Source organism: Arthrobacter sp. FW306-05-C (assembly GCF_021801725.1).
Lineage (GTDB): Bacteria > Actinomycetota > Actinomycetes > Actinomycetales > Micrococcaceae > Arthrobacter.
The window spans coordinates 3,765,070-3,820,996 of the sequence record NZ_CP084556.1 but is presented as its reverse complement, the minus strand read 5'-3'; the positions used below and the strand labels follow the sequence as shown (position 1 = coordinate 3,820,996).

The window sequence follows — 55,927 nt, the reverse complement described above, 5'->3', positions numbered from 1 at the left end:
AAGAGCGCGATGCCTGCCCGGTACGGTTGGGTGTCCTGGTCCCCGGTCAGGCTCATCATTCCCGAGGCGGCCTGCACCAACAGGTCATATCCCGGAATGTGTGCGCCGGCTCCGGTACCGAATCCGGTGATGGAAGCATAGATAATGTCCGGGTTCAATTCGGCCGCAGACGCATAATCCAAGCCCAGCCGCGCCATGTTGCCGGGCTTGAAATTCTCGATCATGACGTCCGCGGTGCTGATCAGGGAACGCGCTACGTCGAGGTCCTCCGGATCCTTCAGATCCAAGGCAATGGAATGTTTGTTTCGGTTGACCGCGAGGAAGAACGTGGCCTCGCCGTCCCGGACGGGGGGCATATATGTGCGGGTGTCGTCACCCTCAGGTCCCTCAACCTTGATCACTGTGGCGCCCATGTCAGCCAGGAGCATGGTGGCGTACGGGCCGGCCAGCACTCTGCTGAAATCTGCGACCACAATGCCTGCGAGGGGCCCGGCGCTTGCCCGGCCCAAGGCATCAAAGCCGTGGTTGTCGTTGCCTCCAGTGGCATGGTGCTGCTTTCTGGAGACCGATTCGTCGATCGGTTGTGTCATCTGAATCCTCCGCAATGTGTTCTGCATCACCAACCCTTGCAAGCGGACTGATTCACGTCCAATACGTATTTGGTGCTGGACTGATACCTGCCTGTTATCAGTGTCGGCGCATTCCTTTGGGTATCTTGGGCGTATGAACAATGACGTTTACCCGGGCAGAAGCTGAGCGCGGGAGTGGAAATACATCAGATCAGGGCATTTCTTGCCGTGGCCGAGGAACTACATTTCGGCAGGGCCGCGCGCCGGCTCCATATGGCCCAGCCGCCGCTGAGCCGTTCCATCCAGCGGCTTGAGCATGAACTGAAGGCGCCCCTGTTTATCCGCAGCACGCGGACTGTGCAGTTGACTGCCGAGGGCCAGGCACTTGTCGGCCCAGCGCGGGACATACTCGAAGGTTGCCGGCGGGGCCGCCTGGCAGTCGCTTCGGTGGGCCGGGGCGAAACCGGGCGCGTAAGAGTCGCCTTTGCCGGGGTTTCCTCGCATGTGATGGTCGGCAGGCTCGCCAAGCGTGTCCGGGAAGTGCACCCTGGTATCGACTTCGAGCTGTCCAGCTCCAATTTCGCCCTTCCGGCTATGGACAAGGTCATGGGCGGGGCCATGGAAGTCGGCCTCGGCCGCTGGAATTTCATCCCGGCTGTCCTCGATTCGCGGATCGTGGCCAACGAGCGGCTCGTCGTGGCCCTGTATGAGAGTCACCCCCTGAGCGGTCAGGCTTCGCTGCGCATGGCAGACCTTGCCGGACAGCCCTTCGTCACGTTGCCGGAGCACCCGGGCGCCATCCTCCATGACCACCTTCGAAGGCTCTCAAGTGCCGCGGGATATGTCGTGGAGATCGCCCAGGTTGCGCCGGATTCCCAGACGCTCATGGCACTGGTGGCGGCAGAAATTGGTGTCGCGCTGACAGTGTCGTCTGTGCCGGAAAACTTCAGCCATCCGGGTGTCGTGTTCCTTCCCCTTGACGACCCGGCCGACCCCATCCAGCTGCGGCTGGTTTGGCGGAAGGACAATGCCAGCCCGGCTCTGCGCGAGGTTCTTCGGCTCTCGGAAGAGGTCCTCCCGTCGCCGGATTGAACGGTTATTGATGCACGTGGGGCATAAGCGGGATCCTTATTAGGTATTGGCTTTGACCGCAATCGGACTGGCACAGTGGTTCAGGTCACCGGGTGGTGCAAATCACGCCCGTGCCGACACCGACCCACCCTTGACCTGCCAGGAGAACCCCGTGACCGTAACCGCACCCGCACCCGCCCTGGTCTTCGACGACGTGCTCAACCTCGACAGCCTCCTGACCCCCGCGGAGCTGGAGCTGCGCAGCACGGTCCGTAACTTTGTGGATGAACGGATCCGGCCCAACATTGCTGGCTGGTACGAGGACGCCCGTTTCCCGCTCGAGCTTGTTCCCGAGCTTGGGAAGTTGGGGGTCCTTGGGATGCACCTGAAGGGCTACGGATGCCCGGGCCGCAGCGCGGTCGAGTACGGAATCGCCGCCATGGAGTTGGAAGCCGGCGACTCAGGACTTCGGACCTTCGTCAGCGTCCAGGGTTCCCTGGCCATGAGTGCCATCCACAAGTGGGGGTCCGAGGAGCAACGGAACGAAAACCTGCCGGCGATGGCGCGGGGCGAGAAGATCGGCTGCTTCGGGCTCACCGAGCCGACGGCCGGCTCCGACCCATCCAGCATGGCGACTTTTGCGGCACCCGATGGAGACGGTGGGTGGGTCATTAACGGGGCCAAACGCTGGATCGGCCTTGCCTCCGTGGCCCAGATTGCGATCATCTGGGCGAATACCGCCGAAGGTATCCGCGGGTTCATCGTCCCGACGGACACCCCCGGCTTCACTGCGACGCCCATCAGCTCGAAGCTGTCCATGCGGGCGTCAATCCAATGTGACATCAGCCTCGATGACGTACGGCTGCCGTCCACTGCGCTGCTGCCCGGTGCCCGTGGACTCAGCGGCCCGTTCTCGTGCCTGAATGAAGCCCGCTACGGGATCATCTGGGGCGCAATGGGTGCTGCCCGGGACTCCTATGAAGCCGCGCTCGCCTACGCCGGAGACCGGCTCCAGTTCGGCAAGCCCCTGGCCGGGTACCAGCTCACACAGGAAAAGCTGGTGAATATGCTGCTGGAAATTCAGAAGGGAACGCTGCTGGCGCTCCACACCGGCCGCCTGAAGGACGCCGGGACGCTGGAGCCGGTCCAGATCTCCGTAGGAAAGCTCAACAACGTCAGGGAGGCCATTGCCATCTGCCGCGAAGCGCGCACCATCCTTGGGGGAAACGGAATTACCTTGGACTACTCGCCACTGCGGCACGCCAACAACCTTGAATCAGTGCGGACGTATGAGGGTACGGACGAGGTCCATACCCTGATTCTGGGCCAGCGAATTACGGGTATTTCGGCGTTCCGCCAGGAGTGACGTCATGACTGGGCGCTCGTGCCCTGGTGTCACATACCGGTAGAACCAGTCCGCCCGCTGAGCTGACTGACCGGGCCACGGGAACCAAACCTGGAATGTCGGACCCCGGTGGCAGGCTTTGGATATGGAAACCAAAGCGGTTCTGGACAGTGGAGGCAAGGCCCGGCTGGCCGACGCCGCCACGTTCCTGGGCGGGCTGGCGGACGAGTTGGCCGGAGTCCTGGGCGAATCTCCGGAGACTGCGGATCGCGCTCATGACACCGACGGTTATGATCCGCTTCGCGAACTTGCAGATTCCTACCTGGACGGCTTAGGCATTGTGGCCCGGATCGAAGCGGCCACTGCGGCCGTCAAAGTGCGCTTGCTGACGGAATATGCAGAAGCAACCTCTGCCATGGAAGGACCGGCGGAAAGCGCATATGAGTCATCAGCTCGCGAAATGAGCCTGGTGGCGGAGGTCGCCTGCGTTCTTACCATCGGTGAGCCTGCAGCGTCGGGGCTGCTGGGTGAGGCGCACGCGTTGACCACAACGTTGCCTGCGGCCTTGGATGCCTTGGCGGCGGGGAAAATCTCGTGGCAGCACGCGCGGATCATGGTCGACGAAACCACTGGGCTGAACGATGCCGCTGCTGCTGCACTTGAGGCGCACTTCCTGGACCCGGAAGCGCCCAACGCAGCAAGGGGTGCCGCGGTGGGGGAACTGGCGCCGGCGCGCTTCCGGCGCAAGGTACGTGCTTGGCGGGAACGCCACCATCCGGAGTCCCTTGAGGCCAGGCACGCGAAGTCGGTTGAGGACCGGCGGATGGAGTACTCCCCGGACCGCAACGGGATGGCTTGGGTTTCGTTGTACATGGCCGCGGATAAGGCCTGTGCCATCTGGAACAAGGCGTCCGCCGCGGCGCGTGGACTGCAGGGCCCGAATGAACCGCGGACCCTCACCCAGCTCAAGGTGGACGTAGCGGCAGGGCGGCTGTTAGGGGATTCCGGCCACTCCTCCGGGTCCGGGCCGTCCATCAAGGCGGACGTGTTGGTCACGGTCCCGGTCTTTTCCGTCCTCGGCACAACCGACGAACCCGCCGAGCTTGACGGATACGGGCCCATCCCGGCATCCATGGCACGCAAACTTGTCGCGGAGGGTGCAGGTTCGTTCTACCGGGTCTTGGTGGACCCTCGTGATGGAGCGCCGCTGGAAATTGGCCGGACTAGCTACCGCCTCCCGGAGTCATTGAAGCGGTGGTTGAAGATGCGCGATGGAAAATGCACTTTTCCTGGCTGCAGCAACCACAGCCAGGACAACGAGGCGGACCACCTCACAGCCTGGGAGCACGGAGGCCCCACCGGAATCAGCAATCTGGGACAGTTGTGCCCCAAGCACCACCGGCTCAAGCATCGAACCGGCTGGAGTCCGGGTCCAGCTGCCCGGAACGAGCCACCGGGCTGGGTCTCGCCCACCGGTCGCAAGTACAACGCTGAACAAGCGGACCGGGAACCGACGGTCTGGCCCCCGGGGTGCCTGCCCGAAGAATCGAGCCCACTGGAAGCAATGCTCGTTGATTACCTCATTGCCTCTTAGGGTGCCGCCCCCGGCTGGCCGATGCCCACGACAGGTCGACATCACTTAGCTCCCAGTTCTGTTGTTCCCTCTCGTTCACCACCCGGCAACCAAGGGGCCTCACCCCGTTTCAGCAGTTCAACCAGTCTTTTCACGCACCCTTCGCCCGGCGCGCTAACCGCTGGGCAAAAAATCCCCGAGGTACCAGGAGTACTGCGTGTTCGTGAAAACCACCCTCGCCGCCGTCGCCCTTCTCGCCACCCTGGCCGGGGCGGCACCAGCTCCTGCCCACGTCCGGGCCGAGGCACCCGAGCCCGCGCCCGTCGTCGTCGGCCAACCGCTTGCCGGGACGCATGCGCATAACGACTATGAGCATGGCCGTCCCTTGTTCGACGCACTGGAGCACGGCTTCACCAGCGTCGAGGCGGACGTCTGGCTGGTGGACGGCGAACTGCGCGTGGCCCACGACCTCGCCGACGCCAAGCAGGGCGTCACCCTCGAGAGCCTTTACCTCGACCCGCTCCAGGCACTGGTCCGCAGCCAGCCCGGCCACAGTGTCTACCCGAAGTGGGACGGCAGCCTGCAGCTCCTGATCGACATCAAGAGCGAGGGTGAGGCCACCTACGCCGCCGTTGAGAAGGAACTGGCCGAGCACCGCGACATCATGAGCCGCTACACCAATGGCAACGTCAAGACCGGTCCCGTCACCGCAGTCATCAGCGGCAATCGCCCGCTGGCCACCATGCAGGCGCAGACCCAGCGCTTCAGCTTCTACGACGGCCGCGCAGCCGAGCTCACCTCCGGCCTGCCAGCCACCCTGATGCCGCTGGTCAGCGACAACTGGACCAAGCTCTTCACCTGGCAGGGCGTCGGCCCCATGCCCGAAGCCGAACGCACCAAACTACGGGCCTTCGTGGCCAACGCGCATGCCACCGGCTACCGCGTCCGCTTCTGGGCCACCCCGGACCAGCCCGGCGCAGCCCGCGACGCCGTCTGGACCGAACTGGCCGGCGCCGGCGTGGACCACATTAACACCGACGACCTCGCCGGCCTCCAGCAGTTCCTCGCCGCCCGCGGCGCGTAAGCCCGTCCAGACACCACAAAAGGACCATCCCCATGCCTTCAAAGACAGTCAAAATCACGACGGCGGCACTGACCCTGACGTTCGGCCTCCTTGCGTCGCAGCCCGCCTTCGCCGAAAGCAGCCAAGACAACAACAGCGACAACCAGGCCTTCACCTTCGCCGCGATCGGCGACATCCCCTACGGCGCCGCCGAGATCGCAAAGTTCCCCTCCCGCATCCAGGACCTCAATGCGGACAAGGGCCTGAAGTTTGTAGCACATGTGGGCGATATAAAGAATGGCTCCTCCGTCTGCTCGGACGAGTACTTCTCCTACATCCGGGCCCAGTTCGACACCTTCACCCACCCGCTGGTCTACACACCCGGTGACAACGAGTGGGTGGACTGCCACCGCACCAACAACGGCGCATACAACCCACTGGAGCGCTTGGACAAGATCCGGGAGGTTTTCTTCAACCAGCCCGGCAAGACGCTGGGCGCCACCATGCCGCTGAAGTCGCAGGAAAACCTGGGGCTTCCCGAGGACGTCCGCTTCGACAAGGACCGGGTGGCCTTCTCTGTGCTGAACGTCCAGGGCAGCAATAATTCCCTCCTGCCGTGGACTGGCCTGGGCAAGACCGAGCCCACCCCGGAGCAGCTGGCCGAGGTGGATCACCGCACGAGTGCCGTGATCGCGCAGATCCACCAGACCTTCACCGACGCAAGGCGCAGTAACGACCGGGCCGTGGTGCTCATGCAGCAGGCCGACATGTTCGACCCGTCGCTCCTGGCCGACGCCACCGTCAACCCGGACACCGTGTCCGGCTTCCGCGACATCGTGCAGGCCATCGCCCAGGAGACCAACAACTTCGACGCCCCGGTCTACCTGGTCAACGGCGACAGCCACGTCTTCGCCGAAAACCAGCCCCTCGGCGCCGGTTCGCCCTGGCTGGGCATTTACGGCTCGCCGGCCGCCGACGATCTGCAGCACATCACCGTTGACGGCGCCAACAACGCCGTGGACTACGTCCGTTTCACGGTGTCCGGTAACAGCGCCAAGGGCGCAGATGTCCTGAGCTGGGAAAAGGTCCCCTTCAGCCGCTAAGCGCTTAATGGAAAGTGGATGACGGCGGGGCCACCCGCCGTCGTCCACTTCGGCATTAAGGCTCTGGACACGGGTAGGCGCCGGATCTATCGTGCAGGGGTGGCGGCTGCCTGGCTGGCAGGAAGGCCGAATCTGCCGGTCCGCCGTTGCGGCCGTCCGTCATGAGGAGGAAGCAGATGGAACACTTTCAAGAGGTTGAAGAGGCCGTCGAGGTCGCGGTTCCGGTGCGGACCGCGTACAACCAGTGGACCCAATTCGAATCCTTTCCGCAGTTCATGTCCGGAGTGGAATCGGTGACGCAGCTGACCGACAGAACCAACCACTGGGTCACCAAGGTGGGCGGTGTCCAGCGGGAGTTCGACACCGAAATAGTCGACCAGGAGCCAGATGACCGGATCGCCTGGCGCAGCACCGATGGCAAGTCTCATGCCGGCATCGTCCGGTTCACGCCGCTGGATGCCAACCACACCAAGGTCAAAGTTCATTTCGAGTGGGCACCGGAAACCGTCACGGAAAAGGCTGGCGCGGCGCTGAAGATCGACGAGATGCAGGTCAAAGCTGACATGCGGAAGTTCAAGGACTTCATTGAATCGCGCGGCACTGAAACCGGCGGCTGGCGCGGTGACGTCAAGGACAGCGGCCCGGGCGGGCAACTCTAGCAAGCCGGGACACAGGAAAGCGGACGACGGCGGGTGGCCCACCCGCCGTCGTTCGCATTCTTATATGCCGAGGTGAGGTGCTAGAGACGAAGCTCCATGAAGACACTGTTGGGATCCAGCTCGTAGTCCGCAAAGGGCGGGCATTCCGTGAAATCGTGCTTGGCGTAGAGTCGCCGCGCGGGGGCAAAGTAGTCCTCGGTGCCGGTCTCCAGGTAGACCCGCTCAATGTTCCGGGTCCGGGCGTCCTCGAGGATGTGCCCGAGCATGAGCGTGGCCACGCCCCGGCCCCGGGCGGATGCCGTGGTGCGCATGGACTTGATCTCGCCCTGCCTTACGGGACCCGTGGGGGAGCCCAGCAGTTTGAGTGCGCCGCACCCCAGCAGGTTGCCGTCCTCGCGGGCGGTCCAGAACGTGATGGAGGGGGCGGCCAGCGCGGAGTGGTCCAGGGCGTGAACGCTTTCGGCGGGCGAGGTGGCGTACATATCGGCCAAGTGTTCGCTCAGGAGCAGGTGGACGTCGTGGCGCGTGGGGCTGTCCCGGTCAATCGAAATCATCGCCTCAAATTTACCCGTTGCGGGTGGCACTGCTGGTGTGCCAAGATTCCCCTGATCGTGACGCGACCTCAGGAGGTGAGACCCATGAAAGCTGTATCCGCAATGGGTGCTCCCTCCCAGCCCACGATCCACGGCTGACCTGGCCGCGCCACAGGGAGCGCCGAACAGGCACTTCGCGAAAGGCGACTCCCATGAACACAACACCTTCTTCCATGCCGGGTGCCAGTGGCGCTGCGGCATCCGGCCGCGCACTGGTCCTCGGCGGCGGCGGATCCACCGGCAACGCCTGGTTGATTGGCGTCCTCGCTGGCGTGGCCGACGCAGGCCTGGACGTGACCAACGCAGACAAGGTCATCGGAACATCGGCAGGAGCCACGGCTGCTGCCCAGATCGCCGGCGCCACTCCCGCGGAACTCTATGCCGCCGTCCTGGCCGCTCCGCTCCCGCAGGGGCCGCGCCCGGGAGGACCTCCGGCTTTGGGCGGGTCTGTACCCGACCACCTGGAGCGGACCGTCCGGATCATCGCCGCCGCCAGGAACGCCGCGGAGATGCGGCGCCGAATGGGGGCGGCTGCACTCGACCTGGCTTCGGACTACGACGGCTCAGTGCGGTGGCGGGCCATTGTGGCGGGGCGGCTGCCCCGGCAGGAGTGGCCGGACCATGAGCTGCTGATCACTGCAGTCGACGCGAGGACCGGGGACCCCGCAGTGTTCCACCGAGACAGCGGTGTCAGCCTGGTGGACGCCGTGGCGGCCAGCTGTTCCAGCGCCTCCGCGTACCGGATCGGGGACAGCAGCTATGTCGACGGCGGCTACCGGCGCAACGAGAACGCGGACCTGGCCGCCGGATGCAGCCGCGTCGTGGTTCTCTCGCCTTTTAGCGGCAGGACCCGTATGCCGCTGGAGTGGGGCATGCAGCTTGGGGCACAGGTCGAGGAGCTGCGGGCGGGCGGCAGCCTGGTCGAAACGATCTTTCCGGACAGCGACGCCGAGCACATGTTCGGCCCCAACGCGATGGACCTGTCACTCCGCCCGGCAGCCGCGCTAGCCGGGCACAACCAAGGCAAGTCCCTTGTGGGGAGGCTCGGTGAATTTTGGCGGTAAGCAGCATCCGGCCCGCGATTGGCGATGACCTGGGATGGGTGGTTTGTGCGGCTCTGGGCTGCGGGAAAACGGGGGCTGGCTAAACAGACAAAAGTGGGTATGGTAGCGGTTATCACGGGAAAGGAAGGCGTGATTCCGATGTCAGGAAAATCCTCCAAGGGTGGTGCCGCCAAGAAGGTCGGTAAGTCCATTCTCGAAAAACGGGCGAAAACCGAAGCCAGCGAACTGCATGTCGTAAAGCACCGCAAGAACCACCGCTGAACGCCGTCGGCGTACCGCTAAAGCTAAGCGGACGACGCCGGGTAAGCACCCGCCGTCGTCCGCTTCTTCTGTCCGCTAATCCTCGATGGTGACGCCGCGCCAGAAAGCGATCCGGTCCTCAATGTGCTTGGCGCGCGGCTTGGCCTCGGGGTAGTACCAGGCCGCGGCCTCGTTCAGTTCGCCGTCCACTTCTAGGGTGTGGTAACTGGCCGTGCCCTTCCACGGGCAAAATGTATTCTTGCTGCTGTCCCGCAGATAGGCGGGATTGACGGCGTCGCGCGGGAAGTAATGGTTGCCCTCCACCACCACGGTGTCCGCGGATTCGGCGATGACTTTTCCGTTCCAGATAGCCCTGACCATGAGTTCCCTTCCGTCGCTGCCGCCCCTTAAGAGGTGACGGTTGTACGGATGCCAACGGGCTGGGCGGCGGGCTTGTTCCCGGGCTTTGCTAGCGCGGGCTCTTGTCGATGACGCAGAACCTGTTCCCGTCCGGATCCTCCAGGACCACGAAGTCGGGATCGTCCGGGTACGAGTCCCAATCCACGCGCTGGGCGCCGAGCGACACCAGCCGCTCCACCTCCGCGGACTGGTCGTCCGCATACAGGTCCAGGTGGATCCGCGGGTGGTGCTGGACGGGGGTTTCGCTGAGCATGAGGGACAATTCCGCGCCCGGGCCCGACGACGGCACCAAGGTCACCCAGGTTTCGTCACCCGGTTCCCGGGGGACATAGCCCAGGGCGTCATGCCAGAACTTTGTGGCGGCTGCGACGTCGTTGACGCCGAGGACGATAGTGCCGATGGTCAACATCCGCCCAGCCTAGACCCGTCTTGTGCGTCCGGCTAGGGATGACGGACAGGGAAGGCCCGGCTCCATAGTGAACCGGACCTTCCCTGCAGTTACGCTGCTGTTTCCGCCGGCACCACACTGCAGTCCGCCGTCGAACCTGCCAGTTGCGGGGCCCAGCCATCGGTTCCGTGCAGGTAGTTCCTGACCGTGTAGTTGCCCGCATCCGGCCCGGGCAACTGCGGACGGTCAGGCGTTACCTGGGACCCTGGGCCGCGGTTGTTGTACTCGAAGAACCGCGCCTCCTGCCAGGAGAAGCCACTCATGTCCGTCCACGGCGTTCCAGAAATGTGCGGGCCCAGCCAGGAATCCCTGAACAGCACCTGCGCAACCGCCTTCGGATCACCGCTCGGGTGCCACGGCCTGCCAAGGTGGACGGAGCCCGGGGCCGCGTCCGAGACAAGGCGGCACCGGTCGAAGAGGTACCCGTATTTGATGGACAGGTCCTGGCTGCCGGCCGTGACGTACCCGTTGTTCGTCGTCGAGCCGCGGTCCAGGCTCTTGATGTCACAACCGCTGAATACAGCGGTGCCGCGGCCGAAGACGAAGTCCACGTCCCCTTCCACATAACAGTTGTCAAAGTAGAAGCGGGCTTGGACACCTGCGCCCGGGGAGTTGACCAGCAACGTGTCCTGGTTGCCCAGCAACCTGACGTTGGACAGTACCGACCGGTCTCCGGTGATGTGCAGGGCGACTGCCTGGCGGTCCTTCATGCCCGGGTTGGCGGCCTCATCGAAATCGTTGCTGATGGTCAGGTTCCGTGCCACGAAATCCGGGCCGTCGATGCGGACCGATGCGCTTCCCGAAGTGCCATAGTTCCCGCTTCCGTCCGGCTTGGGAGTGCCGGACGCGTTGTTGTAGACCAGCACCACGTCCTCTGGCCGGCCGCCCTGTCCACTGAACGAAATTCGGGGCTTGGTGGCCGGGATCCGTATAGCTTCGCGGTAGATGCCGGGCCGGATCCTGATGACCGTCCGCTGGAGGCTGCCCTCAGGGACGGAATCCACTGCCGACTGCACCGTCGTGAACGTCGTGCCGGGGCCGGCGTCGAGCGTTACCGGCAGGTCCACCGGACGTTCACTCGGCCAGTACATCTCAAGCAGGGGTTCGGTGCCGGCGTCGATGTTCAGGAAGTACCCGGGCGGGACGATCTGCTTGGATTGCAGCTCGCGGGCCACCAGGCGGGCCACCTCCACTGCACCGAGGGCCTGAAAGTGCGTGTTGTCCTCGGATCCTTGGGGATACTGCGGGTACTGGCCCGGGGCGAGGAACAGGAAGCGGGACTTGGTTCCTTCCGGCCCCAGGTCCTGCCACAACTGCTTCGAGGACGCCGTCAGGTCCACCAGCGGAGTGCCGGACGACGCAGCAAGTTCCCGGACAGCCTGCGGATACTCGCCATGGGAATCCTTGGCGTTGCCGAAGGAATCGAAGCGGCGGCGTTCCACTGGAGTGACCAGCACAGGCGTGCCACCCCGCGCTCGGGCGCCGTCAATGTAGCGGCCCAGATATTCCTTGAAGGTGGAGCCTGGAAGCGTACCGCGGGCCGGGTCTGCAACCTTCTCGTCGTTATGGCCGAAGCTGATGAGCAGGTAGTCACCCGGCTGCATCAGGGCCAGCACCCGGTCGAGCAGGCCGGCGTCGGCAAAGCTCTTGGAGGAGGCGCCTGACCAGGCATAATCAAAGACCGTCGCCTGCGGCCCCAGCAGGAGGGGCAGTGCCTGCCCCCACCCGGCGCGCGGCCTTTCCGACTGCTGATAGGCCGACGACGTCGAGTCCCCGACGACAAAAATGACGGGCTTGGTGCGGGGTTTCGTGGGGTCGGGGTCGGGGTCGGGGTCGGCTCGCGTGAAGGCGTTTGCCGCGTTCGTCCCCGAGAATGCCGCCGTGCCGGCAGCAAGGGCCAAAGTGGCCAGGATGGAGCGGCGGCTGGGGAGAATGGCCGGCATCAGGAGTTTCCTCCGGCGGTGAAGATGGGTCCGGTGGAGTCCTTCAGCAGGGCCGGTACGGCCTGGGCCGGGTGGACCTGGGTACGGAAGGTGGGCGTCCAGGAGGTGTCCTCGGCCAACTGGTCGGCAGGCGCAGCAGCGGCGTTGTACTCGGCGCGTATATCCGTAATTTTGCCGTTGACGGCGTTGCCGACGGTGGTGATCTGCGTTCCCTTATAGCGCCCGATGATGTCCGCGGCCGTTATTCCATCCGGCAGCGTGAAGGCGTTGGCCTCCGCGTACAGGTGGGAGCTGAAGCCGGCCCCCAGGCTGTACTCATAGGGGATGGGGCTGTCCGCCGCCACCTTGTAGTGGTTGTTGTACACGTCCACCTGGCCGAATCGTACCCGTGGGGCGCGCTGGCCAACGTTCTCGAACACGTTGTGGTGGATGGTGACGCGGAGCTTGCCGGGGTCGCCACGGGTGGCAGAGTCTGTGGAGCCGATCAGGAGCAGCTTGTCATGGTCGGAGAAGCGGTTGTAGGACATGGTCACCAGGTCCGAGCCGTTCGTGACATCCACTGCGCCGTCGTGCACCTGGTAGGGGCGGCCGAAGTAGAGCGGCTGCGAGCTGTCCAGGGTGGGGGCGTCCGTGAAGGCGGCGTGGTCGATCCACACGTGGGTTGCCTTGTTGATGACCTGCAGCAGGTCGTATTCGCTGTTCCAGTTGCCCTCGGCCCCGTCAGTCGGATCCCATGCGGGGAAGCAGTCGGCCGAATCCCGCAGCGTCAGGTTGCGGACGATCACGTTGGTGGCGCCATTGATGCGCATTGCCGCGCCCGTGATGCTGCTGTCCGGGGTCGCTCCGACGATGGTGGTATTGGTGGGGATGTCCCAGCGGATGGTCTTTGCCTGCTTTGCCGCGGCCAGGCGGCGGGCGTCCTCCTGCGGGCCGGCCGGCTCCTGGCTGCGGCCGTAGGTAGCGGGATCGAAGTCCTTGAGGTACTGCTCCAGGCTGTAGCCCGTTCCTGCGGCATAGTCTGCGCAGGTCAGCGGGGTTCCGTCCGGGGCCGTGTTCGCGTTGATGGTTCCGTAAACCCGGACGATCTTCGGCTGCGTGCCGGCATCCGCGAAGGCCGCCAGCATTTCGGCCTTGCTGTGGACGTCGTAGACGTGGGCATCGGTTGCTGCCGAGCCGCCGGTGGTTCCCGTCCCTTCGGACGCCCAGCCGTTGTTTTCACCGAGTACCTGGCGCTCCAGCGGTGTCTGGACGGTTTGCGCGATCGGGCCGGCGGCAGGGTTTGGTGCTGCCCCTGCCTGGGTTGGAATGATGAGCGCTCCGGCTACTGCCAGTGCTGCGGATAAAGACATGTAGGCACTGCGTTTTCGCATGTTTTCTCTTCCGTCATTGGAATGAACTGCGCCCCCGGTCCGCGGTCCACAATGACGCCGATCACTGAAGGGCGCTGACAAGGACCCTGTCGAGAAAGCGGGTTCTCAGCAATAGAAGAGGCAAATGTTTTTGAAGTGGCTGAAGTGCTGCAGGATCGGCGTTTGCGCACAGGAGAGCGCCCGCGGCTACACTCGCGTCCATGGGGGAGAACAACACGCCTGACGAACGCCCGCCGTCCAGACGCGACAGGGTTCCTGCCGCCGTCGTACCTTTATTGGGCGTCGCCGCCGTATTGGTTGGCTGCCTGGTCGCGTACCTGAACCGGGACTTCACCGGCTGGTTCGCCTACGCGCCGCTGAGCAACAAACCGTTCAGCGTGCCCGGCGCAGCCTTCATCACCCAAGGCACACAGATTGGCTTGGCCATCATGGTGGCCGGGCTGCTGGTGCTCGCCTTCTGGGCTGGTTACGCGGTGGGCCGGCGGGTCAGTTCCGGCCGCCAGTAAAAGCCTGGAGGGTCGGGCCCCACCCGGACGGGGAGCGGGCGGACGTCAGTTGCCGGGTTTATTGATGGGCTTGTCCAGCGCCACGCTGATGGTCTGGCCCGGCGCCAGTTCGCCGGTGGGCAGGTCGGTGAAGTCATACCAAACCCCGGCCGTGCCCGTGCTCGGACGGTTGGCCGAGCGCAGGTCAGTGACGCCGAAGCGGAAAGAAACTTGCCGCTCGGTGTCCCCGGGAGCCGTGGTGTACGTCAGCGGAATCCCTTGGTCGTCGGCGGTGAACGTTCCCTGCGCGCCCTCGATCTTCAGTTCACCGGGTATCAGTCGAACCTTGGTGCCTCCAGGGATGGGTTGATCCGCCGACAGTGCAGGGTTGTACAGCAGGATCTGTGCCGTGGTGGACCGGAACTTGTAGCCAAGACTGTCGAACGAGTCGCCGTCCCCGGTCGTGTAGAAGACGGTCTGGCCGAATGAGTTGTTGATCGAGGGGCCTGAGCCGGACCTGCTGTCCACCGGCTTCTTCTGCAGCTGGATGACCTTGCCGGCCTGGATGAAGTAGGCGTTCCCCTTTTCGTAGGTGAACGGGACTTTGTTCGCTTCCGCCAACTGCTTCTCGGTCAGGTTGAACCGGTAGGTGATGCCGGCCAGGCTGTCGTCGGGTTCTATTGTGTATCCCGTTGGAATGCCGTTTGCGTCAACCGTCGCTGCGCCCTTCGCGCCTGGCGTGGGGCCAGCCGGAATCAGCCGGAGCTTCGTGCCCGGAGCGAGGGGAGTTCCGGGCTGGAGTCCGTTGAACCCGGCGACCTTCGCCTCGGATAGCTTGTATGCCGCCGCCACTGCCGGAAGCGTGTCGCCGGCAACTGTGGTGTAGAAGTCCACGTTGCCAAACGAGTCCCGGACGGTTTCTCCACTTAGGGGAGGCCTCGCGGCGACGGGCGAAGGGGGTGACGTTGGCACAACTGCGGCGGCGTGTTCCGCCTGGGGTGGGGCGCCCGAGTAAGCGCATCCCGCCAGTCCCAGGGACAGCAGGACGGCGAACCCGGCTATCGATCGAACCAGGGGTGGACGCATGCCGATTGTTGAAGTGCCGCCAGTTCCCACCATGAATTAGCCCCCAAAGGTTCGGCGTCGCCGAGTAAAGGTCCAAATTGGACCAAAAGTGAGCCTAATGGATGAGTCTCTTCCCGCTGACACAGGAGCGCAGATAGTTTATGTCGGAAATTCCCGACATATACTGTTGCTGTGCTTCCCGATGTCTTCGCCGCAGTGTCCAACCCGGGACGGCGCGTCATCCTGGACGAGCTGAGGCAGGGTCCCCGGACAGCCGGCGAGCTTACCGGCCTGCTGGACCTCAGCCGCCCGGCCGCGTCCGAGCATCTTGCCGTGCTCCGCGAGGCGGGGCTGGTTCGGGAGGAGCGGCAAGGCAGGAACAGGGTGTACCACCTGCAGCCCGTCGGGCTCGCCGAGATCGGCGGCTGGGTGCAGCACTTCGAGCATTACTGGAACGGGCGGCTGGATGCCCTGGCCGACCTTTTGGACGAGGAGGAACCGTCATGACCGAGAGCGCCATCCGGCTGGAACGCCGCTACCCGCACCAGGCTGCCGTGGTTTGGGCCGCGCTGACCACCCCTGAACTGCTGGCCCGCTGGTGGGCTCCGGGCAACATCGCGCCAGTGGTGGGCCACCGCTTCACCATGGACATGGACGCGTGGGGCCAGCAGCAGTGCGAAGTCCTTACCGTGGACCCCGGCAGATCCATCAGCTTCCTCTTCTCTGAGGGCCAGCTGGAGACCACCATCACCTGGCGCCTGGAACCCGTCGATGGTGGCACCATCCTCCACTTCGAGCACGCCGGCTTCCAGCTCGACACCCCCATGGGCCGCCACGCCATCGAAGGCATGGGCAACGGCTGGCCCGGGCTGCTGACCCGGATCGACGGGGTTCTTGCGGGGGTGTCCTGACCTCTCTGCCTGCTGCTACGCTCCACGTAGTTGGCCCGTCGTTGCGCCTTCGGGCTGACCATCAGCTTCGGTTGTAAGCGAAGGAACCACAGATGACGGTTGCCCAGATCCAAGTGGACCAGCGCGTGATCGGGATCGATTCCCGGCGCTTCGCCTCGGTTGAGAAGGCTCTGGTGGAGCTCATCACCAACAGCGATGACAGTTACTCGCGGCTGGAAAGAGCCGGCGGCACCTTGACGGGTCCCATCGTCGTCGGTTACCAGCGGCACCACTCTGGAGCAGTGCTGACGGTCACCGACCAGGCGGAGGGCATGTCCTTCGAGCAGGCGGGCAGGATCCTCAGCTACGGCGGCGCCCACAGTCCGCTGGCCCGCGGGGAGGGAGCAGGCCGGGGCTACTTTGGGCGCGGGCTCAAACAGGCCATCTTCGGGCTGGGGCACGGCTGGATCGAGACCATTCAAAGTGGCCGGTTCACCCGGATCGACATCTTCCGGGGTGAGAACGGCGGCTACCTTTATGACGACGACGGCGCGGACCGCCGGGCGTTCCCCGAGGACCACGTCCGGCTCGGGATTCCCGACGGCGGCAACGGCACCAGGGTCACCATCGTGGTAGACAACCCGCACGCCACCATCACCCAGCAGGCAACACTGCTACAGCTCCTTGCGGACAACATCTACCTGCGGGACGTGCTGCACAGGCGAAGGGTGGAACTGGTCCACGGACACCCCGGTGACGGCGATCACGGCAGTGACCGCATCCGTTTCCGGGAACCTCCTGCCATCACGCTGGTGAGCCCTGAAGAACCGGGCAGCTTCAGCGTCGACGGTACGGAGTACGCGTTCACCGTCACGCTGAAACGGGCCCAGGACGTTGAACTGACACTGAAGGGTGACGAACGAACCGCCGGCCTGGTGGTGGAGTCCGGCAGGGCTGTGCTCGACTGCCAGATGTTCGAATACGAGAACCAGGTGGGCACCGAGTATCTTTTCGGGACGGTGCGTTGCCCCGCGCTGACCGAAATGCTCGGCAAAGGTAGGGCCATCATCAGCGACGAGCGTGAAGGCCTGAACCCCAAGGACCCGTTCGTTGCGGCGTTCTCGCGGGCCGTGAGCCGGATGATCGCGGCCCCTGTCCAGGCCGAGAAAGAAAAACTCACCCACCTGGAACGGGCCACCACATCCGGGCGAACCGCCGAGATGATCGAGCACCTGCTTCAGCACATGAGCGAGGCCGCCATCCTGGACCTGGGCCTCGAGACAGCACCTGGTGTCCGGAATGGGGACGGCGAGCAGGCGCCGGAGTCACCGTTGCCTGCGGCACTGCGGTTCACAACGCCCTTCTACTACCGGCCGCCGGTGCATCCGTTCCACGTTGCCCTGCTGCTGGATCCATCCCAGCTGCCCGTTGGCGAAACCCTGGCGTTCGAACTGGACCTTCCGCCCTCGATCCGCCTTGACCCGCTGCCAGCGCCGGTTCCAGTCAGCACCCTGGCGGAAACCCTTCGGCTCGAATGGACGGCAACGGGGGACAAAGCTGGAGACCACGGGGAAATCACTGCCCGAGCCGGGGACTACTGGGCGCTGTGCGAAGTGGTCATCGCCGAGCACGCCTCACACCGCAGCGCAAACCAACCGCCGCACCAGGCCGTCGCCGCCCCCGGACAGCTGCCGGGCCCTCACCGCCAGGTCCACCACCCGAGCAGGGACCACGGCGTCGACCTCTTCACCGGCTACGACTTCCGCAGCCTGCACAACAGCACGGACCGTGCTGTGTACAGCGAAGTGGAGCGAAAAGTCATCATCAACACCGCAGCCCCCACCGTCCAGCTCTATGTCGACGGACGGGGCCGATTCCGCGACTCCGCCCGGCTGCTCCTCGCAGAACTCTTTCTTGACGTGATTTCGGACGAGCTGGCAAGGCGCCGCGTTGAGCAGCATGGCCATGCCGGGGACCTCGAAGCCTTCAGGAACGCCAAACGCGCAATCATTGGCCGCTACGGCAGCGATATACACCGCACCTTCCTGGGTTGAAGCCGGCTGGATCGGCGCAACGGGGACGCGGCGTTTACTGCCGGGCGGCGAAGGGTAACGATGGAGTATGACTGATAGCGAAGACGGCGGCGCCAACGACCCCTTTGACGGCAACGATGAGCTCGTGGCGGGCACGGATCCCGATGCCACGCCCGAAGCCATCGCGGAGGATGTCCGTCACGACATCCAGCTGGGCCATGTCCAGGACGATGTAAGCCACGTCCTTGAAGAGCGCTTCGAGGAAGCCGGGATCAAAGCCCGTCCCGAAGAAGTGGATGACCTGGCCGAGGAAATCGAGCGGGAAGCCTCCAGCTGACCTTCCATCACTGGTAGCGGCGTTAAAAGCCGGGGCGGGCCTGAAACGGCGGGTAACGACCTGGACCAGTGCGCTGGCCGTGTTGGGCGCATGGCTCCATGAGTCATACCGGTGGTCCAGGTGGCCCGCCCTTTCGCCTATCCGGGCAACAACCGGCCGACCTGCAGTGGGGAGAATAACCGTATGTGCGGCAGATATGTCATGTCCAAGGCCACGGGCGACCTCCTGAGCCACTTTGACGCCAAAGAGGTTGAAGGCAGCCTGCCCCCACCAAGCTGGAACGTGGCCCCCACTGAGCCGGTGCCGATCGTGGCCGAGCGGTTGGATGAGGGCAGCATTGAGCGGCACCTGCTGGTGGCGCACTGGGGCCTGGTTCCGTCCTGGGCCAAGGACATCAAGATCGGCAACAAGCTGATCAATGCCCGCAGCGAGAGCATCCTGGAGAAGCCGTCATTCCGCAAGGCAGCGGTGAAACGACGCGCGATTCTTCCTGCCGACGGCTACTACGAGTGGCAGAAGACGGAAGACGGCAAAAAGATCCCCAACTACCTGTACTCCGAGAAGGAACCGATGCTCGGCTTTGCCGGCCTGTACGAGTGGTGGGCCGACCCTTCAGTGCCGGAGGATGACCCAGCACGGTGGCTCCTGAGCTGCACGGTCCTGACCACCACGGCCCACGACGCCTTGGGCCATGTCCACGACAGGTCCCCGGTGATCATTCCCCGCGACCGCTTCGCCGAGTGGCTGGACCCGGACCTGACCGATAAGAACGATATCCGGCACTTTCTGGACACTCTTCCCGAGCCCGTCCTGACCCCACGGATAGTGTCCACAAGGGTAAACAGCGTGCGGAACGACGGACCGGAACTGATCGAGCCGGCTGATTGACGAGGCTGTCCCGGATCCGGTGCCGGAAGTTCGAGCGGCTTAGGGCCAGTCGGCGCGGGTGAAGCGGATTGGGCTGCGCATGGTGAGCAGGCAGTCGGATGTCCACTCCGCCAGCTTGTGCTGTACGTCCAGTGAATCCGTGACGGCAGCCTGCTGCCCGTCCTGGTTTGCGGCGTCTGCAAGACTCTCAGCTGTGCTTTTCATTTGTCCCCCTTGGCAAAGCGTGTGTGCCAACACTAGGCAGCGCAGAATGCCAGGGGAAGAGGGTTAATCCACCAGCGGGATAAACTGAGCAAATCTTGAGGAACGCCGCATTCCCGGCGCAGATGGTCCTACTTTCCCGCTCGTGAGAAAACGGCGTTGAAGAAGGACGCGAGCGCGGGAAACGGCAGGTTCCGGCTCGTGCCTACCCCATTGATGATCGCCGTCAGTTCCGCATCCGTGGGTGGCTTACGAGGCATGCCCCCAGGCTGGGTGCTGGGCGGCGATGACGATTGCGGTGCCGTTGCCTGGTTGGCTCATTTCCATTTCAGCACCGCAAAGTTTTGCGGCTCGATGAGCAGCCATGGCCGGCCTCCTTTGCCAGCACCAACGCTAGGCTTCAGCTTCCCGAGCAAGCTAGGGCCGTAGGGCCCGGCCGGTCGCAGGACCGCCAGCGACGGCAGCGCCCCCGGCAGCAGCCACCGGGATGACCTCCAGCCGGGCTCCCGGCCCGGCGATCACCAGCACCTGCTGCGCGGCAGTGGCCTCCAGCGCCACCGCGATCTGCCGCATGACGTCCGCAACCACGGGCGAAGGAACGGACGACGACGGAAGTCCCGCGCCGCCGTCGTCCGCCCTGAGCCAGGTGGTCACCTTCGCCCCGGTGGCGTCAGCGATTCCCCGCGCCACAGCCTCGGCATCAACGACAGCGGGTGGATAACCGCTGACCAGGGTGACCCGCTCGATCACCCGCGGCCGGGCAGGGGCCGCCGCGGCGAGTAGTGCACGGTCGTGCCGCCACAGCGCAAAGTGGTAGCCCGCCACGAGCCCGGCAGCCACCAGCAGGCCCAGGGGCGCCCGGATCCGGTCAAGGACGCTGCCGCCGGTGACTTCGCCCAGCAGGAATTCGAAGAGCCGGTATCCGATCACCAGCAGCGTAATGAGCGCCACCATCGCACTGACGCCGAAAAATGCAACCAGGTACAGGCGCCGGCCGGGCGGAATGTCGTCCGCACTGCGTGGTTGGTGCAGGGGCTTCCACGCGAGCCACCACACCGGTGCTCCCACCACCAGGGAACTGATGCCGCCCAGAAGCAGGGTACGGGTTGTCCCGCCCGCCAAAGGAGATACGGCTGCAGCCAGCAGTGCATTCACCACCACGCCGATGCCGGAGGCCGCCGCGGCAAGCGCCACTGCGGACGTCACCAGGAGGCTGGCCCGGCGGGTCCGGGTGGAACGGTGCACGGACGTACTGCGGTGATACCGCCACACCAGCGCCCCGATGGCGGCAGAGGCGATGGCCGGGGCCAGCGGCTCAAGCAGATCGTTCAGGGGATCGCTCCGGTCGAAGGCCAGCCGCAGGAGGACGAACAGGATGACGCCCAGCCCGCCCACGGCAGCGATGCCGGCCAGGAAGATGCCCACGCCGATGATGGTGACGTCCACCAGCCCTGTTTGGAAGCGCTGCCCGCCCTCCCGGAACCAGTGCCACCACCACACCACCGCCCCGCCCGCGGCCCAGATCAGGGACCGGAGGACCTCAAACCACCAGGGCTCGAAGACGGTGGTTGCCGTGAAACCGCGGATCGCGACATCCAGCAGCACACTGAGCGCGGCGATCAAGCCGCCGGCACCCAGCAGCAGCCCAAAGACGGAGCCGACGACGGCGCGCACGTCCTCAAGGTGGCGCGACGCTTTGCGGGGGTGCTTCCACATCCACCGGTGCCACCACCAGATAGCCGCCCACACAATGGCGTTCGCCAGGGGGGACGGCCACTGGCTGACCTGTCCGCCGATGAAGGACGTGGCCAGATCCAGCAGCGACGTGGTGGCGATGATCAGCGAGACGGCGTAGATCCCGGTGAGGTAGAGGCCCCACCCGGGGGCCCTCCGCTCGGCTTCATCGTCGAGCCGCCGCCACACGAACCACCACAGCAGCAGCGCCAGCGGGCCGCCGATCAGGGTGAAGGCCAGGGACAGGGCCAACCCGGTGACGTCGCCGGAAACCAAGGTGGTTGCCGTACGGAAGAGACGCTCAAGCAACCCGCTTACACCTGACGCGGCGATGACCACCAGCGCGAACAGCAGGACGTACAGGATCAGCCGGCGGAGGGTGGCCAGGCCACCTGTGGGAACGGGAGACGTCGGGGCTGCGGAGGCGCTCATGGCTTCACCGGCATCACCGTGCAGGCCATCAGCGGGTAAGGCGGCTGGTCAATCATCCATTCCCCATTCACTTTGAGGAGCGAGAAGGCGTCCTCCGTCTCGTACTCGGACGGCCCAAAGGGGCCGCCCTGGGCCGACCGCACAATCGAAACCTTCACGGTGGCTGAGTCGGTGCGCTCCGTCGTCGAGATGAGGACAACGCGGGCGGGCGACGGCTCGCCGGTGTACGTGCCGCGGCACCTGCTCCTGGCACCCTCCGTGAGATAGGACTGGGCGGTGGGAACGTCGCCGTCGATCACTGCCTTGCTGTACCGCTGGACCACCCCGGCGGGACTGCCTTCATCCAGCGGCGCCGGCTCGCCGCGGGTGAAGACCACGGCCAGCGCCACCACCACCAGCAGTACCACCACGCCCACCAGCGCGAGCAGGACCCGGTCCGGTTTTCGCGCGTTCTGATGTTCCTGCACAGTCCGGTCCCCGGCGGCGGTGTCGTCCATGGCGCAAGTATGGGGCAGGAGAAGCGGTTCCGCTCGTGTCTTTGGGCCCGTTTTTCCTGCACGAGAGCAGAATCTTCAAGATAATTAGGAAAAGGGGTTGTTTGAGTAAAAATCTTCACTATAGTTGTGTGAGTAAGCTCACCCAGTGAAAGACAACCGATGACCACCGAGAGTAGCACCACCGCACCGCCGGCCACCAGCGAACTGCTGGCCACGGTTGGCAACAAAGTGCGGGCCATGCGCAAGGAAAAGGGCATGACCCTGGCCAAGCTCTCGGACGTCACCGGGCTCAGCCAGGCGATCGTCAGCCAGATCGAACGCGGAATGGCCAACCCGTCCTTCACGACCCTCGCCCAACTGGCCCATGGACTGGACATCCCCGTGGGAAGGTTCTTCATTGGCCAGGACCAAACCAAGTCACCCGTCGTCCGCAGATCCGCACGGCGGAACCTGAAAAACGTCACCCGCGAATCCGTGGGGGAGGCAGTTCACGAACTGCTCACCCCGGACCGTGACGGCACCATCGAAGCGCAATGGATCATGACGCCCCCAGGGCATGACACCAGCGCAACACCCTTTACCCACAGCGGGGAAGAGTTCTGCTACATCATCTCGGGCAGGAAGGACGTCTACTTGGACGGCGTCTGCTACAGCCTGGAAGAGGGCGACTCGATCACCTACCCGGCAGAAACCCCGCACTGGTACAAGAACAGCTACGAAGAGGTATGCGTAGCCATCTGGGTAAACGCACCACACAAGTGGTAGGCCTGCCGGTCCCCGCCGGCGCCTGCGTTTCCCCATAACTGTCCGGACCCAATCTGTGGCCCCGGGCAATCCTTGCCACCTTCGCATCCTGCGCCTCCTCCAACAGGCGTCGCTGCGTCATACCCTCCTGCGCCCTTCCCGGCGCCAGCGTAAGGACACTCCCATGCTCGACATCCAAGCGACGGACAACGCCGTACCGTCACCACGTGCCACCACCTCATCCCCCCGCAACCGCGATAAATTCACCCCAGAAGTCCGCAAGGGCCTCCTCGGCCTTGGCCTGGGCAACGCCCTGGAATGGTACGACTGGATGGTCTTCGGCCTCCTGTCCGCCTTCATCGGCCCCAACTTCTTCCCCAGCACCGAGCCCCTCTCCGCCACCCTGAACGCGCTGGCCGTGTTCGCCGTCGGATTCGCCTTCCGTCCCCTCGGCGGCATCCTGCTGGGCACTCTGGCCGACCGCATCGGCCGCCGCCGCGTGATGCTGCTGTCAATCATGCTGATGGCAGGCACCACCCTGCTCATCGCCGTCACCCCCAGCTACGCCACCATCGGCGCCTGGTCCGGCATCATCCTGGTGGCCTGCCGTATCCTGCAGGGCATCTCCACCGGCATCGAAGCCCCGCTCTCCACCTCCCACGCCGTTGAACTGGCGCCGGAAGGCCGCGAAGGCTACGTGGCCGGCATCATGTCCTTCTACGTCAACATCGGCATCCTGCTCGCCTCCCTTGTCAGCTTCGTCTGCAGCCTGGTGATCGGCGGCGCGGCCATGGGGGAGTGGGGCTGGCGCGTTCCGTTCATCATCGGCGCCCTGTTCGGCTTCGTGGTGCTCTACCTGCGCCGCTCACTGCCCGAAACCCTCAAGGAAGAAGAGCGCGCCACCAACACCGCCAAGACCGTATGGTCCGGCGTGGGCAAGCATTGGCTCTCCGTCCTGGCGATCATCTTCGTGGTGGGGGCCGCCCAGGCCTACAACTACGCCTGGAACGTGGGCCTGCCCAGCGCCGCCCGCAGCGGCTTCAAGGAAGACCCCACCGCAGTCTTCGCCCTCACCACCGTCCTGGGCGTCGTCCTGGTGATCGGCAGCTGGATCATCGGCAAGCTGGCCGACGGCCGGTCCATGTCCCGCTGGTTCCTGGTGACCCGCGTCCTGGCCATCCCCTCCGTGTTCCTCATGCTCCTGTACGTCCAGCCCGGCATCGGCGGTTTCGCAGCAGTCCTGCTGGGTGGCTCGATCGTCCTGGTCCTGAACATGACCCTCTACAACGTGGTCAGCTCCTCCCTGATGCCCAAGAACATCCGCGGAACCGGTGTGGCCCTTGGCTACGGCATCGGCGTGGCCCTCTTCGGCGGCACCGCCTCCTACCTCCTGGTCTGGCTGCAGTCCCTGAACCTCACGTGGGTCTTCCCGGTCTACGTCGCAGTCCTCTCCATCCTCAGCATCGTTTTCTACCTCGCCGCACGCCGCTCCAACGGCATCTTCGTCGGAAAGTAAGGACTTCCCCATGAACACGCTCGAACTCAGCACCACCACTGCGGACCTCACCGCCCCGGTGATCTCCCGGTCCAACGTCCTGGTGGTTGGCGGTGGTCCCGCAGGTGTGGCCGCCGCCGTCACCGCCGCCCGTTCCGGCGCCAAGGTGACCCTCCTGGAACGCTACTCCTCCCTGGGCGGCCTGGCCTCCGGCGGCATGGTGCTGGTCCTGGACGACATGATCAACGGCCAGGACATCACCGTCACCGGCATCGTCTCCGAATACGTCGAACGCCTGCAGAAACTGGGCCTGGCCATCGTCCCGCCGGCCGAGGACCGCCGTACCTCCGAGGAACTCTGGAACAAGTGGGGCCGCTACGGCACCTTCGACTTCCACTCCCACACCAACCCCAAGCCCATCTGCTACGCCGCCGCTTTCGACCCGGACGGCTGGAAGCGAATCTCCAACGACCTGGTCCGCGAGGCCGGCGTGGACATGCGGCTGCACTCCTGGTTCTCCCGCCCCATCGTGGACAACGGCGTGATCAAGGGCGTCATCTGCGAAACCAAGCTGGGCCCGCAGGCCTTCATGGCGGACGTGGTCATCGACACCACCGGCGACATCGACGTGGCCTCCCGCGCCGGCGCCAGCTACGCCAAGGACAATTACCTCACCACCCTCGTCTTCCGGCTGGGCAACGTGGACACCGCTGCCGCCGAAGCCTTCGAGCAGGCCAACCCCAAGGAAGCCCGCGCCATCAACCGCAAGATCAAGCGGCTCCTGGGCGGGGCCTGGGAACTGTGGTGGCTCAAGACCCCCATCGACGGCGTGGTGTGGTGCAACGCCCCGCACATGACCGGCTTCGACGGCGTGGACCCGGCAGACATGACCGCCGCGGAGTTCGCCGCCCGGGACAAGATCTCCGAGGCCGTGGACTACGTCCGGGCCAACCTCCCCGGCTTCGAAAAGTGCTACATGCTCGATGTCGCCTCCCAAATGGGCGTCCGCCAGACCCGCCTTCTGCAGGGCGAGTACGTCATGACCAAGGAAGACGTCACCTCCCGCCGCCACTTCCAGGACAGCGTGGCCCGCGGCCGCGACTACTACTACCCCTACCGCTCGCTGCTGCCCAAGGAAGTGGACCAGCTCCTGGTGGCCGGCCGCCACTACTCCGCCACCCCCGAGGCGCAGAAGATGTCCCGCGAAATCCCGCCCTGCATGGCCATGGGACAGGCCGTCGGCGTCGCCGCAGCGCTCGCCGTCGAGTCCGGCGTGCTGGTCCGCGATGTGGCGGCAGCGGACATCCAGCAGGGCATGCGCCGGCACGGCGCGGACCCGGGCGACGTCCCGTCGTCGAACGCCACCCTGGACGCCGAAGCAGCGGTGCCGGCGTGAGCGCGGCAACGGTAGAGCGGGTGGAACGCCCGACGGCGGCGGGCGCCAATGCGGCTGCCTCACCCGTGCCCCTTCCGCTGGAAGGCATCCGGATCGTGGACTTCACCCAGGTGTTCATGGGCCCGTCCTGCACCCAGCTGCTGGGCGACTACGGTGCGGACATCATCAAGGTGGAGCGCCCGGGCGCGGGTGACATCTCCCGCAACTCGTTCCCGGACCAGGACGGCCAGGACAACCCGATCTTCCTGTCCATCAACCGCAACAAGCGCAGCGTCTCGGTGGACACCCGCACGGAGGAAGGCCGCGAGGTGCTGCACCGGATTCTGGCCGACGCGGACGTGGTGGTCAGCAACTTCCGCTCCGGCGTCATGGAGCGGATGGGCTTCGGCTATGAGCACCTGAAGGCGAAGAACCCGGGCATCATCTGGGCCTCCGGCACCGGGTTCGGCCCGGTGGGACCGTACTCGCACAAGGGCGGGCAGGACGCGATCGCCCAGGCCTACTCGGGCGTGATGTGGCGCCGCGAATCGGATGACCAGAAGCCGGCCATCTACCCCACCACCCTCTGCGACTACATCACCGGCATGCACCTCATGCAGGGCATCCTGCTGGCGCTGCGCACCCGGCAGGCATCGGGCGTGGGGCAGAAGGTGGAGGTGACCATGTACGACTCCATGCTGCACCTGCAGATGCAGGAGGCGTGCATGCAGCTCAACCGCGGCTACGAGGTCAACTGGGGCGCCATGCCGCTGAGCGGCGTCTTCGAAACCACCGACGGCGCCGTGTGCATGGTGGGCGGCTTCACCCCCGACCCGCTGGCGCGGATCTCCGACGCCCTGGGCCTGGACGAGGACCTGACCGAGCGGCCCGGGTTCGCCACCCTGGAGCAGCAGTTCAAGAACAAGCCCGCCCTCCAGGCCATCTTCCGGGAGCACTTCGCCACCAACACCACCGAATACTGGACCGGGAAATTGGAGGAACAGGGGCTCCTCAACGCCCCCGTCCACACCCTGGAACAGGCGCTCGCCGACGCCCAGACCGAGGCCAACGGCATGATCGTGGAGGCCGAACACCCGCGGGTGGGCACCGTGAAAATGCTCAATGCGCCCATCCGGCTCTCCGCCACCCCGCCCACGGTCCGCCGCGTGGCGCCCCGCCTCGGCGAACACAACGTGGAGGTCCTGCTGGAAAACGGCTTCGACGCCGAAACGATTGAACGCCTGCAGCAGTTGGGGGTCCTGCGGTGACGGCCCTGGCGGAGCGGGTAGACGAAGTCACTCTCAGCATCAACGACGGCGTCGCAACCGTCACCATCGACCGCCAGCACGTCCTCAACGCTGTTGACGGCACCGCGCAGGCCCGGCTCAACGACATCTGGGACCAGCTGGAGCAGGATCCGTCCGTGCGGGCTGTGGTCGTCACCGGGGCAGGGTCACGCGCGTTCTGCGTGGGCGCGGACATGTCCGCCTCCGCCGTGGACAAGACCGGCCTGGAGTACTGGGCCGGCCTGGACCCCAACGGGTTCGGCGGCCTGAGCCTGCGCACCACCCTGGACATCCCCGTGATCGCCAAGGTCAACGGCTACGCATTGGGCGGCGGCATGGAGATCGTGCTGGGCGCGGACATCGTGGTGGCGGCGGACAGCGCCAAGTTCGGATTGACGGAGCCCCGGGTTGGGCGGTTGGCGCTCGACGGCGGCATCCACCAGCTGCTGCGCCGCGTCCCCTACACCCAGGCCATGGGCATGCTCCTTACCGGCCGGAAAGCCGGCGCGGCCGAGATGCAGGCCATGGGCCTGGTCAACGAAGTGGTGCCGGCCGAGGAGCTCGACGCCGCCGTGCAGCGCTGGGTGGACCAGATCCTCGCCTGTGCCCCCACCTCCGTCCGGGCGGTCAAGCAGATGGCTGCCCGGACTTCGCACCTGACGGCCGCCGAAGCGCGCGGCCTCCGGCTCCCGGCCCTCATGGCCGCCCTGGACAGCGAGGACTCCGCCGAAGGCGTCCGGGCGTTCCAGGAAAAACGGCAGCCGCTGTGGCCGGGCCGCTGACCGGGCCGCCGCCGTCGAACCTCTTCCCGCTTCACTTTCCTTGAAAGGAAACAACCATGCCGCAATCCGCCGCGCCTGAAAAGCGTGAATCCCTGGCCCCGGGCGTGTGGGGCGTCGTTGCCACCCCGTTCCAGGGCAGCACCCTGGACGTGGACCTGGACAGCCTCTCCGACCTCGTGGAGCGCTACGAAACCATCGGTGCCACCGGCCTCACCGTCCTGGGCGTGTTCGGCGAAGCAGCCGCACTTGCGGCGGAGGAGCGGCGGCAGGTCTTGGAAATCGCCGTCGAATGCACCAGCCTGCCGCTGGTGGTGGGCGTGACCGCCCTGGCCACCCGGCCCGCCATCGAGGAGATCCGTGCTGCCCAGGAGGCTGCCGGCCAGCGTCTCGCCGCCGTTATGGTGCAGGCCAACTCGCCAAAACCTGAAGTTGTCGCCGCCCACCTGGACGCCATCCACCGTGCCACCGGCGCCAAGGTGGTGCTGCAGGACTACCCCCTGGCCAGCGGGGTCACCATCTCCACGGAGGCGCTGATCGCGGTGGTCAGGGCAAGCCCGTCCGTTATCGCCATCAAGGCCGAGGCGCCGCCCACCAGCGTGGCCATCGCAACCCTCAGCGCCGCCACCGGCATCTCGGTGTTCGGCGGCCTTGGCGGCCAAGGCCTGCTGGATGAACTCCTGGCCGGAGCCGCAGGAGCCATGACCGGATTCTCCTATCCGGAAGCATTGATTGCCTGCGTCCGGGCCTGGCAGCGGGAGGGCTACGCGGCGGCCGCCGCCCAGCTGGTGCCTTACCTGCCGCTCATCAACTTCGAGCAGCAGGCCAGGGTGGCCCTGGCCGTCCGCAAGGAATGCCTGCGCGAACGCGGCTGGATCAAGGACTCCGGCGTCCGCGCCCCGGCGCCGGGCTTCCCGGAGAACCTGCGGCACGCCATGATCGCGCACCTCCGCGAAGCGGCCACGGCACTGAAAATCACCCGCACGCCCGTCCCGGCCGGGAGCCTCTGATGGATCTGGGCATTGCGGGACGCACAGCGCTGGTGGCGGCCTCCACCGGCGGACTGGGGCTCGCCGTGGCGCGGGCACTCGCCGCGGAAGGGGCCAAGGTGGCCATCGTGGGCCGGCGACATGACCGGGCCCAGGAGATCGTGGGCGAACTGCACGCAGCATATGGTGACCTCCCTGGGTTCGGCGCCATTGCCGTCGAAGCCGACCTCACCGCCCCCGGGGGAGTGGCAGCGGCAGCGGCGCAGACCGAAGCGGGCCTGGGCCAGATCGACATCCTGGTCCTCAACGGGCCCGGACCCAAGCCCGGCGCCGCGGCGACCCTGGGCTCCGAGGACATCGCCGCAGCGTTCGACACCCTGGTCAAGCCCCACCAGGCCCTGGTGGCCCTGGCCCTCCCCGGAATGCGGGAGCGGCGGTGGGGGAGGATCCTGGCCGTCGGGTCCAGCGGGGTGGCCGCGCCCCTGCCCAACCTGGCCATCTCCAACACCGGCCGCGCAGCCCTGGCCGCGTACCTCAAGACCCTCGCGGCGGAGGTGGCGCTGGACGGGGTGACCGTCAACCTGCTCCTGCCCGGCAGGATCGCCACCGACCGCGTCACCGAACTGGACCAGGCAGCGGCCAAGCGCCGTGGCACCACCCTGGACGAAATCCGGCTCGAATCCCGCAAAACCATCCCCGCGCGGCGGTATGGGGAACCCACCGAGTTCGGTGCCGCAGCCGCCTTCCTGTGCAGCGCACCGGCGTCGTACATCACCGGCGTGGCGCTGCGGTGCGACGGCGGCCTCATCCGCAGCCTCTAGCCCCACCCACCATCTTCCAAAGGAACGCCATGACCTCCACCGCCCTGGACCCCCAAACCACCGCCGACGCACACCTGACCGCCCAGCACCTCATCAATGGCCAATGGCTGGGCGAGGCAGAAACCTGGCGCATGAACCCCGCCCGGCCGGACGAGCTCGCCGCACTGTCACCCCGCGGCACCGCCGAGGACGTGGACGCCGCTGTCACCGCAGCTGCAGCCGCGCAGCCCGCCTGGGCAGCGCTGCCCGCACCATCCCGCGGCGCCGTCCTCCTGGCCGCCGGAAACCTGCTGATCGAACGGCAGGCGGCCATTGCCGAGGACCTGGTCCGCGAGGAAGGCAAGACCCTGGCCGAGGCCAAGGGCGAAGTGAAGCGCGCCTCCGACGTGCTGCGGTTCTTCGGCTCGCTCGGCTGGGCCGCGACCGGTGAGGTGCTGCCCAGCGGGCTGCCGGACACCACCATCACCACCCGGCGCGAGCCGCTGGGCGTGGTTGGCCTGATCACCCCTTGGAACTTCCCCATCGCCATCCCGGCCTGGAAAACGGCGCCGGCACTGATCAGCGGCAACGCCGTGGTCATCAAGCCCGCCGAGCTCACGCCGCTGTCCGCCACACACCTGGCCCGCGCCCTGCAGGACGCGGGACTGCCGGCCGGCGTATTGAACGTGGTGCACGGCAAGGGCCGCGTGGTGGGCGATGCCCTGGCCCGCGATCCGCGCATTGCGGGAATGTCCTTCACCGGTTCCACCAAGGTGGGCCTGGGCCTGCAGGAGATCCTCAACGGCCGGCGCGCCCGGGTGCAGCTGGAGATGGGCGGCAAGAACGGCGTCCTGGTCCTGGACGACGCCGATCCAGCGAAGGCCGCACAGGTGGTGGCGGCAGGCGCCTTCGGCCTTACCGGCCAGGCCTGCACGGCCACGTCGCGCGTTTACGTCACCCCCGGCATCCGCCCCGCGTTCCTGGAGGCGCTGGTGGCAGAAGCCGCCAAATACACGCCGGGCGATGGCCTGGAGTCTGCCATGGGGGCCGTGGTGAGCCGGCAGCAGTTCGAGCAGGACCAGGCAGCGGTGCGTGGCGCCGTCGAACGCGGTGCCACCCTCCTGCATGGAAGGTACGACGGCGATTCCTCCGGAGCGCTGTCCTTCCCCGCCGCCGTGCTCACCGACCTGGCCTACGACGATCCGGCCGTGACCGAGGAAATCTTCGGCCCCGTGGTGGCCGTCCTGGAAGTGCCAGGCTACGAGGCCGGACTGGCCGCCATCAACGACTCCCGCTACGGCCTCACCGCCGGTATCTGCACCGACTCGCTGGCCCTGGCCACCGATTTCTCCGCCAGGGCGCAGGCGGGCGTCATCAAGGTCAACCGGCCCACGGCGGGACTGGACCTGAATGTGCCGTTTGGCGGCGTCAAGGACTCCTCCACCAACACATTCCGCGAGCAGGGCAGGTCCGCCCTGGAGTTCTTCACCTGGGGCAAGACCGTCTACACGGGTGTGTAGCTGCCATGACGTACGTGATCGCCCAGCCCTGCGTGGACGTAAAGGACAAGGCCTGCATCCAGGAGTGCCCAGTGGACTGCATCTACGAGGGCGAACGCTCGCTCTACATCCACCCGTCCGAATGCGTGGACTGCGGTGCGTGTGATCCCGTGTGCCCGGTGGAAGCCATCTACTACTCCGACGACGTGCCGGACGAGTGGGCAGACTACGTCCGCGCCAACGTGGAGTTCTTCTCCGACCTGGGGTCACCGCAGGGGGCCTCGGCCCTGGGGAACCTGCACCGGGACCACTCGGTAATCGCAGCGGAACCTGTTCCTGCGGGATAAACCCTCCAGCACATCCCTGCCGTTGAATGGCCGCCAAGCGCTCCCGCTTGGCGGCCATTTCTGCGTTGAAGCCCGAGTTTCGCTCTTGTTACAACCCTGTTGCCTTAGACGCAACGAGTTGGATCGTTTTAGCGTGGACCCTGATGTGTGCCACTTCCGGCCCATCCACTCGATGGTCGCAGGATTAATCATTTCAAAACCTATTGACTGTGTTGCGCATCACGGCCTATCTTGAAACAACCACGTTGCAAGCAATGCAACTCCAACTTTCAATTGGTGGTTTCATGAGTACCCGACAAAACTCACCCCGGGCCGGAATCGTTGCCGCTGACGCCAACGGTCCCGCCCGGGCTGGCAATGCTGCGGACAGTACCGTTGCCAGCAAGGACGTCCGACGCCGGGTGGTCACCGCGAGCTTCATCGGCAACTTCGTCGAATGGTTCGACTACGCCGTGTACGGTTACCTGGCAGCAGTCATCTCCTCGGTGTTCTTTCCCGAAGCGGACCGGCAGACCGCGCTCCTGGCAACCTTCGCAGTCTTTGCCATTTCCTTCTTCGTCCGTCCCTTGGGCGGCTTCTTCTGGGGCCACATTGGTGACAAGCTGGGCCGCCGCAAAGCGCTGTCCCTCTCCATCGTCATCATGTCCGTCTCCACCTTCTGCATCGCACTCATCCCCGGCTACGGCACCATCGGCATGCTGGCCCCGGTCCTGCTGCTCCTGGTCCGCGTGGTCCAGGGATTTTCGGCCGCAGGGGAGTACGCCGGAGCCTCGGCCTTCCTGGTGGAATACGCACCGGCCAACCGCCGCGGCCTCTATGCCGCCGTCGTTCCGGCCAGCACCGCTGCTGGCCTGCTCCTGGGCTCACTGATCGCGGCACTCCTCAGCTCGGTGCTCAGCACCGAACAGCTGCACGACTGGGGCTGGCGGCTGCCGTTCCTCCTGGCAGCCCCCATGGGCCTGATCGGGCGCTACATCCGCACCAAGCTGGAGGACACCCCGGCCTTCCGCGCCCTGGCCGACCAGGAGGAAAACGCCCCCAAGGCTCCCGCGCTGGACATGTTCCGGACGTACCGCAAGCAGCTGGTCATCGCGTGCGGCGCGGTGCTGCTCAACGCCGTCGGCTTCTACGTCATCCTCAGCTACATGCCCACCTACCTGTCCGAGGAACTGGGCTTTGGACCCACCGAGTCCTTCCTGGCCACCACCATCGCCCTGGCCAGCTACATCGGCTTCATCTTCCTGACCGGCATCGCCTCGGACCGGTTCGGCCGGAAGCGCATGCTCATCACCGCCTCGGTGCTCTTCATGGTCCTGACCGTCCCGGCCTTCATGCTGCTGGACACCGGCAACTTCCTGGTGATCGTCCTGGTCCAGATCCTGCTGGGCGGCATGCTCACCCTGAATGACGGGACCCTGCCCAGCTTCCTGGCCGAACTGTTCCCCACCAAGGTCCGGTACAGCGGCTTCGCCGTCAGCTTCAACCTCTCCAACGCGCTCTTCGGCGGCACCGCACCGTTCATGGCCACCCTCCTGATCGGCATGACCCAGAGCAAGCTGGCGCCCGGCTGGTACCTGGTGGCCGCGTCCGCAGTGTCCCTTGTGGCCGTGCTGTTCGCCGCCGAGACTTCCCGGAAACCCCTCAAGCACCTCTGACCAAGAGGTCTTCCCAAGACCAACCTCATCACGCAAACCAACACCGGCTGCAGCAGCTGCCGGCACCCATTAGAAAGGCACACCTTCGTGACTATCACCGCTGACAACGCGTCCTCCATTGCCGAACTCGAGCGCCTCAAGGTCCTGCACATCGGCTCCAAGGGCAAGCTGACGTTCTCCGACGCGGAGTTCGAGCGCCGCCTGGGCGGCCTGCGCCAGATCATGGCCGCCAAGGACCTGGACGCCGTCATCCTCACCAGCTACCACGGCATCAAGTACTACTCCGACTTCCTGTACACCACGTTCGGCCGCAACTACGCCCTGGTGGTCACCGCCGACGACTCGGTCACCGTCACCGCCAACATCGACGCCGGCATGCCCTGGCGCACTTCCTACGGCGAAAACATCGTCTACACCGACTGGCGCCGGGACAACTTCTACTTCGGCCTGCAGGAAGCGCTGCGCCAGCGCGGCGTCAAGGCCAACCGGATCGGCGTCGAGGATGACTTCCTCCCGGGCTTGACCCGCGAAAAGATCGCCGCCGCCTTCCCGGGCGCCCAGCTCCTGGACGTGTCCCAGGACGCCATGCGCCAGCGCATGATCAAGTCCGCCGAGGAAATCGAAGTCATCAAGCACGGCGCCCGCATCGGAGACCTGGGCGGCGAGGCCATCCGCAACGCCATCCGCGAAGGCATCAGCGAGTACGAGGTTGCCCTGGTTGGCACCGAGGCCATGGTGCACGAGATCGCCAGGACCTTCCCGCACCGCGAGGTCCGGGACACCTGGGTGTGGTTCCAGTCCGGCATCAACACCGACGGCGCGCACAACTGGGCCACCACCCGGAAGCTGCAGCAGGGAGACATCCTCTCGCTCAACTGCTTCCCCATGACTTCCGGCTACTACACCGCCCTGGAGCGCACCCTCTTCCTGGGCCAGCCGGACGAGCGCTCACTGGAGCTGTGGAACATCAACGTGGAGGTGCACCGCCGGGGCCTGGAACTCATCAAGCCCGGCGCCGTCTGCAAGGACATCGCCGCGGAGCTCAACGAGATCTACATCAGCCACGGCCTGCTGGCCAACCGCACCTTCGGTTACGGCCACTCCTTCGGCGTCCTCAGCCACTACTACGGCCGCGAAGCCGGCCTGGAGCTGCGCGAGGACATCGACACCGTCCTGGAACCGGGCATGGTGGTGTCCATGGAGCCCATGATCACGGTTGCGGACGGCCTGCCCGGCGCCGGCGGCTACCGCGAGCACGACATCCTGGTCATCGGCGAGGACAACTCTGTCGAGAACATCACCAAGTTCCCGTTCGGTCCTGAGCACAACATCGTCGAGGGATAACCCACTGAACAGCCAGAGCGGCGCCGTGGACTGAGCAGCTCAGGCCACGGCGCCGCTTTCGGCGTCTGCCGCCAACGATAGGGAAAGATGGTATCCACCATGACTCCTGCAAAGACCCCCGACAGCAACGGCAACGGAAGCGGCACCAACGGCGGGCCGGACGTGAAGGGCGCCTCCGTCGTCGTCAATGCCATCGCCGTCCTGCGCACCTTCACCGCGGATGAGCCGCTGCTGGGCGTTACGGAAATCGCCAACCGGGTGGGCATGCACAAGAGCAGCGTGTCCCGGATCCTCGCCACCTTCGAGCAGGAAAACCTGGTGGAACGGGACCCGGAGACCAAGCGCTTCCGGCTGGGCCTGGGGCTCATCGCCGTCGCCGGGCCGCTGCTAGCCGAGATGGAGGAACGCCGGGTGGCCTACCCGGTCCTGCGGCAGTTGACGGAGCAGACGGGGGAAACCAGCGCGCTCATGCTGTGGAACGGCGACGAAGCCATCTGCGTGGAACAGATCGCCAGCCACCACCAGATCAAGCACACCACCCCGCTGGGCGCGCGCTACCGGGACGCCATGAGCGCGTCCGTCCAGGTCTTCCTGTCCACCCTGCCGGCAGAGCGGGTGCGGGAGCTGCTGAGGAGTGGCACCATCACCTTTCCAGGCATGGACGACGCCGGCCTTGCCGCCTACGAGGCCCGGCTCCAGGATGTTGTGCGGCGGGGGTGGGCGGGCAACTACGGGGAATCGTCCATGGACGAGGTGGGCGTGGCAGCGCCCGTCCGCGACCACCGCGGCGACGTGGTGGCGGCCGTGTTGATCCCGGCACCCCGGTTCCGGGTATCCAAGGAGCAATTCGAGAGCCTGGGCGAGGCCTGTGTGACCGCCGCAGCGAAGGTAACCACACGGCTGGGCGGGCGGACGGCAAGCTGACCTTGGCAGGTCTGTACAACTAGCCGTGGCCCACGGGAGACTGGCGCCATGCGCAAACTGGCCTTTGGCATGAACGTGAGCCTGGACGGTTACATCGCCGCGCCCGGCGACGACATCGCCTGGAGCACACCGAGTGACGAACTGTTCCAATGGTGGTCCGACCGGGTGGGGGCTACCGGCCTGGCGCTGTATGGGCGCAAACTTTGGGAGACGATGAGCTCCCACTGGCCTACCGCGGATCAGCAGCCTGACGCCACACCGGCGCAGGTCGAGTTCGCCCATCGCTGGCGCGATATGCCGAAGGTGGTGTTCTCTTCGACGATCAGCGCGGTCGACTGGAACGCCCGTTTGGTCTCGAGCGATGCGGTTGCCGAGATCACCCGGCTCAAGGACGGCGACGGCGGTCCCATGGATATCGGCGGCGCCACACTCGCCGCGGCGGCTATGCGGGCCGGACTGATTGACGAGTATGCGGTGGTCACCCATCCGGTACTGGTAGGCGGCGGCACACCGTTCTTCACAGCCCTGGACAACTGGGTGAACCTGGCCCTGGTGGAGACCCGCACGTTTCCCGGCGGTGTGTTCCTAACGAGGTACGGGGCCAGGCGTTGAGCCGTACGACAACCGCGTCCACGAGTCTGTATAGCTGTAAAACCGGACGATGCCTTAGGTGCCGTCGGCCAGCTTTTTCATTCGCTGACGCTGCTCTTCCCACTGATCGGGCGTTTGGTCTGGAATGTTCGGCGCGGATGGGCGCAAACCGATGAAACCGTCCAACTGCTCGCGCACGATGTCCAGGTGTCCGGCATGACGGTGAGACTCGGCGATCATATGCACCAGAAGGCGTTCGACCGTAGTGTGCCGATGCTTTACCCACCACTGCACCACGGCCGGTGAATCCAGCTCCATTTCATCGAGCACTGCATCGGCCGCGACGTTTGTCTCCCGATAGACCTTAACCGTATCGATCAGCGTCATATTCGGCGGCGGGAGGAAGTCTGCCTGAGGGTCCTCGGCGTCGATAACGCCCCGGATAATGGGGTTCTCAATTTTGCGTCCAAGACATGAAATGAAGTACTGGGATTCGGTGACGGCCCGGTGGAGCAGTAGGCCCATGACATGGGTGCCCGTCGGAGTAAGGGGAGTACGTGCCTGGGCATCACTCAGGCCCTCACATTTCCACAGGACTGCTTCGCGGGCATCGTTCAGATATTCACGAAGCTGTGCACCCCTGTCATTTCTATCGATTGGCATGAACTGAACGTTATGTCCTTTTTAGAAGCTGACTGCACAACCTTCCGCAGACTTCCTGGTTTCACGGCAGCCCGGCCATCCGGGCCGCCAGGTGCAGTGCCGCCAGCCGGCCCGTGCCGCGCGGATCGCCCCCACACAACTCGAAAATCCGCTGCAGCCGGTGGTGCATTGACTGCCGTTCCAGATGCAGTTCGCGGGCAGACTGCGCCGTGTTGCAGCCGGAGTCCAGCCACACCTGCAGGGTCTCCAACAATTGGGACTGCCGCTGCGCATCATGCTCCAGCACGGCCCGCAGCTGCCGGTTGACGAACGCGTCACGGGCTGAGGCATCGAGGCCGGTCAGGGCGAGGCTTTCAACGGCGGTGTCCTGGGCATCAACCACCACCAGGCCGCGCGCCGGAAACCGCCTGCGCGCCGAGGCATTGCGCCGCCGGATCTGTCGCACGTCCAGGGCACGGCGCGCCTCCGCCAGCGACCAGGCCGCCTCCGCAACACGGCCTACCGGCGGTCCCACGGCTATCACGGCATCATGGTCGCCCTCCAGCCCCCGCAGGGATTCCAGAAGCTCCCGCCGCTCGCCCGGGGCCTCGGTGCAGGGCAAACCGATCATCACCACCAGCTCTGCGTCGTCCAGGTAAGCGGCGCACGGAATCCTGCGCGAGCTCAGGAAGCTTTCGACGGCGCCACGCAGCTCCTGCGGCGCCGCGGCATGAATGGCTGCCACCACGGCCGGGGAGTCTGTCGGAAAGCCGGCACCTGGAGCAAGTTGTTCAAGCCGCCACTCGGGAGCGGAATTGAGCACTGCGCGCATCAGTTCAGCACCCGCCAGGGCATGCAGCCCGGGAGGCGTATGCTGCAGCAGCGCCAGGCCCAGGATGTCGACGGCGCGTTCCCCGGCCACCTGTGCCAGTGCCGTGTCGGCAACCTCCGGCACCAGCACCTCCAACCGGCCCATGAGCACGCCGCGCACGGGGATGTCCACGCTGAGCACTCTTCCAGCAGGAGTCCCGCTGAAGTTGGCATCCCCGCCCGGCCCGGAGCCGCCGTCGTCCGCTGCTCCTTCCTCGGCCGCCCCGGCCGCGCCATCCGCGCTAACCTCGCTGCTCCACCCCTCCGGCACCGCGCTGCCCATCGTCACTCCCCACGGGGAGGTGAGCTTCACGGCGGAACCGGTAATCCCCGCCAGCACGGCCAGGATCTTGTCCAGCGAGGCGCCGTGGGCCAGCTCCGAAGCCATGGCGCGGGTGGCGGCGTCGGCCTGCTGAAGGTGGCCCACCGACTCGCTCACCAGCATGGAGTTGATGGCCTGCATGACGCCCACAAAGGGCACCACCTTGCGCAGCTCCACCACGGGCAGGCCGAACTCCTCAGCCTTCTGCAGCATGTCGGCAGGAATCTCCGGCAGTGCGCCGCCTGTCTCGATGGCCAGCGCGGCAATGCCGCGCTGCGCCAGTTCGCGGACGTACTCCTCGCGTCTGGCGGGCGTGGCGGTGGCAAGTGTGATGCCGCCGCAGAGCAGCAGCTCGCCGCCGCGGAGCAGGGGAGCGATGTCCAGCACCTCGCTGGAGTGGACCCAGCGGACCGGCTGGCTATCCGCGGCTACCCCACGGGGATGGATCACGGGGTCTGCGGCGGCGAGGGCGGGATGGGCGAGTATTTCGCCAAGAAACACTGACACGACGTTCCGTAACGTAGTAGGAGAATCTGTTCGACAGATCGTATCTTGTTCCTTGTGATGGGGGCCACATAGCCTTTTGGTACTTATCCACCTCACGGAGGCCCCCATGCAAGAAAAGCTTTCAACAGCCACGCACGGCCAACCTGCGCAGGCAACCGAGGACCACAACGCCGTGGACCACGAAGCCTGGCTGCAGCCCATCCCCGAATCAGCGAGAACACGCAAGGTATCCGGCCAGTTCTGGATCTGGGCGGGCGCCAACCTGGCGCCCATCAACTGGGTGCTGGGGGCACTCGGGATCCAGCTGGGACTCGGACTCGCGGACACCATCACCGTCCTGGTGCTGGGCAACCTGATTGGCATGCTGCTCTTCGGCTGCTTCGTCCTCCTGGGACAAAAGACCGGAGCCACCGGCATGGTCCTGGCCCGGGCGGCGTTCGGCCGGCGCGGCAACTACCTGCCGGCCGCCATCCAGGCCCTGCTGGTCATCGGCTGGTGCGCGGTGAACACGTGGATCATCCTGGACCTGGTCATGGCACTCTTCGGAACCCTTGGCTGGGTTGACCCGGAAGCACCCAACTACGGCTGGAAGATCGGCGTCGCCACCTTCATCATGGCCCTCCAGGTGGCCATCGCCTGGTTCGGCTACAAAGCCATCGCCGCCTTCGAAAAATGGACCGTTCCGCCCACCATCCTCATCCTGGCCGTCATGTCCGCCGTCGCATGGTTCGGCATGGACATCGACTGGGGCTACGCCGGCCCGGCCGGCGCCATCCTGGAAGGCTCCGAAAGGATCGCCGCCATGAGCGCCGTGATGACCGCCATCGGCATCGGGTGGGGCATCACCTGGTTCACCTACGCCGCTGACTACTCCCGGTTCGTCAGCACCAGCGTCCCCAAGAAAAAGGTCTACCTGGCCTCAGTACTGGGCCAGTTCATCCCCGTGGTGTGGCTCGGCGTCCTGGGTGCCAGCCTGGCCACCAACAGCGGCGAGATCGATCCCGGCAAACTCATCGTCCTGAACTTCGGCGCCATGGCGCTGCCTGTACTGCTCATGGTGCTCCACGGCCCCATTGCCACCAACATCCTGAACATCTACACCTTCTCAGTCGCCACGCAGGCCCTGGACATCTCCATCAGCCGCCGCAAGCTCAACCTGTTCGTCGGCGTCTTCTCGCTCGCCGCCGTCGTCTTCTTCATCTTCCAGGAAGACTTCGCCGCGGTGCTCGACGCCTGGCTGATCGGCCTGGTGGCCTGGGTGGCCGCCTGGGGCGGGATCATGCTGGTCCACTACTTCTGGCTGGACAAGCGCTGGCCGGGTGCGCCGGAGCGCCTGTTCGACGGCGTTGGCACCAAGCGACTGCCCGTCGTCAACTGGGCGGGAGTCATCTCCCTCGTGGCCGGGATTTTCGCGACGTGGCTGTTCATGTACGGCCTGATCCCCATCATGCAGGGCCCCATTGCGGTGGCCCTGGGCGGCTGGGACCTGTCCTGGCTGGCCGGCGGACTGACCAGCGCCGGGGTGTACGCCATCCTTGGGCGGCGCCAGCACATCCGCTACCTCGCCCTGGAGCCCCGCATTCAAGCTGAAGCAAAGAGCCCGGCGGCGGACACCACTCCCGCCCTTCCTGCCCTCTGATCCCTTCCCCTCCCTGAACCTGGCGGACGCACTGCGCCCGCCAGAAAGGATTTTCCCGTGAACCAGCCCGCCATTGCGGACGCCCTGCACAGCATCACCTGGCCCAACGGTGCCAAGGCCGCCGCGTCCTTCACCTTCGACGTCGATGCCGAATCCTGCACCATCGCCCACGATCCCACCAGCACCCGGCGCATGTCGCTGATGACCCACCAGTCCTACGGCCCCAAGATCGCGGTGCCGCGGCTGCTGAAGATCCTGGAGCGCCAGGACATCAAGGCCACGTTTTTCATCCCCGGCTTCACCGCAGAGTCCTACCCTGATGTGGTGCGGCGGATCGTGGCCGACGGACACGAGGTGGCCCACCACGGCTACCTCCATGAACCCATGCAGGGCATCAGCGCCGCCACCGAGGCCAGCTACATCGACCGCGGCCTGGAGGCCCTGGCAAAGGTGGCCGGGATTCGGCCCGTGGGCTACCGGGCACCGTGGTGGGAGCTGAACTGGCACTCGCCGGGCCTGCTGGCGGACCGCGGCTTTCTCTACGATTCCAGCCTGCTCGACGGCGACGCCCCCTACCGCTTCGCCGTCGCCGCCGATGATCCCAGGGACCTCGTGGAGATTCCCGTGGACTGGACCCTGGACGACTGGGAACAGTACGCCTTCTACCCCGGCGTGACCGGCAGCGGCGTGATCGAGAGCCCGGCCAAGGTGCTGGAAATGTGGACGCTTGAAGCCGAGGCACACCACTCCCAGGGAAGCTGCTTCGTGCTGACCAACCACCCGTTCATCTCCGGCCGGCCGTCCAAGGCTGTGGCCCTGGAGCAGCTGATCGAGCGGGTGAAGAGCATGGACGGCATGTGGGTGACCACGATGGAACAGATCGCCTTGCACACCAGGGCCACGGTGAACGAGGTCCACACCCACGCACGGATCGACGTGCCGGTATTCCCGGGCGCGGGTGCACAGTTTCAGCCGGCCGTGGTGCGGCAGGGGGTGCTGGCCTAGAGTGGCCGAAGGGGCCGGCGCCGCCGGCCGGGAGGAGCTCCGCATGGACGTCAGGGACAGCAGCTTCGAGCAGGAACTGGCATGGCAGGTACCGCTCTACGAGCAGATCCACCGGAACCCCGAGCTTGGCCTTGCGGAACACGCAACATCCGGGGCCGTCGCGGCGAAGCTGGCCGGCTGGGGCTTTGACGTCCGGCACTTCGGCGGTACCGGCGTCGTAGGCGTTCTTGCCAACGGCGCCGGTCCCTGCGTCCTGGCCCGGGCGGACATGGACGCCCTCCCCGTCACCGAGGCCACTGGCGCAGCGTACGCCTCCGCCGTTCCAGGGGTGATGCACGCCTGCGCGCACGACATGCACGTGGTGGCCCTGCTCGGCGCGGCAAAGTACCTGGCTGACCACCGGGACACTTGGCAGGGCACCTACATTGCCCTGTTCCAGCCGGCGGAGGAGACGGCGGCGGGTTCCCAGGCAATGCTCGACGACGACCTGGCCGCCGGAATCCCGCGGCCGGACATTGCGCTGGCCCAGCACGTCATGCCCACCGAGGCGGGAACCATCGGCACCACGCCGGGACCCGTGCTGTCCGCCGGCGATTCCCTCCGGATCACCGTCCACGGCCGCGGAGCCCATGGATCCATGCCACACAAGGCGGTGGATCCCGTGGTGCTGGCCGCATCGATCGTCCTTCGCTTGCAGACCGTGGTGTCCAGGGAAACCACGCCGGGGGAGTTCGCCGTGCTGACCGTTGGATCGGTGAACGCCGGGGCCACCGCCAACATCATCCCGGACCGCGCCGAACTGCTGCTCAACCTGCGGACCTACAGTATGGCGACCCGGAGCCAGATGATTGCAGCAATCGAACGCATTGTCCGCGGCGAGTGCGCTGCGGCTGGCTCGCCGCAGGAACCCGGGTTCGAGTACTACGACCAGTACCCGCTGACCAGCAACGATCCCGACGCCTACACCCGGATCACCGCGGCCTTCACCAGGTCCTTCGGGTCGGATGCCGTCTACCGCACCGCGCCGCAGACGGCATCCGAGGATTTCAGCCGCATCCCCGACGCTTTCGGGATTCCCTACGTGTACTGGATTGTCGGTTCCGTTCCCCGGGACCTTTACCGCCGGGCCGTGGAAGCGGGCACTGTGGACACGGACATTCCGGCCAACCACTCGCCGTTCTTCCTGCCGGCCGTGGACCCCACCCTGCGCATGGCCACGCAAGCACAGGCCACCGCGGCCTTGGCTTACCTTGGCACCGGCGCCGGTTAGCCGGCGGCAGCCATCAGGGACTGCATCTGCGCGGCGGCGTCGCTGCCGGGGGCCGGCGTGTAGACCACGATGTGCAGGTCCGGCCGGTCCGACGGGGACACCTGGTGGTGCTCCAGCTGCAGCACCCCCACCGCGGGGTGGTGGAAGAGGCGCTCGCGGGATTCAAAGCCCAGGATGTCGTAGAGGTCCCAGCCCTGCCGGAACTCCGGGCTCGCTTCCTTGAGCCGCTCCACCTGGTACTGGATGTCGGGATCGCCCAGCCGCTGCCCGGTCTCGGCCCGGAACTCGGCAAGGAACCTCTTGCTGGTGGTTTCCCAGTCGGGGAGCAGGTCCCGGACATAGGGGTCCGTGAACACCAGCCACAGCAGGTTCCGGTCCGCCGGCGTCACGGTGTCGATGTTGGGGTAGAGAGCCGCGTAGGCCCTGTTCCACCCGGCCACGCCCCAGTCCGGGAACAAGGCAAAAGCCGGATTGGGATCCAGCGCATCCATCAGTCTTTGGATGTGGGGCGGTGCCGTATCGGCGGCGGGGCTGGCTGGAGCGGCCGACGCATATCCGCCAAGGGACAGCACATAGCCAAGGCCGGTACTTGAAAGGTGCAGTGCGCGGCTGACCGCTTCCAGGACCTGGCGGGACGGGCTAATGTCGCGGCCCTGTTCAAGCCACGTGTACCAGGTCACGCTGACGCCGGACAGGAAGGCAACCTCTTCGCGCCGCAACCCCCGCTCACGGCTGCGGCCGATCGGGGGCAGGCCATAGTCGGCCCGCAGCGCCTGGTCGCGCCGGGCCCGCAGGAAGAGGCCAAGTTCTTTGCGCCGCCCGGGATCATTCACCCATAAATACTATTACTCTGGTACTCCCACTACTAGGAGTAACGCTGTCTTCCCGGAAGCGGAGGGACCGGACAGGATGGTACACATGCCTGCACTCCGCTCTAAAACAGTCACCCACGGCCGCAACATGGCCGGCGCCCGCGCACTGCTGCGCGCGTCCGGCGTCGCCAACTCGGATATCGGCAAGCCGATCATTGCCGTGGCCAACAGCTTCACCGAATTCGTCCCCGGCCACACCCACCTCGCCCCCGTGGGAAGGATCGTCTCCGACGCGATCCTCGCCGCCGGCGCCGTGCCGCGGGAGTTCAACACCATTGCCGTGGACGACGGCATCGCCATGGGCCACTCCGGCATGCTCTACTCGCTGCCGTCCCGCGACCTGATCGCCGACTCCGTGGAATACATGGTCAACGCCCACTGCGCCGACGCCCTGGTCTGCATCTCCAACTGCGACAAGATCACTCCCGGCATGCTCATGGCCGCGCTGCGCCTGAACATTCCCGTGGTGTTTGTCTCCGGCGGCCCCATGGAAGCCGGCCGCGTGACCCTGACCGACGGCTTCGTGCGCTCCCTGGACCTGGTGAACGCGATCGCCGACGCCGTGGACGAGTCCATCTCCGACGCCGACATCAACCTCATCGAAGAGAACGCCTGCCCCACCTGTGGATCCTGCTCCGGCATGTTCACCGCCAACTCGATGAACTGCCTCACCGAGGCCATCGGCCTGTCCCTGCCCGGCAACGGCTCCGTGCTGGCCACCCACACCGCCCGCAAGGCGCTGTACGAGAAGGCAGGCGCCACCGTCGTCGACCTGGTGAAGCGCTATTACGACGGCGACGACGACTCCGTGCTGCCGCGCTCCATCGCCACGGCCAAGGCGTTCGACAACGCCATGGCCCTGGACATCTCCATGGGCGGCTCCACCAACACCATCCTGCACCTGCTGGCCGCAGCCCAGGAGGCTGGTGTGAACTATGGACTGGCCGAGATGGACGCCAAGTCCCGCCAGGTCCCTTGCCTGGCAAAGGTGGCGCCGAACGTTGCCAAGGACAAGACCTACTACATGGAGGATGTGCACCGCGCCGGCGGCATCCCTGCGCTGCTCGGCGAGCTGAACCGCGGCGGGCTCCTGCACAAGGACGTCCACTCCGTGCACTCCGCCGACCTCGACGGCTGGCTGGATGACTGGGACGTCCGCGGCGGCAAGGCCACGGAGGAAGCCAAGGCCCTCTGGCACGCGGCCCCCGGCGGGGTCCGCTCCTCCACCGCTTTCTCCCAGTCGAACGAATGGACCTCCCTGGACACGGACGCCGCAGGAGGCTGCATCCGCTCCGTGGAACACGCCTACTCCAAGGACGGCGGCCTGGCCGTGCTCCGCGGCAACGTGGCCGTCGACGGCGCCGTGGTGAAGACCGCAGGCGTGGATGAGTCCATCTGGACGTTCTCGGGCCCGGCCGTGGTGTGCGAGTCCCAGGACGAGGCCGTGGAAAAGATCCTGAACAAGTCCATTAAGGAAGGCGACGTGGTGGTCATCCGCTACGAGGGCCCCAAGGGCGGACCGGGCATGCAGGAAATGCTGTACCCGACGTCGTTCCTCAAGGGCCGCGGCCTGGGCAAGAAGTGCGCCCTCATCACGGACGGCCGCTTCTCCGGCGGTACCTCCGGCCTGTCCATCGGGCACATCTCCCCGGAAGCTGCCTCCGGCGGCGCCATCGCCCTGGTGGAGGACGGCGACATCATCAGCATCAACATCAGCGAGCGCTCCCTGCAGTTGGAGGTCTCCGATGAGCTCCTTGCCGAACGCCGCGAGAAGCTGCTGATCAACGGCGGCTACAAGCCCAAGGACCGGGACCGCCAGGTGTCTGCCGCGCTGCGTGCGTACGCCGCGATGGCCACGTCCGCGGACAAGGGGGCTGTCCGGGACGTGTCGCTGCTGGAGCAGTGACTCCGTTCCCCGGGCGGGGGAGGGCAGGTCCTCCGGCCCTCCTCCGCCCGGGGGAACCGCGCCACACTTAAGGGGTCAACGTCAGGCCCAAGGAGGGTGTGGTGCGCAGGTTCGTGGCAGCCCTTGTACCCGTAGCCCTCTTCCTTGCCGCGTGTGCGCCGCAAATGGGAAGCCCACAGCCCACCGCTTCAGCTTCCGGCCCTGCCAGTACCTCCGCAATGGCGCCGAGCGCGCCGGCGGCGCCAACGCCGTCGAACGTTCCCCCTGCGCAGGCTCCGACAGCGCCCGGCAACGCCGGGGAAAGATGGACCACGTTTACGACGGCGGATGGCACCATGGCGTTCGACCTCCCCGCCGCCTGGACCGTCAAGGATCCCGCGGGGGAACTGGCCGAAGGCGGCGGGGCGTTTGCGGAGGTGCGGAACCAGGCCGGCAAGGTAATGGCGACGCTGCGGACCAACATGGCCACGGGATCCACGTGCACCGAGAGGTTCCCCTATGAGGTCCTGGACAGCGCAGACCTCCCCGTACTGGCCCAGGGCGGAGCGGTGCCACACTTCATTTTCGAGACGAGGGGCAACGCTGCCATCCCCGGTCCGCCCTACACCCCGGCGGCCGGCTACGGCATCACGTCGGGCCCCATGCCAGGCGGCCCCGACGCCTGCCCCATCTTCCAGTTCTTCACATGGCCGCCGAACAGTGCCATGTTCGGCGCGTTTTACGACCCGGCCAACAACGCAACGCCGGGGGACCCGTCGCTGCCTTATCTGGAGCAGGCAAGGAAGTACCGGGATACGGCCGAGTACGCGGACATCAGGAAGATGATCATCTCGCTGCGGCCTGTTGCCAAGTGACCCAGCTACCGGCACGGGCTAGCTACCACAACGGGCCGAAGGGCCCATCCGCTGTCATACCCCTCCGGTACTCTTTTCCCATGGTGCAGGGAGTTGCCGATTACCGGGCAGAAGGCATAATGCTCGCCGGGGCGGGACGCGCCATCCTGCTGCAGCTTGCCAACCCTGCCATCGGCCGCGGCGTCGCGGCACACAGTACCTTCACGCAACGCCCGGTTAACCGGCTCAAGGGCACGCTCACGTATGTCTACGCCATCACCTACGGAAACGATGAGCAGGTGAGGGAAGTCCGGCGCAGGGTGAACCGGGCCCATGTACCCGTCCGCCGCGGTGCCGACGAATCGTCCGCCGGCTACAACGCCTTCGATCCGGCACTGCAGCTGTGGGTGGCAGCAACTCTTTACGACACAGCGCTCACCATCATCGAGAAGATTCACGGCCCGCTCGACGACGAGACCGCCGATGCGATGTACCAGGACTATGCGCGGATCGGTACCGCCCTTCAGCTTCCGCCGGGGATGTGGCCAAAAGACAGGGCGGCCTTCCGCCACTACTGGGAGGAGCAAGTGTCTGCCCTCCGCGCCGAGGAAGAGGGCGTCCGCGTTGGACGGGGCCTGCTGTTTCCCAGGCGTACGGCCCTTTGGTACCGCGCCATCATGCCACCGGCCCGGTTCCTCACGGCCGGGCTCCTTCCCGCCCAGCTACGGCAGGACTTTGGCCTGGAATGGAGCGATCGCCACCAGCGCAGGTACGACCGGTCCTGGCGCGTTATTGCCGTGGCCTACCCCAGGCTTCCGCGCGGCATCAGGCACTGGTTCAAGGACTACTGCCTGGCAGAGCTCGAAAAAGATCTGCGCAGGAACCGCCAGCCAAGCCGGCACCAGGGGATCAGTGCGTAATTCAACTCCAGTTGAGCAGCGGATCGACGAACGGGCCCGCCGCTTCCTGGCCGCGGCCCCCGCCGGTGGTGCCAAAGCGAAGCTGACTGAGTTCGTTGTCTTCGCCCTCAAACAGGGCTGGGCCTGCATCTTCGGCGCCGCGCTGCTGGCGGTGCTCATGGCGGCCAGGCTCTGGTACCCGGACCACGCCGGCCTGGCGCGCAATGATTTCCTGACCGTCGCCGCCGTCGTTATCCAGATCCTGATGGTGGCGTTCAGGCTGGAAACCCTGCGCGAGCTGCGGGTGATCGTCCTGTTCCATCTGGTGGGGACCGTGATGGAGCTGTTCAAGACCGATATGGGTTCCTGGTCCTACGAGGCCGAACGCGTCCTGCGCATAGGTGCCGTGCCGCTCTTCAGCGGGTTCATGTACGCGGCCGTTGGCTCGTACATGGTCCGCGTCTACCGGCTCTTCGACCTCAGGTTCGCGGGCTATCCCCGCCGCTGGATCACGGCCATCCTGGCCTCCGCCATTTACGCCAACTTCTTCACCCACCACTACATCTGGGACCTGCGCTGGGTGCTGCTCGCCGCCGTCACGGTGGTGTTTGGCCGGTGCGTAATGCACTTCCGGGTATTCCGCCGGGAGTTCCGGATGCCTCTGGTGGTCGCGTTCCTGCTGGTGGCATTGTTCATCTGGCTCGCAGAAAACATCGCCACGTGGTCCGGCGCCTGGCTCTACCCCAGCCAGGTGGACGAATGGCACCCCGTCGGCCTGGAGAAACTGGTGGCCTGGTTCCTGCTGATGATCATCTCCGTAGTGCTGGTCGCCTGGGTCTACAAACCACAGCCGCCGGAAACAGACAACATACCGCGGCGGGAAGCTCCGTCAACGGCCGTGCTCCCCTAAGGAGGGTCTGCCAAAACCCGTTTCAGCAGGGCCCTCGCTACGACTTCGGCAGCGCGGTTTGATGGAAACCATGGCCCCCGAAGCAACAGTCACAAATATCAGTGCGCCCCAAAAACCCGACGGGCAGCACCCTGCGCACTGGGGCGGCGTGTATGCGATGTCGCTGTGCGTCTTCGCGCTGATCGCCTCCGAGTTCATGCCTGTAAGCCTGCTGACGCCAATGGCCGCCGAGCTCCAGGTCTCCGAAGGGATGGTGGGGCAGGGCATTGCGATCTCCGGCCTGTTTGCAGTCCTGACCAGCCTTTCGGTGGCCACGCTGGCCGGCAGCATAAACCGGAAGACCCTGCTGCTGGGACTGACCGGGCTCATGGCCCTCTCCGGTGCCCTCGTTGCGTTGGCTCCGGGATACCTGCTCTTCATGGTGGGCCGCGCCCTCATTGGCGTGGTGATTGGCGGGTTTTGGTCCATGTCCGCGGCCACTGCGATGCGGCTGGTGCCTGCCTCCAAGGTGCCCCGGGCCCTGGCGGTCTTCAATGGCGGCAATGCCCTCGCCACAGTCCTGGCCGCACCGCTGGGCAGCTATTTGGGCTCCATTATCGGCTGGCGCGGGGCATTCTTTTGCCTGGTCCCCGTGGCGCTGCTGGCACTCGTCTGGCAGTGGATCAGCCTTCCATCCATGCCGGGCGGGACACGTCCTGCGGGAACCGGGGGCATCTTCGCGGTTTTCCGGGAGCTCAAGAGCAAACCCGTCGCCTGGGGGATGGCCGCCTGCGGGTCCTTCTTCATGGGGCAGTTCGTCCTGTTCACCTACATCCGCCCGTTCCTGGAGACGGTGACCCGCGTCGACGCGGCCACGGTATCCCTGGTTCTCCTGGTGATTGGTGCCGCGGGATTTGCGGGTACCCTGCTGATCGGCCGTTATTTGGGGAAGCGGCTGTACCGGACGCTGGTTGCCATCCCGGTGCTCATGGCGATCATCGCCGCCGCCCTCGTTCCTACCGGTGACTGGCTCGCCGCCGTCGTGGTTCTCCTGGGACTTTGGGGCCTGATGTCCACCTCCGCGCCGGTGGGGTGGTGGAGCTGGATCGCCAAGGCCATGCCGCACAACGCCGAGGCCGGTGGCGGATTGATGGTGGCCGTCATCCAGACCTCGATCGCCCTCGGTTCAACTCTGGGCGGAGTCCTGTTCGATTCCGCCGGCTACCGCGGCACCTTCCTGGCCGCTGCCGCAATCCTTGCGGCGGCGACCGTCCTGGCGTTCCTGACGTCCCGCGTTACAGACCGAACTGCCGGGACATCCAACACACTGTCCAGCAACCCCCACTAACAGGAGGAGAACATGAAGTACACCAAAAGCGGCGGCCAGACCGGCGCCGGACCGGCGGAATGGTTCACCGGAACCGTGCAGATCGACGGCATCCGGAACCCTGACGAGCAGTCGGCCATCGGCTGCGCGCATGTGCGGTTCGCCCCCGGTGCCCGCACCGCCTGGCACCACCATCCCAAGGGCCAGACCCTCTACGTGACCGACGGGGTTGGGCTCGTGGCCCGGCGCGGCGGCGAAATCCAGGAGATTCGTCCCGGCGATGTGGTCTACATCGAGCCGGGCGAGGAGCACTGGCACGGGGCCACCCCGGAGCGGTTCATGGCACACGTCGCCATGCAGGAGGCCGATGCGAATGGGCAGGTGGTCACGTGGCTCCACCACGTTACCGACGAGGAGTACGGCGCCTGACCCTTTCGCCGAAGAAAGCGGGCGGACGACGGCGGGAGGTCCCGCCGTCGTCCGCCCACCTTTGCTGCGCGGTAGGTCAGTCCTCGTAGGTGTTCGCGATGTAGACATCGCACGGGGCGTTGTGCGCCACGCTGTTGGCCACACTGCCCAGGAGCCGGCCGATGCCGCGCATCCTCCGGTTGCCCACCACGATCACGCGGGCATCCAGGCGGACGGCTTCCTTGATGAGGGAATCGGCCGGCTTGCCGCGTGCTGCGAAGTGCGTGATTTCCACTCCCGGATGCGATGCGGCCAGGGACTTGGCCACCATCTCCGAGCTGTCGGCGTTGGAGATCCGGACCTTGTCCGATCCCACGCCAAAGGTCTCCGCGTTTTCAATTTCAAAACCAGTCACCACGTGCAGTGACGCTCCCAGCGACTGGGCGAGGTCCAGCGCCACCTCCGCAGCCTTCCGTGCCGACTGGCTGGCATCCACACCTACAACAACTACATTGGCCATGCGCCCGCTCCTTCGTATAGTCCTGCTAAACGTCCATCTGTCAGTCTAGGGACTACCCGCGTGGAGCCTCTTGTACTCACACGCCGCTGTGTCAGGAAAATCAATGCACCGCAGCCCCGTCCCTGTCTGCCTTCTTCGCATACTGGCTGTTGGGCCGGTCGAGGCCGAAGTGCTCCCGCAAAGTCCGGCCCGTGTACTCGGTGCGGAACAATCCGCGGGCCTGGAGGATGGGAACCACCTCATCAGCGAACGCCTCAAAGCCCCCGGGCAGCCACGGCGGCATGATGTTGAATCCGTCCGCGGCGCCGCCCCCGAACCAGCGCTGGATCTCGTCCGCCACCTGCACGGGGGTTCCGGCGAATACATAATGCCCGCGGGCGCCGGCGAACCGCTGCAGCACCTGGCGGACCGTGGGGTTTTCGCGGCGGATGATGTCCAGCACCAGCTGGCTGCGGCTGCCTGCGTTGCCGGCCGCGGCCAGCAGATCCGGCGGGAATTGCCCGTCCAGCGGCACGCCGTCCAGGTCGATGCCCAGCAGCTTCCGCAGGATGCCCAGCCCGTACTCCGGCTGGGTCAGTTCATCGAACTCCTGCTTCAACGCCCGGGCTTCGGCCTCCGTGGAGCCCAGGTAGGGGCTGATTCCGGGGAGCACCAGGAGGTGGCCTGGGTCGCGGCCGAACGCCGCCGCCTGCTCCTTGATGTCGGAGTAAAAGAGGCCAGGGACTGGTGCGCGGTGAACACGGCTTCGGCGTGTTCGGCCGCGAAGGCCTTCCCGTCCGCAGAGGACCCGGCCTGGACGAAGACCGGACGGCCCTGCGGGGACCGCGGGGTGTTGAGCGGACCCGCCACCCGGAAGTACTTGCCCTCATGGCCGATTTTGTGGATCAGGGACGGGTCGGCGAAAAGTCCGCTGCCGGCGTCGGCCACCACGGCGCCGTCCTCCCAGCTGTCCCACAACTTGCCAACCACGCGGACGAACTCGTCGGCCGGGAGTAGCGTTCAGCGTGCGGGGGGGTGTTCATCCAGTCCGAAGTTCTGCGCCGCACGCTCCGCGCCGGTGGTCACGATGTTCCAGCCTGCGCGGCCCTTGCTGAGGTGGTCCAGTGAGGCGAACAGCCGGGCGGCGTTGTAAGGCTCCAGGTAGGTGGTGCTGGCCGTGCCAATCAAGCCGATTCGCTCAGTGGCCACCGCGACGGCGGACAGCCACGTGAAGGGTTCGATCCGGAACCGGGTGGCGTACTGCACGTTGCTTTCCAGTGCCGGCCCGTCCGCGTAGAACACTGCATCCAGCTTGGCGGCCTCCGCCCGCTGCGCCAGCTCCTGGTAAAAACCGATGTCCAGCAGCCGGTCCGTCTGCGACTTCGGGTGCCGCCACGCGGCCTCGTGGTGGCCGCCCGGGTAGATGAAGAGGTTGAGCTTCAGCTGCCGGCCCATCAGAACGCCAACCCAATGGACGCCAACTCCGGCACCGCCGCACCCTCGTACTGGTTTTCCGGCCGGGCCAAACCGTAGTGCTCCCGCAGCGTTTTTCCGGCGTACCCGGTCCGGAACAGGCCTCGCTCCTGCAGGATGGGCACCACCTGGTCCACGAAGGTTTCCAAGCCGGACGGGAGCACCGGCGGCATGATGTTGAAGCCGTCCGCCGCGCCGCCGTCGAACCATTCCTGGATGGCGTCCGCCACCTGCACGGGGGTCCCCGTGAAGGTCCGGTGCCCGCGGCCGCCGCCCAGCCGGCCGATCAACTGGCGGACAGTGAGCTGCTCGCGGCGGGCCAGCTGCACGATGAGCGTATAGCGGCTCTTGGCTCCTTCTATCTCGTCCTCGCTGGGCAGGTCTTCCGGCAGCTGGCGGTCCAACGGCAGGTCCTCGGGGTCCAGGCGAAGAGTCCTGGCAAGCTGGGTCCGCGCGTACTCGGGTTTAATCAGGCGGTCCAACTCCCGCTCGAGCTCCAGTGCCTCTTCCACGGTGGCGCCGATGACCGGCACAATTCCCGGGAGGATCTTGATGGTTTCCGGGTCCCGCCCGGCGGAAGCGGTGCGGGCCTTCAGGTCGCGGTAGAACTCCTGCGCGTCCGCGAGGGTCTGGTGGGCGGTGAAGACGGCGTCGGCGTACTTCGCGGCCAGGTCCTTGCCGTCTTCCGACGATCCCGCCTGCACGATCAGCGGGTGTCCCTGTGGGGAACGCGGAACGTTGAGCGGGCCGCGGACCTTGAAGTGTTTGCCTTGGTGGTCGATGGTGCGGATTTTTTCCCCGTCGCCCCACACGCCCTCCGCCTTGTCCGCCAGCACGGCGTCGTCCTGCCAGCTGTCCCACAGCTTCTGCGCCACCTCGATGAATTCGGCAGCACGCTCGTACCGGACGGCGTGGGCGGGCTGGTCGTCCACGCCAAAGTTGCGTGCGGCGTCCGGGCCAGCAGTGGTCACCACGTTCCAGCCGGCCCGCCCGCTGCTGGCCCAGTCCACCGACGCGAAGCGGCGGGCCAGGTTGAAGGGTTCGTTGTAGGTGGTCGAGGCAGTGGCGATCAGCCCGATGCGCTCCGTCGCGCCGGCGATGGCGGTGAGCAACACCGTGGGTTCCAGTTTGCCGGCCGGGCGCCTGCCCACCTCGCCGAAGAGGACGGGGGAGTCGGCAAAGAAGATTGAGTCCAGCTTGCCGCGCTCGGCGGTACGTGCCAGCTGCTTGTAGTGCTCCACGTCGGTGCTGGCCTGCGGGTCGCTCTCCGGCAGCCGCCACGATGCTTCATGGTGGCCCGTGCTCATGAGGAAGGCGTTGAGGTGGAGTTTGCGGTTTTTGGGCTGGCTATGGGAAGTCATGGGAGTCCTTTTCAGCTATCAGCGGCCGACGGCGGCCGGTTCAGGGGTGTGCGCGGGCTCGACGCCCAGCGCGGTGAGGAGGTCGCGGCGGAGGGCTTCATGCCCTGCGGCGTCCGCGGAAGAGCGGATTTCCGGCGACACCGGGCGGACGGTGGCGATGCGGCCGTGGTCCAGGACCACGATCCGGTCGGCCAGCGCGATGGCCTCGTCCACATCGTGGGTGACCAGCAGAACGGCGGGCCGGTGTGCGGCCACCAGGTCCTGGAGCAGGCCGTGCATCTTGATCCGGGTCAGCGCGTCAAGGGCGCCGAAGGGTTCGTCGGCCAGCAGCAGCTGCGGTTCGCGGACCAGGGACCGCGCCAGCGCCACGCGCTGCTGCTCGCCGCCGGAAAGCTGGTGCGGCCAGGCCTTTTCCCGCCCGGCGAGTCCCACCTCGGCGAGGGCCTTGCGGCCCTGGGCCTCGGCGTCGTGCTCCCGGATACCCAGGGTGACGTTGCCCAGCACGGTGTCCCAGGGCAGCAGCCGGGAGTCCTGGAAGACCACGGAGACGCGCTCAGGCACGCTGATCACGCCGCTGCCGCGGACGTCGTGATCCAGCCCGGCGAGGGCGCGCAGCAGGGTGCTCTTGCCGCAGCCGCTGGGGCCAAGGAGGGCCACGAATTCGCCCGGGTCGATGTCCAGGTCCACCCCGTTCAGAACGCCTTTCGGGCCGAAACCGCGGATGAGGTCCCGGACGGAAACTGCGGAGGCGGTGGTCAGCCCGCCAGGGTGCGCTGCCATGAAAGGGCCTTTCGTTCGATGAAGCGGACAATGCCGTCGGAGAGCAGGCCAAGGATGCCGTAGACGGCCAGGCCCAGGACGATGATGTTTGTTTGGCCGTAGGTGCGGGCGAGCTCCATCATGTAGCCGATCCCGCTGGTGGCATTGATCTGTTCCACCACCACCAGGGATACCCAGGCGCCGGTGACCGCGAAGCGGAGGCCCAGGAAGAACCCGGGAAGCGCGCCGGGGAGGACCACCTTGCGGATGAAGCCGGCCCGGCTCAGGCCCACCGTCTGGGCGAGCTCCACGAAGCGCAGGTCGATCCCGCGCAGCCCTGCGTGGGTCTGCAGGTAGACCGGGACGAAGACGCCGAGGGTGATGGTGAGGACCTTCATGGTTTCGTCGATGCCGAACCAGAGGATGAGCAGCGGGATCAGGGCCAGGCCCGGGATGGCGCGCTTGATCTGCACCGGCCCGTCGATGAGCGCCTCACCCACCCGGCTCAGCCCGGACAGGAGCGCCAGGGCGGCGCCCACCAGGATGCCGAAGAACAAGCCCAGGCCGGCGCGCTGGGCGGAGATGGCCAGGTTTTCCTGCAGCTTGCCGTCCGCGATCAGTTCACCGGCGGTGGCCACCACAGTCCAGGGTTCGGACATGATCCTGGGGTCAAGGAGCCCCGTGGCGGAAAAGACTGTCCAGAGCAGCAGCAAAACGGACGGACCCACCCAGGCGAGCCGCCGTCGTCGTCCGGGCCCCAGCTTCTTGGCCGCGGGCCGGACGTCTTCCCGCCCGGACAGCACCGGGTCCTGGTGCGGCGCCACGGTGGTGCGCTCCAGTACGGCGCTCATGCCGCACCTGCCTTTCCGGCGGAAGCAAACGCAGTGCCGGCAATGGACTCGAAGCGGGTGTCATAGAGGTCTGCCGCCTTCAGTTGTGGCTTCTTCTGCTCGCGGGACAGGAGATCGACGGTTTCCTGATGCCGTTCGATCGCGTCGGTCCACGAGGTGGGCAGGTCGCGCTTGCCCGTTGCGTCGATCAGGTACTGGCCGTCCTCCCGGGACAGGCCCTGGTCCTTGACGTAGTAGCCCTCCAGCCACTCGGCCGGGTGGTCCTCGATCCAGCGCTGCGCCTTGCCCCACACCTTCGCATACGCGGCAAGGGCTGCCGCCTTCGCGGGATCGGCCAGGACCTTGGCGGGGGAATAGAGGAGGCTGGGATCATCCCGAAGGCCATGGCGGAGAGTGGTGGCGCCGTCGGCCCTGTATTTGGCCAGGTACCGCTTGATCTGCACGCCGTCCAGCGGAGCCGCGTCCACCTGCTTGCTGGCCAAGGCGGTGGCGTAGGCGTCCCCGGTGCTGGGCAGTTCCACCAGCTTGACGTCCTCCTGTTTGAGCCCGGCCTTGTCCAGGATCCGCAGGACCAGGGCACCCTGCGCCTGGCCCGGGCTGTAGGCCACCTTTTTGCCGCGCAGGTCCTCAAGCCGGCTGATGCCCGCTCCCGGTGCCACGCCGAGTTCGTAGATCGGGTGGTTCACCGCATCCGGCCGGTAGCCGGCCGCGATGACGCGCACGTCCAATCCGGTCCAGGTGGCGTGGATGGGCGGAATATCCGCCACGGAGCCCACGTCCAGGGCGTTGGCCCGGAAAGCTTCGGTGGTTTGCGGACCGCCGGAGATGTTGGCGAACTCCACGGTGAAGCCGTCAAGGTCCTTGATCAGGCCGGACAGTTCCAGTGCGACCTTGATGCTGGGATCGCCCACCTTGATGCTGGTCCCCGCGGGCACTGAGGCGGCCAATGGTTCCAGGGCGCTTTGGCTGATGCGCTGGCTGCCTGCGGTTGCCGTTCCCCCGCAGGCAGCCAGCAAGCCGGCGCCGGGGACCGCCAGGAGAGCCACCAGGGCGCGGCGGCGGGTGAAGGACGGGGCTTGTTGGCGGGAGCGGGGCGGCGGGGATGACGGGAAGGACATGGTGTTCCTTTCGGGAAAGATTCCGGGTACGACGACGAGACCCGGGATGTGTGCCCGGGTGGACGTGCAAGGTGAGTGGGTCCGCCTTGAACGGCGGGGTGCGCGAGCTTGTGGGTGGTGCTTCGTGGTGCTGCATGCGGCCTGGCCGGTGCCGTGACAACACCTAAACACGGCCCGCCGGGCATTGGCCAGCGTCACGCAACGGACGCTAAACGCGGCGAAACGGCACTACTTATGGCGCCATGCGGAAGACAAATTGGGACCAACGAGGACAATCGGGGCAACCCGGCGCCATAAACCGCAACCGGGGCTCACGTGACTGGCTGTGCCGTGGAAGCAGGCCCTTGGCGACGGGAGAGGCTCTCCGGCCGCGGGCGGACCCCGGTGTCTGTAGGCTGGCGGAATGACCGCACCCCAGATCTACGTCAGCTTTCCCGGCACGGCGCGTGAGGCACTCGGATTCTATGCGTCCGTTTTCGGTGGTGAGCTTACCCTCCACACAAATGCGGAGTTCGGCCGGACGGATGGTGCCCCGGATGCGATAGCGCACGGCGAACTCAGCGGCGTTGTTGCCTTGGCGGGGTCGGACACGCCTCCGGGCGGGACGAGCGCCCGGTTTGAAGGCC

At 66.1% G+C, this 55,927-nt stretch carries 57 protein-coding genes and 1 pseudogene (2 of these 58 running past the window's edge); 37 read left to right on the top strand and 21 right to left on the bottom strand.

The genetic code is table 11. From position 1 onward, the window contains the following. Positions 1–590: the 5' end (the start) of a CaiB/BaiF CoA transferase family protein gene (locus tag LFT44_RS17765; RefSeq protein ID WP_236799733.1), read on the bottom strand. Its footprint begins 661 nt before the window's first position; 590 of the gene's 1,251 nt are visible here — the first part of the coding sequence; the start codon lies at positions 588–590; its stop codon lies off the left edge, out of view. 174 nt (positions 591–764) lie between these two features. Between LFT44_RS17765 and LFT44_RS17760 the strand changes: the two genes are divergently transcribed. The 6 genes from LFT44_RS17760 (at position 765) to LFT44_RS17735 (ending at position 7,383) form a co-directional block, all read left to right on the top strand. Next, positions 765–1,661: a LysR substrate-binding domain-containing protein gene (locus tag LFT44_RS17760; RefSeq protein ID WP_236799732.1), complete on the top strand. Its 897-nt coding sequence runs from the start codon at positions 765–767 to the stop codon at positions 1,659–1,661. Between the two features lie 151 nt (positions 1,662–1,812). Beyond that, a complete protein-coding gene (locus LFT44_RS17755) occupies positions 1,813–3,006 on the top strand; it encodes an acyl-CoA dehydrogenase family protein (protein WP_236799731.1) in 1,194 nt (397 codons plus the stop codon). Between the two features lie 124 nt (positions 3,007–3,130). Continuing rightward, a complete protein-coding gene (locus tag LFT44_RS17750) occupies positions 3,131–4,579 on the top strand; it encodes an HNH endonuclease signature motif containing protein (RefSeq protein WP_236799730.1) in 1,449 nt (482 codons plus the stop codon). 196 nt (positions 4,580–4,775) lie between these two features. After that, positions 4,776–5,642, top strand: a complete 867-nt coding sequence (locus LFT44_RS17745) for a phosphatidylinositol-specific phospholipase C/glycerophosphodiester phosphodiesterase family protein (protein WP_236799729.1) — start codon at positions 4,776–4,778, stop codon at positions 5,640–5,642. A gap of 32 nt (positions 5,643–5,674) precedes the next feature. Next, positions 5,675–6,724: a hypothetical protein gene (locus tag LFT44_RS17740; RefSeq protein WP_236799728.1), complete on the top strand. Its 1,050-nt coding sequence runs from the start codon at positions 5,675–5,677 to the stop codon at positions 6,722–6,724. 176 nt (positions 6,725–6,900) lie between these two features. Continuing rightward, positions 6,901–7,383 carry an SRPBCC family protein gene (locus LFT44_RS17735; RefSeq protein ID WP_236799727.1) on the top strand — a complete coding sequence of 161 codons (483 nt, stop codon included), beginning with the start codon at positions 6,901–6,903 and terminating at the stop codon, positions 7,381–7,383. Positions 7,384–7,463: 80 nt separating this feature from the next. Here LFT44_RS17735 and LFT44_RS17730 read toward each other — a convergent pair whose 3' ends face one another. Further along, positions 7,464–7,937, bottom strand: a complete 474-nt coding sequence (locus tag LFT44_RS17730; RefSeq protein ID WP_236799726.1) for a GNAT family N-acetyltransferase — start codon at positions 7,935–7,937, stop codon at positions 7,464–7,466. A 191-nt stretch (positions 7,938–8,128) separates the two neighbouring features. Between LFT44_RS17730 and LFT44_RS17725 the strand changes: the two genes are divergently transcribed. Further along, positions 8,129–9,040: a patatin-like phospholipase family protein gene (locus tag LFT44_RS17725; protein WP_236799725.1), complete on the top strand. Its 912-nt coding sequence runs from the start codon at positions 8,129–8,131 to the stop codon at positions 9,038–9,040. 93 nt (positions 9,041–9,133) lie between these two features. Continuing rightward, on the top strand, positions 9,134–9,301 hold the full coding sequence (locus LFT44_RS17720; RefSeq protein WP_236799724.1) for a hypothetical protein: 168 nt from the start codon (positions 9,134–9,136) through the stop codon (positions 9,299–9,301). 75 nt (positions 9,302–9,376) lie between these two features. On the opposite strand, the gene LFT44_RS17715 is transcribed toward LFT44_RS17720, so the two are convergent. The 4 genes from LFT44_RS17715 to LFT44_RS17700 form a co-directional block, all read right to left on the bottom strand. Continuing rightward, the gene (locus LFT44_RS17715) at positions 9,377–9,661 is read right to left on the bottom strand and encodes a DUF427 domain-containing protein (protein ID WP_236799723.1); all 285 of its coding nucleotides are present in this window, start codon (positions 9,659–9,661) and stop codon (positions 9,377–9,379) included. A gap of 88 nt (positions 9,662–9,749) precedes the next feature. Next, the gene (locus LFT44_RS17710; protein ID WP_236799722.1) at positions 9,750–10,109 is read right to left on the bottom strand and encodes a VOC family protein; all 360 of its coding nucleotides are present in this window, start codon (positions 10,107–10,109) and stop codon (positions 9,750–9,752) included. An 89-nt stretch (positions 10,110–10,198) separates the two neighbouring features. After that, positions 10,199–12,091, bottom strand: a complete 1,893-nt coding sequence (locus LFT44_RS17705) for a pectinesterase family protein (RefSeq protein ID WP_236799721.1) — start codon at positions 12,089–12,091, stop codon at positions 10,199–10,201. After that, positions 12,091–13,461: a pectate lyase family protein gene (locus LFT44_RS17700; RefSeq protein ID WP_236799720.1), complete on the bottom strand. Its 1,371-nt coding sequence runs from the start codon at positions 13,459–13,461 to the stop codon at positions 12,091–12,093. Before LFT44_RS17700 ends, LFT44_RS17705 begins: the two co-directional genes overlap by 1 nt. A gap of 200 nt (positions 13,462–13,661) precedes the next feature. Here LFT44_RS17700 and LFT44_RS17695 point away from each other — a divergent pair, with 200 nt between their 5' ends. After that, positions 13,662–13,967: a hypothetical protein gene (locus LFT44_RS17695; RefSeq protein WP_236799719.1), complete on the top strand. Its 306-nt coding sequence runs from the start codon at positions 13,662–13,664 to the stop codon at positions 13,965–13,967. A gap of 45 nt (positions 13,968–14,012) precedes the next feature. Here LFT44_RS17695 and LFT44_RS17690 read toward each other — a convergent pair whose 3' ends face one another. Then, positions 14,013–15,032, bottom strand: a complete 1,020-nt coding sequence (locus LFT44_RS17690; protein ID WP_236799718.1) for a LysM peptidoglycan-binding domain-containing protein — start codon at positions 15,030–15,032, stop codon at positions 14,013–14,015. A gap of 171 nt (positions 15,033–15,203) precedes the next feature. Here LFT44_RS17690 and LFT44_RS17685 point away from each other — a divergent pair, with 171 nt between their 5' ends. The 5 genes from LFT44_RS17685 (at position 15,204) to LFT44_RS17665 (ending at position 19,159) form a co-directional block, all read left to right on the top strand. After that, positions 15,204–15,518, top strand: coding sequence for an ArsR/SmtB family transcription factor (locus tag LFT44_RS17685; protein WP_236799717.1), 315 nt, complete (start codon positions 15,204–15,206; stop codon positions 15,516–15,518). Continuing rightward, the gene (locus LFT44_RS17680; RefSeq protein ID WP_236799716.1) at positions 15,515–15,922 is read left to right on the top strand and encodes an SRPBCC family protein; all 408 of its coding nucleotides are present in this window, start codon (positions 15,515–15,517) and stop codon (positions 15,920–15,922) included. Before LFT44_RS17685 ends, LFT44_RS17680 begins: the two co-directional genes overlap by 4 nt. A gap of 92 nt (positions 15,923–16,014) precedes the next feature. Continuing rightward, a complete protein-coding gene (locus LFT44_RS17675) occupies positions 16,015–17,955 on the top strand; it encodes an ATP-binding protein (RefSeq protein ID WP_236799715.1) in 1,941 nt (646 codons plus the stop codon). A 67-nt stretch (positions 17,956–18,022) separates the two neighbouring features. After that, entirely contained in the window at positions 18,023–18,271 is a 249-nt protein-coding gene (locus LFT44_RS17670; RefSeq protein WP_236799714.1) for a hypothetical protein, read from the top strand. Between the two features lie 201 nt (positions 18,272–18,472). Beyond that, entirely contained in the window at positions 18,473–19,159 is a 687-nt protein-coding gene (locus LFT44_RS17665; RefSeq protein WP_236802944.1) for an SOS response-associated peptidase, read from the top strand. Between the two features lie 39 nt (positions 19,160–19,198). Here the strand turns inward: LFT44_RS17665 and LFT44_RS17660 are convergent, their stop codons facing one another. The 4 genes from LFT44_RS17660 to LFT44_RS17650 form a co-directional block, all read right to left on the bottom strand. Then, entirely contained in the window at positions 19,199–19,363 is a 165-nt protein-coding gene (locus LFT44_RS17660) for a hypothetical protein (RefSeq protein WP_236799713.1), read from the bottom strand. A gap of 128 nt (positions 19,364–19,491) precedes the next feature. Further along, on the bottom strand, positions 19,492–19,620 hold the full coding sequence (locus tag LFT44_RS22015; RefSeq protein ID WP_272910868.1) for a hypothetical protein: 129 nt from the start codon (positions 19,618–19,620) through the stop codon (positions 19,492–19,494). Between the two features lie 157 nt (positions 19,621–19,777). After that, positions 19,778–21,526, bottom strand: coding sequence for a DUF5671 domain-containing protein (locus LFT44_RS17655; protein ID WP_236799712.1), 1,749 nt, complete (start codon positions 21,524–21,526; stop codon positions 19,778–19,780). After that, entirely contained in the window at positions 21,523–22,023 is a 501-nt protein-coding gene (locus LFT44_RS17650) for a hypothetical protein (RefSeq protein ID WP_236799711.1), read from the bottom strand. Before LFT44_RS17650 ends, LFT44_RS17655 begins: the two co-directional genes overlap by 4 nt. A 159-nt stretch (positions 22,024–22,182) precedes the next feature. On the opposite strand from LFT44_RS17650, the gene LFT44_RS17645 reads away from it, so the two are divergent. The 13 genes from LFT44_RS17645 (at position 22,183) to LFT44_RS17585 (ending at position 35,872) form a co-directional block, all read left to right on the top strand. Next, positions 22,183–22,788 carry a helix-turn-helix domain-containing protein gene (locus LFT44_RS17645; RefSeq protein WP_236799710.1) on the top strand — a complete coding sequence of 202 codons (606 nt, stop codon included), beginning with the start codon at positions 22,183–22,185 and terminating at the stop codon, positions 22,786–22,788. Between the two features lie 163 nt (positions 22,789–22,951). Continuing rightward, on the top strand, positions 22,952–24,283 hold the full coding sequence (locus LFT44_RS17640; RefSeq protein ID WP_236799709.1) for an MFS transporter: 1,332 nt from the start codon (positions 22,952–22,954) through the stop codon (positions 24,281–24,283). A 10-nt stretch (positions 24,284–24,293) separates the two neighbouring features. After that, on the top strand, positions 24,294–25,658 hold the full coding sequence (locus LFT44_RS17635; RefSeq protein WP_236799708.1) for an FAD-dependent oxidoreductase: 1,365 nt from the start codon (positions 24,294–24,296) through the stop codon (positions 25,656–25,658). Beyond that, positions 25,655–26,905, top strand: a complete 1,251-nt coding sequence (locus tag LFT44_RS17630; RefSeq protein WP_236799707.1) for a CaiB/BaiF CoA transferase family protein — start codon at positions 25,655–25,657, stop codon at positions 26,903–26,905. The genes LFT44_RS17635 and LFT44_RS17630 overlap by 4 nt, the downstream gene beginning before the upstream one ends. Then, positions 26,902–27,705 carry an enoyl-CoA hydratase-related protein gene (locus LFT44_RS17625; protein ID WP_236799706.1) on the top strand — a complete coding sequence of 268 codons (804 nt, stop codon included), beginning with the start codon at positions 26,902–26,904 and terminating at the stop codon, positions 27,703–27,705. The genes LFT44_RS17630 and LFT44_RS17625 overlap by 4 nt, the downstream gene beginning before the upstream one ends. 56 nt (positions 27,706–27,761) lie before the next feature. After that, on the top strand, positions 27,762–28,712 hold the full coding sequence (locus tag LFT44_RS17620) for a dihydrodipicolinate synthase family protein (RefSeq protein WP_236799705.1): 951 nt from the start codon (positions 27,762–27,764) through the stop codon (positions 28,710–28,712). Further along, positions 28,712–29,512: an SDR family oxidoreductase gene (locus LFT44_RS17615; RefSeq protein WP_236799704.1), complete on the top strand. Its 801-nt coding sequence runs from the start codon at positions 28,712–28,714 to the stop codon at positions 29,510–29,512. The genes LFT44_RS17620 and LFT44_RS17615 overlap by 1 nt, the downstream gene beginning before the upstream one ends. Before the next feature lie 29 nt (positions 29,513–29,541). Beyond that, entirely contained in the window at positions 29,542–31,011 is a 1,470-nt protein-coding gene (locus LFT44_RS17610) for an aldehyde dehydrogenase family protein (protein ID WP_236799703.1), read from the top strand. 5 nt (positions 31,012–31,016) lie between these two features. After that, positions 31,017–31,337, top strand: coding sequence for a ferredoxin (fdxA, locus tag LFT44_RS17605; protein ID WP_236799702.1), 321 nt, complete (start codon positions 31,017–31,019; stop codon positions 31,335–31,337). 284 nt (positions 31,338–31,621) lie between these two features. Continuing rightward, a complete protein-coding gene (locus tag LFT44_RS17600; protein WP_236799701.1) occupies positions 31,622–32,992 on the top strand; it encodes an MFS transporter in 1,371 nt (456 codons plus the stop codon). Between the two features lie 87 nt (positions 32,993–33,079). Further along, the gene (locus LFT44_RS17595) at positions 33,080–34,336 is read left to right on the top strand and encodes an aminopeptidase P family protein (protein ID WP_236799700.1); all 1,257 of its coding nucleotides are present in this window, start codon (positions 33,080–33,082) and stop codon (positions 34,334–34,336) included. 87 nt (positions 34,337–34,423) lie between these two features. Then, complete coding sequence (locus tag LFT44_RS17590) at positions 34,424–35,260, top strand: IclR family transcriptional regulator (protein WP_442863755.1); 837 nt, start codon at positions 34,424–34,426, stop codon at positions 35,258–35,260. Between the two features lie 48 nt (positions 35,261–35,308). Beyond that, entirely contained in the window at positions 35,309–35,872 is a 564-nt protein-coding gene (locus LFT44_RS17585) for a dihydrofolate reductase family protein (RefSeq protein WP_236799698.1), read from the top strand. A gap of 54 nt (positions 35,873–35,926) precedes the next feature. Here LFT44_RS17585 and LFT44_RS17580 read toward each other — a convergent pair whose 3' ends face one another. Both LFT44_RS17580 and LFT44_RS17575 read right to left on the bottom strand, forming a co-directional pair. Then, entirely contained in the window at positions 35,927–36,514 is a 588-nt protein-coding gene (locus tag LFT44_RS17580; RefSeq protein ID WP_236799697.1) for a DinB family protein, read from the bottom strand. A gap of 61 nt (positions 36,515–36,575) precedes the next feature. Further along, positions 36,576–38,192, bottom strand: coding sequence for a PucR family transcriptional regulator (locus tag LFT44_RS17575; RefSeq protein WP_236799696.1), 1,617 nt, complete (start codon positions 38,190–38,192; stop codon positions 36,576–36,578). Between the two features lie 106 nt (positions 38,193–38,298). Here LFT44_RS17575 and LFT44_RS17570 point away from each other — a divergent pair, with 106 nt between their 5' ends. The 3 genes from LFT44_RS17570 to LFT44_RS17560 are packed head-to-tail and all read left to right on the top strand — an operon-like array spanning position 38,299 to position 42,106. Then, positions 38,299–39,831 carry a purine-cytosine permease family protein gene (locus tag LFT44_RS17570; RefSeq protein ID WP_236799695.1) on the top strand — a complete coding sequence of 511 codons (1,533 nt, stop codon included), beginning with the start codon at positions 38,299–38,301 and terminating at the stop codon, positions 39,829–39,831. A 57-nt stretch (positions 39,832–39,888) separates the two neighbouring features. Next, on the top strand, positions 39,889–40,836 hold the full coding sequence (locus LFT44_RS17565; protein ID WP_236799694.1) for a polysaccharide deacetylase family protein: 948 nt from the start codon (positions 39,889–39,891) through the stop codon (positions 40,834–40,836). A gap of 43 nt (positions 40,837–40,879) precedes the next feature. Continuing rightward, entirely contained in the window at positions 40,880–42,106 is a 1,227-nt protein-coding gene (locus tag LFT44_RS17560; RefSeq protein ID WP_236799693.1) for an amidohydrolase, read from the top strand. Here LFT44_RS17560 and LFT44_RS17555 read toward each other — a convergent pair. Continuing rightward, the gene (locus LFT44_RS17555; RefSeq protein ID WP_236799692.1) at positions 42,103–42,939 is read right to left on the bottom strand and encodes a helix-turn-helix transcriptional regulator; all 837 of its coding nucleotides are present in this window, start codon (positions 42,937–42,939) and stop codon (positions 42,103–42,105) included. The two genes, LFT44_RS17560 and LFT44_RS17555, sit on opposite strands and share 4 nt — an antisense overlap. 85 nt (positions 42,940–43,024) lie before the next feature. Here LFT44_RS17555 and ilvD point away from each other — a divergent pair, with 85 nt between their 5' ends. From ilvD to LFT44_RS17525, 6 genes are all read left to right on the top strand, one after another. Then, a complete protein-coding gene (gene ilvD, locus LFT44_RS17550) occupies positions 43,025–44,884 on the top strand; it encodes a dihydroxy-acid dehydratase (RefSeq protein ID WP_236799691.1) in 1,860 nt (619 codons plus the stop codon). Between the two features lie 335 nt (positions 44,885–45,219). Further along, the gene (locus LFT44_RS17545) at positions 45,220–45,738 is read left to right on the top strand and encodes a hypothetical protein (RefSeq protein WP_236799690.1); all 519 of its coding nucleotides are present in this window, start codon (positions 45,220–45,222) and stop codon (positions 45,736–45,738) included. A gap of 80 nt (positions 45,739–45,818) precedes the next feature. Then, entirely contained in the window at positions 45,819–46,637 is an 819-nt protein-coding gene (locus LFT44_RS17540; protein WP_236799689.1) for an oxygenase MpaB family protein, read from the top strand. After that, a complete protein-coding gene (locus LFT44_RS17535; protein WP_236799688.1) occupies positions 46,630–47,526 on the top strand; it encodes a DUF817 domain-containing protein in 897 nt (298 codons plus the stop codon). The genes LFT44_RS17540 and LFT44_RS17535 overlap by 8 nt, the downstream gene beginning before the upstream one ends. Positions 47,527–47,587: 61 nt before the next feature. Beyond that, on the top strand, positions 47,588–48,853 hold the full coding sequence (locus LFT44_RS17530) for an MFS transporter (RefSeq protein WP_236799687.1): 1,266 nt from the start codon (positions 47,588–47,590) through the stop codon (positions 48,851–48,853). 12 nt (positions 48,854–48,865) lie between these two features. Then, positions 48,866–49,261 (top strand): (R)-mandelonitrile lyase, encoded by a 396-nt coding sequence (locus LFT44_RS17525; protein WP_236799686.1) that lies wholly within the window; start codon positions 48,866–48,868, stop codon positions 49,259–49,261. 76 nt (positions 49,262–49,337) lie between these two features. On the opposite strand, the gene LFT44_RS17520 is transcribed toward LFT44_RS17525, so the two are convergent. From LFT44_RS17520 to LFT44_RS17495, 7 genes and pseudogenes are all read right to left on the bottom strand, one after another. Continuing rightward, entirely contained in the window at positions 49,338–49,760 is a 423-nt protein-coding gene (locus tag LFT44_RS17520) for a universal stress protein (RefSeq protein ID WP_236799685.1), read from the bottom strand. 100 nt (positions 49,761–49,860) lie between these two features. Next, positions 49,861–50,412 (bottom strand): hypothetical protein, encoded by a 552-nt coding sequence (locus LFT44_RS22100; protein WP_336885627.1) that lies wholly within the window; start codon positions 50,410–50,412, stop codon positions 49,861–49,863. Beyond that, a pseudogene (locus tag LFT44_RS22095) lies at positions 50,355–51,194 on the bottom strand (NtaA/DmoA family FMN-dependent monooxygenase). Before LFT44_RS22095 ends, LFT44_RS22100 begins: the two are co-directional and overlap by 58 nt. Further along, on the bottom strand, positions 51,194–52,573 hold the full coding sequence (locus tag LFT44_RS17510) for an LLM class flavin-dependent oxidoreductase (RefSeq protein WP_236799684.1): 1,380 nt from the start codon (positions 52,571–52,573) through the stop codon (positions 51,194–51,196). The pseudogene LFT44_RS22095 and the gene LFT44_RS17510 overlap by 1 nt, the downstream one beginning before the upstream one ends. A gap of 18 nt (positions 52,574–52,591) precedes the next feature. Then, positions 52,592–53,353: an ABC transporter ATP-binding protein gene (locus LFT44_RS17505; protein WP_236799683.1), complete on the bottom strand. Its 762-nt coding sequence runs from the start codon at positions 53,351–53,353 to the stop codon at positions 52,592–52,594. Beyond that, complete coding sequence (locus LFT44_RS17500) at positions 53,329–54,183, bottom strand: ABC transporter permease (RefSeq protein ID WP_236799682.1); 855 nt, start codon at positions 54,181–54,183, stop codon at positions 53,329–53,331. Before LFT44_RS17500 ends, LFT44_RS17505 begins: the two co-directional genes overlap by 25 nt. Continuing rightward, positions 54,180–55,301, bottom strand: a complete 1,122-nt coding sequence (locus LFT44_RS17495; protein ID WP_236799681.1) for an ABC transporter substrate-binding protein — start codon at positions 55,299–55,301, stop codon at positions 54,180–54,182. The genes LFT44_RS17500 and LFT44_RS17495 overlap by 4 nt, the downstream gene beginning before the upstream one ends. A gap of 403 nt (positions 55,302–55,704) precedes the next feature. On the opposite strand from LFT44_RS17495, the gene LFT44_RS17490 reads away from it, so the two are divergent. After that, positions 55,705–55,927, top strand: the 5' portion of a protein-coding gene (locus LFT44_RS17490; protein ID WP_236799680.1) for a VOC family protein. The gene runs 185 nt beyond the window's last position; 223 of the gene's 408 nt are visible here — the first part of the coding sequence; the start codon lies at positions 55,705–55,707; the stop codon falls past the right edge of the window.

Bases quoted from the DNA above. Each gene is read 5' to 3' on its own strand.
- LFT44_RS17715 (WP_236799723.1), bottom strand. From the start codon at position 9,661: ATGGTCAGGGCTATCTGGAACGGAAAAGTCATCGCCGAATCCGCGGAC.
- LFT44_RS17505 (WP_236799683.1), bottom strand. From the start codon at position 53,353: ATGGCAGCGCACCCTGGCGGGCTGACCACCGCCTCCGCAGTTTCCGTC.
- LFT44_RS17590 (WP_442863755.1), top strand. From the start codon at position 34,424: ATGGTATCCACCATGACTCCTGCAAAGACCCCCGACAGCAACGGCAAC.
- LFT44_RS17530 (WP_236799687.1), top strand. From the start codon at position 47,588: ATGGAAACCATGGCCCCCGAAGCAACAGTCACAAATATCAGTGCGCCC.
- LFT44_RS17545 (WP_236799690.1), top strand. From the start codon at position 45,220: ATGGCGTTCGACCTCCCCGCCGCCTGGACCGTCAAGGATCCCGCGGGG.
- LFT44_RS17520 (WP_236799685.1), bottom strand. From the start codon at position 49,760: ATGGCCAATGTAGTTGTTGTAGGTGTGGATGCCAGCCAGTCGGCACGG.
- LFT44_RS17610 (WP_236799703.1), top strand. From the start codon at position 29,542: ATGACCTCCACCGCCCTGGACCCCCAAACCACCGCCGACGCACACCTG.
- LFT44_RS17650 (WP_236799711.1), bottom strand. From the start codon at position 22,023: ATGGACGACACCGCCGCCGGGGACCGGACTGTGCAGGAACATCAGAAC.
- LFT44_RS17585 (WP_236799698.1), top strand. From the start codon at position 35,309: ATGCGCAAACTGGCCTTTGGCATGAACGTGAGCCTGGACGGTTACATC.
- LFT44_RS17750 (WP_236799730.1), top strand. From the start codon at position 3,131: ATGGAAACCAAAGCGGTTCTGGACAGTGGAGGCAAGGCCCGGCTGGCC.
- LFT44_RS17690 (WP_236799718.1), bottom strand. From the start codon at position 15,032: ATGCGTCCACCCCTGGTTCGATCGATAGCCGGGTTCGCCGTCCTGCTG.
- LFT44_RS17540 (WP_236799689.1), top strand. From the start codon at position 45,819: ATGGTGCAGGGAGTTGCCGATTACCGGGCAGAAGGCATAATGCTCGCC.
- LFT44_RS17635 (WP_236799708.1), top strand. From the start codon at position 24,294: ATGAACACGCTCGAACTCAGCACCACCACTGCGGACCTCACCGCCCCG.
- LFT44_RS17665 (WP_236802944.1), top strand. From the start codon at position 18,473: ATGTCCAAGGCCACGGGCGACCTCCTGAGCCACTTTGACGCCAAAGAG.
- LFT44_RS17710 (WP_236799722.1), bottom strand. From the start codon at position 10,109: ATGTTGACCATCGGCACTATCGTCCTCGGCGTCAACGACGTCGCAGCC.
- LFT44_RS17700 (WP_236799720.1), bottom strand. From the start codon at position 13,461: ATGCGAAAACGCAGTGCCTACATGTCTTTATCCGCAGCACTGGCAGTA.
- LFT44_RS17695 (WP_236799719.1), top strand. From the start codon at position 13,662: ATGGGGGAGAACAACACGCCTGACGAACGCCCGCCGTCCAGACGCGAC.
- LFT44_RS17640 (WP_236799709.1), top strand. From the start codon at position 22,952: ATGCTCGACATCCAAGCGACGGACAACGCCGTACCGTCACCACGTGCC.
- LFT44_RS17740 (WP_236799728.1), top strand. From the start codon at position 5,675: ATGCCTTCAAAGACAGTCAAAATCACGACGGCGGCACTGACCCTGACG.
- LFT44_RS17570 (WP_236799695.1), top strand. From the start codon at position 38,299: ATGCAAGAAAAGCTTTCAACAGCCACGCACGGCCAACCTGCGCAGGCA.
- LFT44_RS17675 (WP_236799715.1), top strand. From the start codon at position 16,015: ATGACGGTTGCCCAGATCCAAGTGGACCAGCGCGTGATCGGGATCGAT.
- LFT44_RS17525 (WP_236799686.1), top strand. From the start codon at position 48,866: ATGAAGTACACCAAAAGCGGCGGCCAGACCGGCGCCGGACCGGCGGAA.
- LFT44_RS17670 (WP_236799714.1), top strand. From the start codon at position 18,023: ATGACTGATAGCGAAGACGGCGGCGCCAACGACCCCTTTGACGGCAAC.
- LFT44_RS17580 (WP_236799697.1), bottom strand. From the start codon at position 36,514: ATGCCAATCGATAGAAATGACAGGGGTGCACAGCTTCGTGAATATCTG.
- LFT44_RS17600 (WP_236799701.1), top strand. From the start codon at position 31,622: ATGAGTACCCGACAAAACTCACCCCGGGCCGGAATCGTTGCCGCTGAC.
- LFT44_RS17735 (WP_236799727.1), top strand. From the start codon at position 6,901: ATGGAACACTTTCAAGAGGTTGAAGAGGCCGTCGAGGTCGCGGTTCCG.
- LFT44_RS17730 (WP_236799726.1), bottom strand. From the start codon at position 7,937: ATGATTTCGATTGACCGGGACAGCCCCACGCGCCACGACGTCCACCTG.
- LFT44_RS17655 (WP_236799712.1), bottom strand. From the start codon at position 21,526: ATGAGCGCCTCCGCAGCCCCGACGTCTCCCGTTCCCACAGGTGGCCTG.
- LFT44_RS17495 (WP_236799681.1), bottom strand. From the start codon at position 55,301: ATGTCCTTCCCGTCATCCCCGCCGCCCCGCTCCCGCCAACAAGCCCCG.
- LFT44_RS17680 (WP_236799716.1), top strand. From the start codon at position 15,515: ATGACCGAGAGCGCCATCCGGCTGGAACGCCGCTACCCGCACCAGGCT.
- LFT44_RS17660 (WP_236799713.1), bottom strand. From the start codon at position 19,363: ATGAAAAGCACAGCTGAGAGTCTTGCAGACGCCGCAAACCAGGACGGG.
- LFT44_RS17560 (WP_236799693.1), top strand. From the start codon at position 40,880: ATGGACGTCAGGGACAGCAGCTTCGAGCAGGAACTGGCATGGCAGGTA.
- LFT44_RS17500 (WP_236799682.1), bottom strand. From the start codon at position 54,183: ATGAGCGCCGTACTGGAGCGCACCACCGTGGCGCCGCACCAGGACCCG.
- LFT44_RS17705 (WP_236799721.1), bottom strand. From the start codon at position 12,091: ATGCCGGCCATTCTCCCCAGCCGCCGCTCCATCCTGGCCACTTTGGCC.
- LFT44_RS17725 (WP_236799725.1), top strand. From the start codon at position 8,129: ATGAACACAACACCTTCTTCCATGCCGGGTGCCAGTGGCGCTGCGGCA.
- LFT44_RS17615 (WP_236799704.1), top strand. From the start codon at position 28,712: ATGGATCTGGGCATTGCGGGACGCACAGCGCTGGTGGCGGCCTCCACC.
- LFT44_RS17510 (WP_236799684.1), bottom strand. From the start codon at position 52,573: ATGACTTCCCATAGCCAGCCCAAAAACCGCAAACTCCACCTCAACGCC.
- fdxA (WP_236799702.1), top strand. From the start codon at position 31,017: ATGACGTACGTGATCGCCCAGCCCTGCGTGGACGTAAAGGACAAGGCC.
- LFT44_RS17620 (WP_236799705.1), top strand. From the start codon at position 27,762: ATGCCGCAATCCGCCGCGCCTGAAAAGCGTGAATCCCTGGCCCCGGGC.
- LFT44_RS17645 (WP_236799710.1), top strand. From the start codon at position 22,183: ATGACCACCGAGAGTAGCACCACCGCACCGCCGGCCACCAGCGAACTG.
- ilvD (WP_236799691.1), top strand. From the start codon at position 43,025: ATGCCTGCACTCCGCTCTAAAACAGTCACCCACGGCCGCAACATGGCC.
- LFT44_RS22015 (WP_272910868.1), bottom strand. From the start codon at position 19,620: ATGCCTCGTAAGCCACCCACGGATGCGGAACTGACGGCGATCATCAAT.